The organism is Rossellomorea sp. DA94, assembly GCF_029834455.1.
GTDB lineage: Bacteria > Bacillota > Bacilli > Bacillales > Bacillaceae_B > Rossellomorea > Rossellomorea vietnamensis.
This window is the reverse complement of the sequence record NZ_CP122397.1, coordinates 2,582,735-2,639,834: the sequence shown is the minus strand read 5'-3', so window position 1 is coordinate 2,639,834 and position 57,100 is coordinate 2,582,735. Positions and strand designations below refer to the sequence as shown.

Sequence of the window (57,100 nt, the reverse complement as noted above, 5' to 3'; positions counted from 1 at the left end):
GAAACGCTGGACAGGTGAGACCCCGCAGGGCAAAAGCCCGAGGAGGCTCACCGCCAGCCCCGCGGAAAGCGAGCACCTGTAGCGGAAATCAACCACTACTTACTACATCAATTCAACCCAAAATCAACAATATATACGTACACAGCTTAATGATAAATCCGAACGATTTCGATTTTTAAGGAAAATTTCGAATGTCGTTCGGATTTTCTTTTACTAAAACACTTTTGTCCAAGCCTCTTTTTCTTTTTATTACACAGAACGAGGAATGAAGAGTTGACAAAACGTTCATTAACTTTATAATTTTATAAAACTATCATCTCTAAAAAGGAGAATGCATCCCTATGACGAGGATTGATAATAAAGTAAGACTGCTGAAGCTAATGAGTATTTTAAAAGACGAAACGGACGAGGATCATGAGCTGAACCTGGATGACATCATTCTTCGCTTTAAACAGGCATATGGACCGGAATTGAAACTTAACAAGAATTCCTTAAAGGATGATCTGGATCATCTCATCCTCCATGGGTTCGATGTGACCATCAATCAGGAAAAGGATGGGCTTCCTAAATATTACAGCCACCAATATCGATTGTTCGAGTTATACGAACTCCGGATGCTCATCGATGCAGTGGTATCTGCCAAATTCATTTCGAAGAAGGAAACGAGGCAGTTGACAGGGAAGATCAAGCAGCTGACAAGCCATCAACAAGGGAGGAAGTTACATAATGAAATCCAGATCGATTCCTCCATCAAAAGTGAGAGCCCTTTTATTCGCCGCACCATCCATGATATCCATGAGGCGATTGCAGAACGGAGGGTGATCACCTTTCAATATGGTCGGTATGATGTCAACAAACAGTTTAACCTCAGTCATGAGGGCAGGCTATATAAGGTGAGACCGTATGCTCTTGCATGGGCGAATGATTTTTATTATCTTATTGCCTACTATTTTGAAGCGGACGAAATACGTCATTACCGGGTCGATCGATTGCGTAATGTTGAAGTGCTTTCAGAAACTTACCCATATGAAGGCTTCGATGTATCCAAGTACGTTCAGTCAACCTTTCAGATGTTTGCCGGAGATGAAGAGTGGATCAAGATTAAGTTTCATAACAACCTGATCAATGTGATGATTGATAAGTTCGGAAAAAATGTTAATATCCAAAGGCACGGCGAAGACCATTTTATTCTGTCAACCAAAGCCCGGGTAAGCACCGGTCTCGTAAACTGGATCCTCACATTTGGAAGTCAGGCTGAAGTGATCTCTCCGCCTTCCCTCATCGAAACCGTCAAAACAGAAGTCAATAAACTGTATACTTTATATCAAGAGAAATAACGAGCAGCGAGCCCATTAAATGAGAAGGGGCTTGCTGCTTTTCACTTGCGAAAAAAATTCTCGTGGAAAAAGTGAACGATTTTTTCTTTCTGCCGTCTTATAGTTGAAAAAGGGAAGGGAGGAAGAAAAAATGAACGAATTACAACAATCGTTACAAGCAATCAATTGGGGACTTATCGCTCCTGTTATCGTTATTCAGCTCATTCTTATGGTGGTGGCAATGATCGATGTAATCCGAATAAAATCTACAAACGGCCCGAAATGGCTTTGGGTATTAATCATCATTTTCATTAATATTATTGGACCGGTCATCTACTTCATCTTCGGAAGGAGACAGAATGGATGAATGTCTTGGAAGTATCGACTTTAGAAAAGAGGTATAAGGAAAAGCTTGCAGTGAAGGATATTTCCTTTCAGTTGAAAGGTGGGGCTTGTACTGCTTTGCTCGGGCCGAATGGTGCCGGCAAAACGACGACGTTAAATATGCTGGCAGGATTAATTAAACCTACGGCTGGGACGATCATGACTCCTGATTCCCCTGATGACATCCGTGAAATGATCGGGTATCTGCCTCAATATCCCGCCTTTTTTGAGTGGATGACCGGAAGGGAGTTCCTGATTTTCTCCGGTGAAATTTCAGGAATGAAGAAGGGGGACGCAGAGAGACGGACAGAAGAACTGATTGCTTTAGTCGGTTTGGAAGAAGGGAAGAATCGGAAGGTGGGTCAGTATTCTGGCGGAATGAAACAAAGGCTTGGAATCGCTCAGGCTCTCATTCATAAGCCTAAGCTCATCATCCTTGATGAGCCGGTATCAGCGCTTGATCCGTTCGGCAGAAGGGAAGTTCTTGACTTATTAAAGACGTTAAAGAAGGAAACGACCATTCTGTTCTCGACCCACATCTTAAATGATGCAGAACAAATTTGTGATGATGTCCTATTTCTCCATGAGGGCGTGCTGATTGAGCAAGGGGCGATCCAGGAAGTAAAGGCAAGGCACCATAAATTAAGGTTGACCTTGCATTTCAATGAGGATAGCCATGAATATACTCCAATCTTAAAGGAAAAAGAGTGGATTCATAATATGATGTCAGACGGGAAGCGGCTTTCCTTTGAGGTGGCTGATTTGGACCGGGACAGAGCCAGGATTTTTTCACTGATCACTGAGTATGGATGGGGTGTGACCAAATTTGAAAGCAGTGAACAAAGCCTGGAAGAGGTCTTCATGGAGGTGATGAAGAAATGAAAATCGGTTGGGTATTATTCAGAAAAGAAATGCTCGAGCTCATCCGTAATTATAAAATGATATGGATGCCCTTCATATTCATTCTTTTTGGTTTGACGGAACCTTTAACGGCCTATTATATGCCCGAAATATTACAATCGGTCGGGGACTTGCCAGACGGCACAGTCATATCCATACCCACCCCTTCTGCGGGTGAAGTACTGCTGTCCATCATGAATCAATTCAGCACCCTGGGTGTCCTGGTCATCGTATTGGGGTTCATGGGGACGGTGGCAGGGGAAAGGAAAAGCGGTAACGCAATATTGGTACTTGTGAAACCTGTTCCATATAATTCGTATATTTACTCCAAATGGTCGGCTGCATTCGTGTTGGTTTGGGTGTCATACAGCCTTGGAATGCTATCGGGATTGTATTATATACATCTATTATTTGATGGAATCGACTTACACATATTCATACAGGGTTTCCTGGTTTACGGCATGTGGCTGACCTTTATCATGACATTGGTGATTTTCTTCAGCAGCCTCGTACAAACGCCTGGTCTGGCTGCTTTTTATACAATCGCATCGACCATGCTAATCACCTTCTTCTCAGGATATATGACAAACACTTTAAAATGGTCGCCGGGGCAGTTGACCAGCTATGTAAATGATCTGATCCTACAGGACCGATGGACAGAAAATCTCTCAGGAACAATCTTCCTGACCCTGGCTATATGCCTGATCATCCTCATCCTCACCCCCACCCTCTCCAGAAAAAAAGAACTGAGCTGACGTCACATCGTCAGCTCTTTCCTGAAGAGGGACGGACCTCTTGGATGATGAGAAAAGGATTTCACAGATTAATGTCGAATGGTGGTAGAAGAAGGAGGATGATCCATGAAAGCCCCCCATTTTACTCATAAAGTAATTAAATTGATTCAACAAGCAGAAAGAATTGCTGAAAGACATCATCATAGAAGCATACAAAGTATTGATCTGTTCATTGGTGCTTCCCTCGTAAAGGAGGGCGCACTAAAAGAAATGCATTACCTCCTTGAACCGTACACAGATAAAATAGAAAGATTGATAGAAACCCTGAATCCTGAACCGTCTTCCGAGAATTGGATCGAACCTTTTTCCATGCCCCTATCTTTACATGCACACAGAATATGGACTTCATCGATTGATATCATGAAACGGTACAATCAAACTTTCCTGAATGAAGGACATATCATACAAGCATTTTTCTCACATATTCCTTCACATCCTCAGTTGGAACAAGTGTTGATGGAAATCCCGAAGAAACAGATCATTCAATCCGTCACCACGGCCAGAGATTTAACCGTTAATTTGTTGACGAATGATTGGATCAATAAAGAACTTAAAAGTGTTGTCATTAGTATGGTTCAACCAAACGAGAAAGAAGATTTTCTGTCCTGGGTGAAACATCAATTCGGTGAAAGATGGTTCGAAACACTAAGCGGTGCTTTTCAATCATCCTCTCCTTTCATCCCGATTTTGAAAGCAGAAGAGAAAGGGGAATTAGTCGGATTTGCAGCGTATGACGTATATATGAATAAGAAAGGGATATTCGGACCGATGGGTGTCATACCTGCCACCCGTCTTCATGGAGTAGGCAAACAGCTCCTGTACACTGCATTACACAGGATGAAAGAAAGAGGATACCTGTATGCCGTGTTAAAAGAAGCTGGTCCCATTGAATTTTACGAGAAGACGTGCGGGGCCAAATTGATCCCTTTGGATAATACCCGATGATCCATCGTGCAGGCGTCATCCTCATTGAAAATGGCAAGCTGGCGGTTATAAAAAGAATAAGGAATGGCTGTATATATTATGTGATTCCAGGGGGAGGTATGGAGGAAGGGGAAACCGAAATGGAAACGGCGGTCCGGGAAGCGAAGGAAGAAATGGGAATCAACGTCTCGGAACTGAAAATAGCGCTGACCTTCAAGCAGAATGATACACATTCCTATTATTTTGTGGGAAAATATAATGGCTTATTTGGCTCAGGAAAAGGTGAAGAATACGATTTTACCAGGGATAGAGGGAAATATATTCCCTGCTGGATCCCGATGGAGGAACTTGCCGGGAAAAAATTGTACCCTCTGGAAGTAAAGCGATTTCTATTACAGCAAAAGGCAGGTGGTCAAGAAGATGATGATAAATGAAACCGGACTCGTCCTCGAAGGTGGCGGCATGAGAGGAATATACACGGCGGGGGCACTGGAATTTTTCTTAGAGAACGGAATTGAATTCCCTTATGTCATCGGCGTATCGGCAGGTGCATGCAATGCCGCGTCTTATTTGTCCAAACAAAACGGCCGCAATAAAAAGGTGAATGTGGATTTCATCCGCGATCCCAAATATTTATCATGGCGGAACTACTGGAAAACGGGTGAATTATTCGGAATGGACTATGTCTTTGATGAAATACCGAATAAATTGGTCCCCTTCGATTATAAAGCCTTTCACTCCAACCGAACGGAATTTGTAGTCGGGACAACCGACTGTCAAACAGGAAAGCCAGCCTATTTCTCAAGGAAGGATTATGGAGAGGACCTTCTCACGATCATCCGCGCATCAAGCTCTCTTCCATTTGTGGCTCCGATTGTTGAATTTGCTTCTCGCTACCTCCTTGACGGGGGCATAAGCGATCCGGTTCCCATTGAAAAAGCCGAGCAGGACGGATTCAAAAAAAATGTGGTCATCCTCACCCGGAATAGGGGATATTATAAAAAGCCTTCAAGATTTTCGTTCCTGGTGAGAAGAAAATATCCTCAATATCCAGAGTTGCACAAAACGCTGATGAATCGCTATATGCGCTATAATCAAACGATTCAGGAGATAGAAGAAAAAGAAAAAAATGGAGAGGTATTGATCATCCAGCCTCAGCATCCACTCAAAGTAAGCCGGATTGAAAAAAATCCTCAAAAACTGGACGAATTGTACTGGCAGGGCTATCATGATGCAGAATCAAAATGGAAACAGTTAGTCGATTGGAACCGATCAGGGAAGCTGGTGCACTCATAAAACGTCAGGGATGAATAGAACCACTCCTTTGTGAAAGAGTGTTCTGTTCATTTCCCTCTGTTTTCCTGACAAATGGTCTTTTTACGGATTTTTCACATACATATGATAGAGATTCCTTGAAAGGACGAGCATTCTATGAACCTCTATCAAATATACAAAAATGAACAATATACGTTGCTTTTTAGAAGTGTCATGTATTTTCTCATTGGTGTAGGGATGCTTGTAGTGACACAGCAATTATATTATTTTCCCCTGCTGATCTTCATCCCGGCATTTTCAAATCTATATCTCAGCTATAGCCTGAAAAAGGAACTTAAGAAGGCAAACCGTCTGTATTATGAAAATATGCCCGTCTCCGAACATGCACTTGTAGGGGTCCATACAAAGGAAGGCTCCTATTATTTAAAAACGAACGGTTGGTCCCACTATTTTATTCAACGTACATCCATGATCAATAACCCAAAACAATATTTGTTTCACAGAAAGCACAAACTTCCGCTGTCATTTTCGAAATGGAGCAGAACCATAAAAATCGATCATCCTGAGAGAAGGATGATGTTTCAACTGAAATATCAAAGTGCCACCGCCATCGAATGGCAGAATGAAGGTGGGGACACGATCCTCATCTATAAAGGAAACAAGAGATGGATCTTGAACTATCAAGAAAAAAATTATCTATCCTTACAAAAAGGGTATCTCCCTCAAAGTGTTCAACGGCTGTTCGATTCCCACCACAGCTATGTATCATTTTACGAAACGTACAATGAGGATCTGGACTGGCTTCTGATCTTTCTTTGGTATGTAGACAGTGATTATTTTCTCACATCATAGTCAAGTCATTTGGGTACACTAACAAAGGAAGAATGTAACACGTATGAAAGACACATGCTTCTAATCATATAGAGGCATTTTTTTATCCCGTGATTTCATCGCCCTGTATTCTAAAAATTAGGACAAAAATCTTATTTTAGTTCTTCTTACATGATTTAATTTATGAAACTATGATAGAATAATGATAATCGAATAGGTTTCCTTCGGGGCAGGGTGAAATTCCCTACCGGCGGTGATGAGCAATTGCTCTTAGTCCGTGACCCGGCTAATACATATTAGACGGTGGATTTGGTGAAACTCCAAAGCCGACAGTGAAAGTCTGGATGGGAGAAGGAACGGCAGCATTTAGTGATACACAGGATAGGAGTCCGACCAGTGTTTATGGATGATTTTCCCTTTCTGAAATATCAGATTGAATGCTTTATTTAGTCATGCCAACTTCCCCCAAGTAAAACGTTACTTGGGGTTTCTTTATTTCTGAATAGTATTGTTGATAGAAGGGAGGTACATTCATTGGATCATACCCATTATATGAAGCTTGCCATTTCAATGGCAGAAGCAACCCTTGGCCAGACCTCGCCTAACCCGGTGGTAGGATCTATAGTGGTCAAAAATGGAGAAATTGTCGGGATGGGTGCTCATCTCAAATCGGGAGAAGGACATGCAGAAGTGAATGCCATTAAAATGGCAGGAGATAAAGCGAAAGGAAGCGACATTTACGTTACCCTCGAGCCTTGTTCCCACTATGGGAAAACACCTCCATGCTCTCAAATGTTGATTTCAAGCGGCGTAAAGAGGGTTCATATCGCCACCCGGGATCCAAATCCCTTGGTGGCCGGGCGTGGCATTCAACAATTAAGGGATGCAGGCATTGAAGTAGTGGTGGGAGAGCTTGAAGAAGAAGCCCGGGAGCTGAATAAGCATTTTTTCCACTTCATTCAATATGGTACCCCATATGTCACGCTAAAAACAGCGGTTACACTAGATGGAAAAACCGCATCAGCTTCGGGAGACAGTAAGTGGATTACATCCGAAGCCTCAAGAACCGATGTCCACTATGATCGTCACAGGCATGACGCGATATTAGTAGGAGTGAATACGGTCATTCAAGACAACCCACACCTTACCACCCGTTTGCCCCAAGGTGGAAAAAACCCCATTCGAATTATATTAGATACGTATTTGCGTACACCGATCCACTCTCATGTCGTAGAGGATCTAGAAAGTAGAACCATCATATTTACAGGCAGTTCGGTCAATGAAGAACAGAAGAAGCCCTATATCGATCGGGGATGCGAAGTCATTTCCCTAATCGATGAAAAGATTGGGATCCGAACCGTCCTTAAAGAACTGGGTTCCCGTAAGATAGCTTCCCTTTATGTAGAAGGTGGATCTACTATACATTCCGCTTTCTTAGAGGAAAGGGCTTTTGAGGAAATGATCATGTATATGGCTCCAAAGCTTGTTGGTGGAAGTGCTGCCTTCACGAGTTTTGGAGGAAAAGGATTTCCAACCATTGCAGAAGGATTGGAAATGGAGATTGCAAGCCTCGATCGTGTAGGACAGGATATCAAAATTGTCGCAAGGCCAAAAAGGGAATCTTTGTGAAAGGGGGAGAAAGATGTTTACTGGCATCATTGAAGAAATTGGAGCGATCGAACAGATGAAAAAGTCTTCCTCTTCCATGGAAATGACGATTGCAGCGAGCCGCATTCTCGAAGATATCCATATCGGGGACAGCATCAGTGTGAACGGGGTTTGTTTAACCGTCACCTCATTCAGCTCCAGCAGGTTTCAGGTTGATGTCATGCCTGAGACCTTTGAAGGGACCACCTTACGGACCCTTACCCGAGGTTCGGAAGTGAACCTGGAAAGAGCCATGGCGGCAAACGGACGCTTCGGCGGTCATTTTGTCAACGGCCATGTAGACGGGGTGGGTACCATCGTTAGAGTGGAGAAAGTGGAAAATGCATGGTATATGGACATCACCATCCCGGAACATCAGGGCCATTTGTTTATCATGAAGGGCTCGGTCGCAATTGACGGCACTTCCCTTACGGTGTTTGGTGTCAAAAATAATACCATTACGATTTCCCTCATCCCTCAAACGAGAGGGGACACGGTCCTTGGTGGAAAGAAAGTAGGGGACCTTGTCAATATTGAATGTGATGTAATGGCGAAATATTTTCATCGTTTCTATGAAGCAAAGGAACAGTCTGAGAGTACTTCAAGCAGCATCAGCTATGATTTTTTATCTCAAAACGGGTTCGCTGACTAAGAGGAGGGGTTGCCCCATGTTTAATAAGATCGAAGAAGCTCTGGAAGATTTACAGGCAGGCAAAGTCGTCATCGTGGTGGATGACGAAAATCGTGAAAATGAGGGAGATTTTATTGCCCTGGCGGATAAAGCGACTCCTGAAGTCATTAATTTTATGGCTAAAGAAGGGAGAGGCTTAATTTGTGCCCCTATTACGGAGGAAATAGCAACCAAATTGAAGCTTACGCCGATGACTATGTCGAATACAGACCCCCATGGCACGGCCTTTACCATATCAGTTGATCATAAATCCGCAACGACGGGGATAAGTGCATTTGAAAGATCGGCCACTATACAGGAATTATTGAACAAGAATTCAATTCCGGAGGACTTTAAACGTCCCGGACATGTATTTCCCCTTGTCGCCAAAAATGGCGGGGTTCTAAAGCGGGCAGGGCATACAGAGGCAGCCATCGATCTCGCTGTTCTGGCAGGTGCACAACCGTCCGGCGTCATCTGTGAAATCATGAATGAAGACGGCACGATGGCAAGGGTACCTGAATTGATGAAATTGGCTGATAGGTGGGATCTTAAGATCATCTCCATTGAGGACCTGATCAGATACAGACGCAAAAAGGAAAAGCTTGTGACCAGGGAAGTAGAAATTGAACTTCCAACCGAATTTGGAAACTTCAAAGCGGTTGCGTACACAGAAGACCTTACGGGGAAAGAGCATATCGCCCTTGTAAAAGGAGAATGGTCAGAGGGTGAGGATGTACTCGTACGTGTACACTCCGAATGCCTGACAGGGGATGTTTTCGGTTCCAATCGATGTGATTGTGGTCCTCAGCTCGCTACAGCCCTTACACAGATTGAAGAAGAAGGAAAAGGTGTCCTGCTTTATATGAGGCAAGAGGGTCGAGGGATCGGATTAATAAACAAACTGAAGGCTTATAAGCTTCAAGAAGAAGGCTATGACACTGTGGAAGCCAATCAAAAACTGGGCTTTGGTGACGATTTAAGGGAATATGGAATCGGAGCGCAGATTCTAAGAGATTTAGGTATAACCAAGATGCGTCTATTGACCAATAATCCGCGAAAGATCGCCGGGATCAATGGATACGGTTTAGAAATCGCTGATCGGGTGCCGATCCAAATGCCTGCGAAATTTGAAAATGAAAAGTATTTAAAAACAAAGCACACTAAGCTAGGACATTTACTTAAATTTTAGGAGGAAATTCCAATGAAAACCATTTATGAAGGAAATTTAGTAGGATCAGGATTAAGAGTGGCCATCGTCGTCTCACGTTTTAATGAATTCATCACATCCAAGCTGCTTGGCGGAGCGGAAGATGCCTTGAAGCGACACGGTGTTGAAGAAGGGAATGTCTCCGTCACTTGGGTCCCGGGAGCATTTGAAATTCCCATGATCGCAAAAAAACTCGCGCGTTCGGGTAAATATGATGCCGTTGTAACTTTGGGAACAGTCATCCGTGGAGCAACCGCTCATTTTGAATACGTAAGCGGAGAGGTTGCGAAAGGAGTGGCCAATCTTAGCCTTCAGGAAGACGTGCCCGTCATTTTCGGGGTCTTGACGACTGATACAATCGAACAGGCAATCGAAAGAGCCGGCACAAAAGCCGGGAACAAAGGATGGGAAGCGGCGGTTTCAGCCATCGAAATGGCCAATTTGATCCGTGAAATAGATAAATAAGAATTTGACGAGTCTCCTGCACTGGAGACTTGTTTTTTTTGAGGGGACAACCCCCCACCAAAATACATATTGGCAAACGTCAGACCTTTTGCTAGAATAGTATTTTGTGGCTCCCCTTTATGAAGGGACGAGCGGGTAGGGAGAGGGCAGTTTTATAGGAAGATTATATGAAAGCACGTGGAGGTATTTTTCAGTTAAAGGATCACGGTACCACGATGAAACAGGAGATGATGGCAGGTGCGATCGGTTACTTTACGATTGTCTACATCATCGCTGTAAATGCTTTAATTCTTTCTGAAGCTGGAATTCCATTTGAAGGGGCAGTCATGGCAACGATACTTGCTTCCTTCGTTGGGTGTTTGGTGATGGCCTTTTGGGCAAATGCGCCGATCCTTCTGGTTCCAGGCATGGGAATTAATGCTATGTTTACATTCACCCTGGTGAAGTCGTCAGGCCTTTCGTGGCAGGAAGCATTAGCTGTCATAGTGATTTCAGGAATACTCTTTATGATCATTGCATTTACAAAGATTTCCAAAGTATTATCGGAAGCCATCCCAAAAACATTGAAAGAAGCCATTACTGTAGGGTTAGGGATGTTTTTAATGTTTATCGGTCTTGAAAAAGGCGGCCTCATTCAAAGAGGTGACAGTGCCATCATCATGATCGGTGATTTTGGGGAGCTAAAGGTGTTGGCCACGGTGCTGACGTTCCTGGTGACGATTTTTCTTTTCATTCGCAATGTTAAAGGTCAATTTTTATGGAGTATCGCATTCGGTACACTGCTGGGATTCATCTTCGGGATTGAGCCTTCCATTCAGTCAAGCTCATTCCATCTGAGTGAATACAGTCAGGTATTCGGTCAAATATCATTTAGTGCCATTATGGAAATCCCGTTTTGGATTGCGGTTTTTTCTGTCACGATGGTGCTGGTATTTGAAAACATCGGTCTCGTTCATGGTCATACGGATATGATCGATCAACCCCATAAATATTCTAAAGCCTTTCAAGCTAATGCTTTTTCCGCATTCACCTCAGGGTTTTTCGGAACGAGTCCGACAGTTTCGACGGTGGAAAGTGCAGCAGCCATGACGGCAGGCGGCAGGACTGGATTGACAAGCTTGACTACGGGCGTATTATTTTTGGGATCTGTGCTGTTCATTCCGTATTTAAAGTGGATTCCTGATCATGCCATCGCCCCGATTCTCATCATCATCGGCGGATTGATGATTCAAAATATACGACATATGGATCTTCGTGATCTGACAGAGGCGTTTCCCGCCATTTTCATCATTGCGATGATTCCGTTTACGTACAGTATCGCAGACGGAATCGCCATCGGCTTTATTCTGTATCCAGTATTAAAATTGGCTACAGGTAAGGCGCGGGAAGTTTCCATTCCTCTATATATCATCGCTGCGCTTTTTCTGATGAATTTCTTTGTTCATTCGATTCATTAAGGCGAACGTAAGCAAAAGAGGCCCTCACATTGTGAGGGCCTCTTTTGCTTACGTTCTGTTTGTTTCGCACTACGGGGTACCCCTCCCTTATTTTACAACTAATGTCAAAATACATGGACTTTCCACATATTTCTTGTTACTATTAAAGAAAAAATATGAATCTTTTTAACTATTTTTTCGAATGTTGAACTGGAACGCAGGAGTGATGTTGATGGAAGTATTTGTTGCCCGGCAGCCAATTTTTAATCGTAATCAAGAAACGGTGGCGTATGAACTTCTCTACCGAAACAATGAAATCAATATGTTTCCATCCATTGACGGGGATCAGGCAACCGCAGATGTGATCATTAACAGCTATTTAAATATCGGGCTGGAGAGCCTTTCAGCAGGAAAGCCTTGTTTTATTAATTTCACAGAGAATCTTCTAAGATTGAGAGTTCCGACTTATTTTAATCCCAGGGAGATCGTGGTGGAGATTCTCGAGAGTGTGGTTCCAGGGCCTGATGTGCTGGCCGTGTGTCAGGAATTAAAAGAACTGGGGTATAAGATTGCCTTGGATGATTTTATATTCAATGAATACAATCCATATTACAGGGAAGTGATGAAACTGGCGGATTATGTGAAGGTGGATTTCATGAACACGACTGATACGGAGCGGGGAAGCATTGAGGTCCTTTCCCCTTTACTTGGGTTCAAGCTTCTTGCTGAGAAAGTGGAAACAGAGGACCAGTATGAAGAAGCGCTGGCGAAGGGGTATCACTTTTTTCAGGGCTACTTCTTCAGTAAGCCGAAGATCATCGCCACTCAGGATGTCCCGACTTATTTCCATTCGTATTATACCATCATACAGAGCCTGGAAATGACGGAGCCGAACATTGAAAGGATCAGTCAATTGATCGAACAGGATCTTTCCCTATCCTATAAACTATTGAAATTGATCAACTCTCCCGCGTACCGCCCGAGACATAAGATTCATTCCATCCGTCAGGCGATTGTCCTATTAGGTCTAGTGGAGATCAAGAGATGGATCTACATTTTGGCGGTCAGGGAACAGGTGGGGAAGAAGAAACAATTGGACAATGAAGTGATTACCTTATGTTTGACGAGGGCGAAGATGTGTGAGCTGCTGGCAGAAAAACACAACCGGACATCCATTAAATCAAGTTACTTCCTGACGGGTATGTTTTCCTTGATGGATACGATTCTATCCATGCCGATCGAGCGCATCTTGATGGATTTACCTTTGAATGACGACATTTGCAATGCTTTGACGGGTTCATGTAATGACCTTAAGAAGATATTGGAACTCGTCCTCTCCATCGAACAGGCGAACTGGACAGAGATCGAATTGCAAATGACAGAATTGAAGCTAACCAAAAGGGAAGTGATGGAGAGTTATCATCATTCCTGCAAGTGGACGGAAGAGCTTCTGAATCATGAAGTAACCGAGACGGCATAATGCTACCAGACAGGTTTATAATCCCCCGGGATAAGATATTTTCTCTGGGGTTTGATATACCGTTTCAATTCCATGAGCAAGAGCCGCTGCAGTTGCTTTGAATAAATCTGACGCCCAACATCTGCAGGGAAAGGGTAGATTCCGATTGTATTAAAGCGCACCCGAAAGAGACCTTCATGGACGAGGTCTTTTTTTTCGTTGAAGATCCGGGCGAACACAGTCACATCCCTTGACTCATATTCATCCCCCGCTTCTTCCACTTTATGGACCTGAAAACGAAAACGGTATTCTTCCTTCATCATCATCACCACTTCCATTGTCTCGAAATGACCAACATAATTCAACTATGAACATCCCTTATTTTTTGAAAATGAGGGGGTAGAGGATTGCGTAATGAGCTTGTTTGTGGCAAGCTAAGACTATTATGAATAGTTTACTAGTAAATTAGCGTGGAGGGATTCACGATGGACTTGAATCTAATAAAATGTCATGGCTCCGGAAATGACTTTTTACTTATTGATGAAATGACGAATGGATATGATTTTACCGAAGAAGAGAGGCAAAATCTTGCCCTGGCCCTATGTGATCGTAAGTCGGCCTTCGGGGCAGATGGAATCTTGTTTGTATTATCAAGCGAAAATTGTGATGCCAGAATGCGGGTCTTCAACGCAGATGGTTCAGAGGCCTCGATGTGTGGAAACGGCCTGCGATGTGTCGGTCGCTATGTATGCGAGCTGCTGGATAAGGAGACCATCGTCGTTCAAACGATGAAGGCGGATCTTCGTGTATCTTCACAGGAATCCATTTTCGAAAACATCCCGACCTATAATGTTGAAATTTCCCCTGTCCTTTTTCAGCTGGATCAACTGCCAATGAACATCGATCGTGCAACGTTGGTGAATGAAAGCATCCCTGAAATTTCAGACCATTTGACCTTTTCTGCCCTGGCAGTGCCGAACCCCCATTTGATCAGTGTCGTCGGGACAGAGCATATCCTCTCGAACGAGCAGAAATCCATTGCTGAAACAGTGAATGGACCCAATAACCTGTTTCCTGATGGAGTCAATGTCAGTTTTGTGCACCCGATGGAAAAAGGATCCATCTATGTTCGTACGTATGAAAGAGGTGTCGGTTTCACGAATGCATGTGGGACAGCCATGTCTGCTTCCAGTCTTGTAACATGCCTGCTTCAGCAGAATGAATTCGGTCAGGAGATCGATGTATACAATAACGGTGGGAAAGTCCGTGTCGTCGTGAACGAATTGGGTGAAGGTCGGTACAACATGGAGTTGATTGGAAATGCAACGTATCTTTATCAATCCCAATTAGAATTGTCCCTTTCCCATCCCGAGCAGTATCATGAAGTATCAAGGCAGGAATTCACTGAAGAGGGCATGTATGAGCACTTACAGAACCATGCCAAGTCAATCGTCGAAAGCAGAGTGTTCATGAGCGCATAGATAACCAATGGATAGCCAAAGAGGGTGCCCTATGATTTCGGGGTACCCTTTTTATTTGAGTTGGCCTGCTTTTTCAAAAAATCAATGACTTTGTCAAATGGCTGAGAGGCTTTCACCTGGTCAAAACCCGTAAAGGGACATCCATTCTCCTGAAATCTTCTTAATACTGCGTTAATGGTAAACATTTCAGGATTGAGATCTTTATTCACTTCATCCCACCAAAGTGGAGTGGCGACCAAAGCCTCTTCATTCCCTCTCAATGAATAGGGGGCGATGATGGTTTTGCCTTCACGGTGTTGTATATAATCCACATACAGTCTGCCTTTGCGGTTCTTCTTTAACCGCTCGGTCGTGAAATCCCCCGGATTATTGCTTACAAGGTAATAAGCAATGAATTCTGTAAATAACCCTGTTTCTTCCCACGTATATCCTGGAGGGAGGGGGATATACACTTGAAGCCCCTTATTTCCCGATGTTTTGACAAAGCTTTTGAGGTTCAGCCCGTCAAATATTCCTTTCATGATGGTGGCCGCTTTAACGGCCAGTGAAAAATGATCGCGGCTTGGTGGATCTAAGTCGAAAACCACCTCATTGACGAATTCTTCCCCTGCTTTCTGAAAGGGGACATGAAATTCGAGTGCCAATTGGTTTCCAAGCCATATCAACGTCTCCAGGTTATTGCACATGGTGTAGTGAATATGATCCTCTTTGTATGTTTCAACAAAAGTAGGAGAATAATCAGGAGTGTTTTTTTGGTAAAAGGATTCACCGAAAACCCCGTGGGGAAATCGAATGCAGGTTAAGGGTCTGTTCTTTAAAAAGGGCAAAATCACCACAGACATCTTTCGGAGGAAACGGATATAATCCAGTTTCGTCATGGAAACCTCCCGAAACAATGTCTTTTCCGGGTGAGTGATGTCAACCTCTCTTGGTAGGGAGGCTTCGTCCAACATAAATTGCTCAAGTGTGCACGCTTCCGGTGGAGTGGTAAAAAGGAATTGTTTAAAATGGGGTTCCCGAAGCTTTCCTTCATGCCAATTCAGATAGACTATTTCTACGGTGATGGCCGGATCTATGCTATAAAGAGAATCGTTTTTTTCTGTACTATTCTGCTTAATTGTCGTTTTCACCGTTCTTTTTTCCTCAGCAGAAAGACCGAAATGAAATAAGCCGATCGGCATGATCTGTCCGTTATGGTAAACGCCGATATGGAAATAATCATTCGCATCATCCAGTGCGGTGATGAAGCATTGGCAATGTTTCCAGTTCTTACATTTGATCCAGTCAGCACTCCGTTTCCCCGCATCCCATTTACTCTGGCTCCTCTTCGCGACAACCCCTTCCCCTTCATCATTTAGAACGAGCTCCCATACTCTCTCAAAGTTTCGGTAATAAGGGACCATCTGCAAACTCGATGGGTGAGACGGGGCAGGTTCCAACGGTAATTGAAGGCGGGAGAAGACCTCTTTCAGTTTTTCTTTTCTCCTAAGATAGGGTTCCTGGATATATGATTTCTTCCCACACTGAAGTAAATCAAATGCAAGGAAGGTAACAGGTCTACTGGCAGCTGCCTGTAGGATTTTGTGAGCATTCCGCATTCTCCCCCTGACCTGGAGTTCCTGGAACTCGGTGCTGAAGGAGGATCGTAACAATACAACCTCTCCATCCAAAACGAGAGGGAGGGGAAGTGTATGCTCATCAAGTAATTGGTGGATATGCTTCTTTATCTCAGGGAAGTGACTCAGAAGTTCCTTCCCATTCCGGCTTTGAAGGCTGATTTGATCAGAGGATTGAACAGATAAAATGCCACGGAAGCCATCATATTTCACCTCATATAGCCAGTCATGACCAGAAGGAAGTTCATGACGTAATGTTGGGAGCATCGGTTTCATTTGTTTCACCTTTTTTTAAGTAGTAGTGTGTCCGCTTTGGACCCGGAATATTTCCAGATGTTTAAAGGGATGAAGAAAGTTCAGGAACTAAATGCTATGGATAAGGGATTAGTTTATGTAAAGGAGGGTATTGAAAGATATGCATACTATTTGGAAGGGTTCCATCAGCTTTGGACTGGTGAACATCCCCATTAAACTTCATTCTGCTACAGAAGACCGGGATATCAAGCTCCGTTCACTTCATAAAGAATGTCATACACCCATTAAATACGAAAAAGTATGTCCTGCTTGTGAAAAGGAACTGGATCAAGCCGATATCGTGAAAGGATATGAAGTGACGAAAGGCAAATTTGTCGTCCTTGAAGATGAGGAATTGAATGAGTTGAAGGAAGCAAGCGGTGATAAGGCTGTTGAGATTGTGGATTTTATTAAGATGGAGGAAATCGATCCGATTTTCTTTGATCGAAGTTATTTCGTTTCACCGAACGACGGCGGAAAAAAAGCTTATTCCCTTTTGAGAAAAGCCCTACAGGAATCAGGGAAAGTAGGGATAGCCAAGATCACGATGCGGTCGAAGGAACAGCTTTCCATCGTCCGTGTATACGAGCAGACCCTCGTTATGGAAACCATCCATTATCCCGATGAGGTCAGAGGAACCGGTGATGTCCCCAATGTGCCTGAAGGAGATGATATTTCTGAAAAGGAGCTGGAGACGGCGACCATGCTCATAGATCAACTGACGACAGAATTCCAGCCGGAGAACTATAAGGATCAGTATCGTGAACGCTTAAGTCAATTGATAGAATCGAAACAAACAGGGGAAAAAATGGTCACATCCAAAGAAAAGGAACCGAAAGAAAATGTAACGGACCTTATGGCGGCCCTGCAGGCATCCATCGATTCGTCCAAGCCCAAAAAGGCAAAGAAACCAACTAAAAAGAAAACGACTTCTAAGAAAAAAGCTCAGTAGAAGGCGTGAGTCAGGAGAGAGGGAGAAGTCTTGAAGGAGAAACATATTGAACAAGGCGTCTTTGTCGCTGTATCCCTGTTGTGTTTGATTGTATTCACCTGGGGATTTGTATCGATCGTGGAAGAATGGAAAGAAAATGAGATCGCCCAATTTGATAATGGTGTATTCGCCATCGTCAGAGGGACGATTTCACCTAAATTAACGGAAATCATGACGGTCATCACTTTTTTAGGTGGAATAAAGGGTATCACCATCTTCACCGGGTGTGTAGTCATCATCCTTCTGTTTATGAAGAAATATCCACTTGCTCTGTTTGTAGGGATTACCATCCTGACAGGTGCGGGGTTCAATGGGCTTTTAAAATGGATATTTAAACGGGACCGGCCCGATATTGAAGCATTGATCCAGCAGGGTGGATACAGTTTTCCCAGTGGTCATTCCATGAGCTCATTCATATTTTATGGGTCACTGGCATTCATCCTGTTCCGTGCCCTGGATCGTAAACGGTATAAATGGGCTAGTGTGATACTGGTCGCCATGCTTGTCCTTTTGATTGGATTGAGCAGGGTATACCTTGGGGTTCATTATCCAAGTGATATCATTGGCGGATTCACAGCAGGTGGTGCCTGGCTGACCCTTTGCATCACGATCTATATGTATTTCTACAAACGCAAGCATTGGAGAGAAGATGAAGATATGCATATAAAAAACGCTCAGGAGACCTGAGCGTTTTTGTATTAAAACAAATTAAAGATATACGGACCGATGGACGTGACATATAGAAGAATATAGATTCCCATGAAATAAAATACTCCTCCGAATGTACCCCAGTCCGGATCTCTGCCAACTTTCCAAAGCAGTGCAGTAAGGATGCTGATTACCGCTAATAATACATATTCACTTCCCGTAAATGTGAGATAGCCGGGAGCTGAAAAATAGAAATAATCTCCCATCGCCTTACCGATGAATGTCAGTGGCATAAGGATGAATAGAATGATCGAAGCATATTCCACCCAGTTGATTTCTTCTTTTTCAAACATATTCGGTTTGAACATATAAAGAAGGATCAAGACAAACAGGGAAGGAAGTACCCAATAAAACGAAACCAAAATAGTGACCAAACTGCTGAACAGCATGAGCACCGAGTTGTTCAAGGCTTCCTTTACGCTTCGTTTCGACCATTCCGTACTTTTGACAATGGCTTTTTCATCCTGTGAGGCGCCGAACAGTTCATAATAATCACCGCCATAATCAAGCCAGGCGATTTCTTGATCGGAAATCTGAAGTGGTGAATATGTAAAGTGCTTGCTTGTACTTACAGGCGTAGCCACAAACTGATTGGATTCACTGTAAGGTGCAACGTACAGACTGATGGTATTTTGTCCGCCTACTTTGTGGCTCTCGGCTGTGAAGAGGATCGACCGCTTTCCATCGATGTCTGCAAACTTTACGGACCTCGGACTTTCCAATTTGAAGCCTGATTGATCATTCGTAAATGCAATCTGGGCAGGCTTTATGATTGACGTTCCTATATCGCTCATGGGTGTTTCCAATTTCCATATCTTATAGGATAATGTACCTTGTGCGCGCATTTCCTCATTGTACAATAGTGTTAATTGATTGTTTTCTTTTATGAAGGATAATCCGTTAATATGATGATTCGTCGCTGTTTTGACCACGGCAAACGGCTGCTTCACCAATTGTAATTCTTCATCTAAATAGTAAAGATGGGCATGGGTATCATCCTGCTTTATTTGTACTACGGCACTTCCGTCGTTTTCGACATAGGCATTAAGGACTTCATCAGGGAATCTGTAAACTTCCTTGCTGGAAAGATCAGCTGGAGAAAGAGAGTATAGGACTTCTTGTTTCCAGTAATAGATTGTGTTTGATGAAGTGCTGATTCCCGTTACGTTATCATCGATGGTCTTGTCTCCGGTGTCATCGGATGAAATGAGCTGGTCACTCTTCACTTGTATGATCTTATTTCCATCCGTCCAAAAAGGCTTGCCCCTTGTCACGCTTATATTCAATGAACCTTCTTTATTTGGATTTAGTGATTCATCGAACGAAAATTGATCTACCTTTCCATTGCTTGCTAAGAATAGTCCCTCCTCGTTATAGAAGACAAGCGGACGTTCCTCAGATGAATAGCCCAAAGGGATCGACCTGCTCCAATCGGGATCCGGCTGTTGTTTGACGTTCAGAAGCTGGTGAAAGAAAAGTGCACCAATCAATAATAAAATGAGCACGATTGGTATTCCAAATGTTTTTAATTTTGCTCTCACATTCATTCCCCCTCATTCTCTCTCTTAAAACATGTGAGTACATTTTAGAATTTTACCACAATTCTTATTTATATTCACCAGATTTTTCCTTTAGGGACATGAACTTTTGTGTTGACTTTTATTTTTGGAGGGATTACAATGATATTGAAAATCATTCTCATTAAACAAAAGAGTTCCCCCTCTTTCAGATAGAGAGAATGGTTCATGATTACCCCCTTTTATTAGTTCAAAAAGCCAGGCCTGGAGCAATGCTTCAGGCCTGGCTTTTTCTTGCATTTCATATCATCATGTCGTAAATTGTTAAAGGATGTTTATTTACGGGGAGGGATAATAGAAAGTGAATCATAAGGATGACAGACGGTTTCGGATCGCCAACCACGAAGCATTAATTGGTGTTGCACTCGTTCTCATAAATTTTTTGTGGTGGTATGGATTTGCATTTGGACTCGGCGGACAGCCTGTATCGGAGTACGATTGGATCTTAGGGATGCCGGCATGGTTCTTCTATAGCTGTATTGTGGGATTTCTTCTTATGGTATTTTTAGTGATCATTGTGGTGAAATACTTTCTGACAGATATTCCGTTTGGTGATGAGGAGGATGGTCATGAATAGTATGGCAATGGTTCCCTTATTTGCCTTTTTGATTTTGATTTTCATAGTAGGGATTTATACCGCTAGAACCGTAAGTAGATCAGATTCCTTTGTGCAGGAATATTTCCTCGGCAGCCGACAACTCGGAGGATTTATCCTCGCCATGACGATGATTGCTACATACGGCAGTGCCAGCAGCTTCATCGGTGGTCCGGGTGCTGCATATACATATGGGCTATCTTGGGTGCTCCTTGCCATGAGCCAGGTTGTGACAGGATATTTTGTTCTGCTTATACTCGGTAAGAAGTTTGCCATTATGTCAAGGAAGTATAAAGCCGTTACATTGATCGATTATTTACAGGGGAGATATGGAAGCAATAAGATAACGGTCCTTTCGGCCATCAGTATCATCTTGTTCTTATTCTCTGCCATGATAGCCCAGTGGGTAGGAGGGGCACGTTTAATCGAATCATTGACGGGATTGAGCTATGAAACCGCTCTGTTCCTGTTTGCCATCTCCGTCCTTGTGTATGTGACGATCGGCGGTTTCCGCGCCGTGGCCATCACAGATGCGATCCAGGGAGTTGTCATGCTTGGAGGGACATTGATCCTGCTGATTGCTACTATCATGGCAGGTGGAGGAATGGAAAAGATCATGATGGAATTGCAGGCTGAAAATCCGAATTTACTAAGTCCTCATGGACCAAACGGTGAATTGAGTGCAAAGTATATCTCGTCCTTCTGGATCTTAGTGGGAGTGGGGGTCGTTGGGCTACCACAAGTAGCCGTAAGGGCAATGAGCTATAAAAATTCCCGTTCTCTGCACAGGGCACTGATTATCGGCACGATTGTCGTGGGTTCGATCATGCTTGGCATGCATCTTATCGGCGTTCTGGCAAGAGTCGTCCTGCCGGGAATCGAAGTGGCGGACAAAGTCATGCCTCTCCTTGCCCTTGAGGTGCTTCCTCCGTGGCTTGCGGGGATTGTTCTGGCAGCTCCCATGGCAGCCATCATGTCGACGGTGGATTCGTTGCTGTTGATTGTATCATCGGCCATCGTGAAAGATGTTTATATGAATTTTATCAATAAAGATGCAAAAGAAAAGCAGATCAAGACGATCAGCTTCTGGGTGACGAGTATGACAGGTATATTGGTTTTTCTTATGGCATTAAGCCCGCCTGAATTGATTATCTGGCTTAATTTATTTTCTTTCGGAGGTCTTGAAGCAGTCTTTATCTGGCCAATTGTACTCGGGCTTTACTGGAAAAAGGGAAATAGTGCTGGTGCGCTTGCTTCCATGGTTTCAGGATTGATGGCATATATTTTATTTCATAGTTTTGCACCAAACTATTTAGATATGAATACGGTCATCTTTCCCATTATCATTTCCTTTTTCATGTATGTATTGGCTTCTCTGGCAACTCAATCGAAATACCGGATGGATGGGTTTAAGTAACCCATCCATTTTTGTCTTTTCTAATGCAATACAGTACATTGAATAGTAATAAATGACGGATAGGGTGAAGGAATATGGAAGATTCTGTAGTCGTGGTAGGTGGAGGGATCGGGGGCCTCACTGCTGCTGCCCTCCTTGGAAGTGCCGGGTATCAAGTACATCTCCTTGAAGCTTCAAGGGAATGGGGAGGCTGTGCCGGGAAGTTCCAACGGGGGGAAGCGTTATTTCCGATCGGGGCGACTCTTGGGATGGGTTTCGAAACGGGGGGGATTCATCAGCGCATCTTCCAGTACCTCGGCATTGAATTGCCGTCGAATCAACTCCTTGATCGGGTAATGGACATTCATCTTCCGGAGGTTATCTTAACTTTCCATCGGAATCGGGAATCGCATGTGAATGGGTTGATGAAAGCGTTTCCTGATAGTGCAGATAAAATTGCCTGTTACTTCAAGGATTTGTACAGGATCTCAAAAAAAATACGGAGACTCGTGGATTCCCTGCCCATCCTTCCGCCGAGGACGCTTAGAGAGTGGAAGGAGCTCATTATGAGCCTGAATCTGGGTTCACTGACCCTTCTGCCAGGCTTTCAAAAGACCATGCTCGATCTGCTGAAGAAACATGACCTGCATGTCCACACATCCTTCAAACATTTTATTGATGGACAGCTGATCGACAGTATGCAGGTGAAGAGCGACCAATGTTCGTTATTGCTCGGATGCCTGGCACTTGATATGTATCATGAGGGGGCCTTCTACCTTGAAGGTGGCTTATATCGCATAGCCGAATGTCTGGTCGATGCATCGGTATCGCTTGGGGTTAAAGCGACCCTTGGGAGGAAAGTGGTAAGCATTACACGTGATGAGCATCTTCAGGAGTGGATCGTCTCTGATCATAGAGGGAATGAATATCATGCCAATCATGTCATATGCAACGTTCCTGTCCAGTCACTCAAGAATCTATTCCCTGACGAATATGCATCAATGATTAAAACCTATTTGAAAGGAAAAGAAAGAGAGGCTGTGTGGGGGACCATGACCCTTTATATGTTATTGAAAGAAGAATCACTGCCGGAAACTCTCCCCCTGTTTACGCAAATTTGCACAAGCAATGATGGTCATATGACGGAAGGAGACCATCTGTTCTTATCATTATCCCATCCGGATGACCGGCAGCGGGCGCCGGAAGGTTTCCGTACTATGACGGTATCAACCCATACAAACTTAGAGAATTGGAACTCAAAAGAAAAATATGATTGGTACAAGGAAAATCTTAAAGAGAAGATGCTGGATTCAATAGAGATGGTCATACCTACTATTAGAAGTAGTCTGATAGAATTCTACCCGGGTGCACCTAAGGCATGGGAACGATATACGGGGCGGCCCGGCGGGATTGTAGGGGGGTTCCCCCAAACCAATGATCACGCTCTCTTCAACAGTCTTTCGCACAGGACTCCACTTGAGAATGTATGGATGTGTGGAGATTCTGTCTTCCCAGGTGCGGGTACCATCGGGGTATCTGTCAGTGGGTACCATGTCTTTCACTCTATCACAGGGAAAAAGCTTCCAACATAAAGCAGGAATCAGGATCCAATATGTAGAATGTTGTGATGGGGTGATAATATGTATAAGCTGACACAGTATGACGACCCAATAGCCTTCCATGATAAGGTTCATTCTCTCCTTATGGAGGATGAGGCAGCGAATAATCTGCCGTTGGGATTATTGAATACTATGAAAACGAGTGACAAATATATAGATCCACTTCTGCTTTTAGTGGAAAATAAGGATGACAACGCAGTGGGATCATTCATCATGACTCCACCTCATTACCTTGTCGCTACCCTGAAAGTAGGGAAGGATGATATCCAGGCAATAGCCGAACAGCTCAATACGTTTTGTGAGGATTCCGGAATCACGATCCCCGGTTTTGTTGCTGAGAAAGAAACCGCACTTCAATTGACCCATGCCTGGTGTCACGTTACGGGGAAGGGTTTCACCATCCGTATGAACCAACGGGTGTATCAATTGAATGAAGTGAATGATATTCAGTTGAGTGAAGGGGTAATGGTCCCGGTTCGTTCAGGTCAAGAGGGGCTCCTGGCCGAGTGGATCAGTGAATTTGTCGCAGATACAGAACTTATAACTTTGTCCGGTGATGAAGCGCTCAAAAGGGCGAAAGATATGATTGATAATGAACGCTATGTGTTCTTTTGGGAAGTGGCCGGACAGCCTGTTTCCATGGCAAGGGGGGCAAGAAGAACGAAAAACGGGATTACCGTAAATTTTGTCTATACCCCATCCGAATTCAGGAAGAAGGGATACGCCTCTTCTGTTGTAGCGGAACTGAGCCGTCTGTTACTGCATCAACACTCCTTTTGTTCCCTCTATACGGACCTGGATAATCCCACATCGAACAAGATCTATATGGAAATCGGTTATAAACCAGTCTGTGATTCCATGATGATCACCATTGTTTGAACCAATCAGCACAAGTTGGAATAGAATATTCATTAAATGGTTGACATCGTGAGAAAAAGCGATTAGTATAATAAACAATCAATTAAATGAGCGAATGGCTTTGACGAAGAGGAGTACCTTTAATCGACACTTCAGAGAGCTGGTGGTTGGTGTGAACCAGTGTGATCGTTACTAGGGAATGGACTTCCGAGCTTCCAAACCGAAACCTTTGGGAAGTAGGCTTTGGCGAATGTCTTATCGTTACAAAAGACGCGTATTAGAGCATTTTGCTCCGATACGATTGAGTGGACTGTAAAAGCAGTCAACAAAGGTGGCACCACGGGTATCCCGTCCTTTCTTTTTATAAGATAAGGATTGGGATGCCTTTTTTTATTCTATTATATTGATAAATCGTTGAATAAGAGGAGTACATTCAAGTGATGCATAACAGGGAGTTAAGGACAGTGAGACCTTAGCATGATAGCTTGTCTGGAATGGACTTATGAGAGATGATCTGAATGAAGTAGGGTCGTACGGATTTCCACCGTTAAAAGGATAGAGTATCGGGTGATAAACCCCGTACTTGAACCAAGAGGGGATATAAGTATATCCCAATAGAGGTGGCACCGCGGTCAGCATCGTCCTCTATGAACAGTATTTCTGTTCATAGGGGACTTTTTTTATGGACTTTTTAAAAGGTGAAAGCGAATAGGAGGATATCAATGATGAAGCACCAAGATTTAAACTATGTCATGAAAGAATTGAATGGTGATATGTACACACCAATATCACTCTTTCAATCCCTAAAGGGGAAGAAGAAATTTTTATTGGAGAGTTCACTGAAACACGAACAATCCGGTCGCTATTCTTTTGTGGGAAGCGATCCGTTCATGGAATGTAGGGCATATGGGGATACCGTACAGATTATAAAAACGTCTACTGATCGAGTAGAGGAACGAACAGGGGACCCCGTCGAGATGATTCAAAGCCTTATTCCCCACGTCCCTTTAGAAGGTGCACCCTTTCCTTTCACAGGTGGAGGGGTTGGGTATTTAGGATATGATGTGATCAGACATTACGAGGGAATCGGTATCACCCCCCATGACGAATTGGAGATGCCGGACATTCATCTCATGTTCTATGAAAAAGTCATCGTCTTTGATCATCTTGAGCATAAAGTATACATCATTGTCATGAATGAATGGACAGTAGAAATGGATGTGGATCTTCAGGAAAAAGTGAAAGAAATCGAAGAAGAGCTGACAAATGTGTATTTGGACACAAACAAAGAAAAACTGGATCGTCTTTCCTTTCATGCTCGAACGTCAAAAGATGATTATATGGAGAGAGTGGAAAGAGCGAAGCAGTCGATTCAGGAAGGAGAAATCTTTCAAGTGGTGCTTTCCCAAAGGCTACAGGCATCCTTTTCCGGAGATCCTTTCACATTCTATAGGGGCTTAAGGCAATCCAATCCGTCACCATATATGTTCTTCATCGACTTTGAAGAGTACGTCGTATTGGGGGCATCCCCAGAAAGCATGTTGAAGGTACAGGGCAGTCAGATCACAACGAATCCCATTGCAGGTACAAGGCGCAGAGGGAATACCGATGAAGAAGATGGAAAGCTTGAGAGGGAGCTGCTATCGGATGAAAAGGAAATGGCTGAGCATCGAATGCTTGTGGACTTAGGCAGGAATGATCTGGGAAGGATATGTGAAATCGGATCGATCCGATTATCCAAGTACTTAACCATTGAGAGGTATAAATATGTGATGCACATCGTTTCAGAGGTGAAGGGTAAATTGAAGGAAGAAGTAACCCCCCTTGAAGCATTAACAGGCTGTTTGCCTGCAGGAACAGTGAGCGGGGCACCGAAGATCAGGGCCATGCAGATCATCAATGAACTTGAAACGACAAAACGTGGAGTATACTCAGGCGCTGTCGGATATATCGGGGTCAACGGCAATCTGGACTTTGCCCTGGCGATCCGAACAATGGTCGTGAAAGATGGTGTTGCCAATGTTCAAGCAGGGGCGGGCATCGTGTATGATTCAGATCCGGAATCTGAGTATGAAGAAACGTTGAATAAAGCGAAATCATTATTGGAGGTGACGGGATGATTCTACTCATTGATAACTATGATTCGTTTACGTATAACCTGTATCAATATATTGAAGAACTTGGTGAAAGGGTAGTGGTCAGACGGAATGATGCGATTTCATTGGAAGAAATAAAAAAACTGGACCCTTCAGGGATCATCCTTTCCCCTGGACCAGGTAAGCCTGAAAATGCGGGTATTTGCACCTCTATTATACAGAATCTTCACGCTAGTGTGCCGATTCTCGGCGTTTGTCTCGGTCATCAGGCAATCGGGGCAGCCTTTGGGGCAACCGTTGAAATAGCTGAAAAGGTCATGCATGGAAAGACCTCACTTATCAAACATAGTGGTGAAGGGATATTTGAATATTTGCCACAGCCGTTGGAAGTGATGAGGTACCATTCACTGGTCATCAAAAAAGGGACTCTGCCAGAACCACTGGAGACAGTTGCCCTTTCCATGGATGACGGGGAAATCATGGCCATCAAGCATATGAGATCTCCTTTGTTTGGGGTTCAATTCCATCCAGAGTCCATCGGGACGAAAACAGGAAAGAAGATCATTCAAAACTTTTTAGGCGAGATGAGAAAGGGGAATAACCGTGAAAAGATATCTACAAAAGCTGTCTGATGGTCATTCATTAGAAAGAGAAGAAATGAGGGGAGCCGTTCAGGAATTATTCAAGGAAGACACGACCGAGAGTCAGATAGCCTGTTTCTTGACCCTGTTAAAAATGAAGGGCGAAACAGTGGGGGAAATGACAGCCCTGGTTGAAGTGCTTCGAGAGAAGGCATTGCCCGTAACCAGCACATTAAAGGATGTATTGGATAACTGTGGGACAGGTGGAGATGGATCCCAGAGCTTTAATATCAGTACAACAAGCGCATTCGTATTGGCGGGGGCAGGCGTCAAAGTCGCAAAGCACGGAAATCGCAGCATATCAAGCAGGACCGGCAGTGCAGATGTATTGGAACATCTGGGCATCTCATTGGACTTTCAGGCCCATGAAGTGGAAATTCTCCTGAATGAAACCAATATCGCCTTCCTCTATGCCCCTCATATTCATTCTGGGCTGAAAAAAATCATGAAGGTACGGAAAGAATTGAAAATCCCGACCATCTTTAATCTGATTGGTCCACTAACGAATCCCGTTCAATTGGAAACACAGCTGGTCGGGGTGTACAGAAGAGATAAGCTGGAAATAATGGCACGTGTCTTACGTGAATTGGGAAGAAAGCGGGCAATCGTTTTGAATGGGGCGGACTACATGGACGAAGCGTCACTTGCAGGTGAAAATCATCTTGTCCTTTTAGAGAATGGTGAAATCAGCTCATTTACATTATCAGGGAACGAAGTCGGGCTCCCATCTTATACCCTTGAAGAGATAAAAGGAGGAGATGCACGGGACAATGCCCGCATCTTACAGGACGTCCTACAAGGGAAAGAAGGAGCCTATACGGATACGGTCCTATTCAACGCAGGAATTGCCTTAGTTGCTCATGGTAAAGCTTCGACCTTCCGAGAAGGTGTAAAACTGGCAAGGGAAAGTATAGAAAGCGGACGGGCAAATGACGCACTCTCATCCCTTGTACACTATAGCCGACAACGACGAAAGCAGGTGATTTGAGTGGCAACCATTTTAGACACCATCATTGAAAAGAAGAAAGAAGAAGTGAAGGAGTTAAAACAATCCGGATATCAATCCTTTTTTAATCAAAGCATTCCGACCGCATCACTATACGAAACGCTTAAATCGGCTTCCTCCCTACAAGTCATAGCTGAAATCAAGCGGGCATCACCATCAAAAGGCGATATCCGGACAGAAGTCGATCCGGAATTACAGGCCGCTATCTATGAAGAAGCCGGAGCATGCGCCATATCTGTTCTGACGGATACACCATTTTTCAAGGGGAGGATGGGGGATCTTGCGAATGTTCGAAGATCCGTATCGATCCCGATTCTGTGTAAGGACTTTATCATCGATGAAATCCAAATCGATCGTGCCAGGGATGCAGGGGCGAATGTGATTCTTCTAATTTTGGCTGCACTGGATTTCACCAGACTTAAGGAATTATATTCTTATGCATCAAATCTTGGACTGGAGGTTCTTGTAGAAGTTCACAAGGAGGAAGAAATGATGGACGCCTTAGAACTCGGTGCCACTATAATCGGGGTGAATAATCGGAACCTGAAAACCTTTGAAGTGGATCTATTAATCACTGAAACACTGGCTTCGATGGTGAAGGGAAGGGACGTCGTACTTATTAGTGAAAGTGGGATCAGAAATGAGTCGGATTCAAGGAGAGTGAAAGATGCAGGGGCACAAGGGATCCTCGTCGGGGAAACGTTAATGAGAAGTACAGATCCCGCCGTTATCCTCTCCGCTCTCAAGGTTGAAAAAGGTGAGAAGAAATGACGAAAGTCAAGGTCTGCGGCATCAGAAGGCAAGCAGAAGCCGAGTGGGCACTGGAAGCGGGAGCCGATGCCATAGGGTTCGTGTTTGCTGAGAGTAAAAGGAAAGTCGATGTTAAGAAAGCGGCCGAGATCAGCAAATCCGTTTCTCCAGATCTATTGAAAATCGGTGTGTTTGTAAATGAATCAGTAGAAAGAATGGAAGAAATCTTTCATCTCGTTCAGCTCGATTATGTCCAGCTGCACGGGGATGAATCAGTTGAATTCTGTGAAACTCTCAATCTCCCTTTTATCAAAGCGATTTCGGTGAAGGAAAGAAATGATATAGAAGGTATCGATGAATTTCCGGGAGAGATGGTTTTGTTGGATAGCGGAAAGGGACCCCATCGTGGTGGAAATGGCACCACATTCAATTGGGATTATGCACATTCCATCAACATTCCTCAGCAGCTGATTCTTGCAGGAGGATTAAATCCGGACAATGTCAGGGAAGCCATCACAAAGGTCCGTCCCTATATGGTGGATGTCTCGAGTGGGGTGGAGACGGATGGGAAGAAGGACCGGTTAAAGATGGAAGCATTCATAAGGGAAGCGAAATCAGTGCTTGTATAAAATGAAAACAGTGAATGGAGGAAGAAGAATGTTATATACACAACCAGATCAAAAAGGCCTATTCGGTCAATTCGGTGGAAGGTTCGTTCCTGAGTCATTGATGAAAGCCGTTCAGGAACTCGAGTCCGCTTACGATGAAGCAATCAATGATGTACGTTTTCAAGAAAGGCTGCAAAGTTACTTGAAGGACTATGTAGGAAGGGAGAATCCTCTCTACTTTGCAGAAAATCTCAGCAGGCAGATAGGGGGAGCCAAAATCTATTTGAAGCGGGAAGATCTGAATCACACAGGTGCCCATAAAATCAACAACACGATCGGTCAGGCCCTCCTCGCTGAACGGATGGGGAAAAGAAAAGTCGTAGCAGAAACGGGAGCAGGTCAACATGGGGTCGCAACCGCCACCGTATGTGCCCTATTAAACCTTGATTGTGTCATTTTCATGGGTGCGGAAGATATCCGCAGGCAGAAGCTGAATGTATTCAGGATGGAGTTGCTGGGTGCAAAGGTAATCAGCGTCACCCAGGGAAGTTCCACATTGAAGGATGCCGTGAATGAAGCGCTGCGTTACTGGGTAGCCAATGTTGAAGACACTCACTATATAATGGGGTCCGTTTTAGGTCCACACCCATTTCCGAAGATGGTCCGGGACTTCCAAAGTATCATTGGAAAAGAAACGAAAAAACAATTCTTTGAAAAAGAAAAATGTCTTCCAAATGCCATCGTGGCATGTGTCGGGGGAGGAAGCAATGCCATTGGAATGTTCCACCCGTTTATTGAAGACAAAGAAGTGGACTTATACGGTGTCGAGGCAGCCGGAAGCGGTATTGAAACAGAGAAGCATGCCGCCACATTAACAAAAGGATCTGTCGGAATCCTTCATGGAAGCATGATGTATCTCCTTCAGAATGAAGAAGGACAGGTACAGGAAGCCCATTCCATTTCAGCAGGTCTTGACTACCCTGGTGTAGGACCTGAGCATAGCTATTTAAAGGAAATTGACAGAGTCCGTTACGCATCTATATCTGACAGCGAAGCCCTTGAAGCATTCAAACAATTATCACAGACGGAAGGGATCATTCCTGCACTCGAAAGCTCCCATGCCGTTGCCTACGCGGTGAAGCTTGCTGAAGGCATGACAAAGGACCAATCAATCGTCATTTGTCTATCAGGTAGAGGGGATAAAGATGTTGAACAAGTAAAAGAGATACTGGGAGGTAGTCAGCATGGGTAAAATCTTTCTGGAAAGCAGCCTTGAATCCGAATTAAAGCGTGGGAACAAGCTGTTCATTCCCTATATAATGGCGGGAGACGGTGGTATAGACACATTGATCACAACTTTAAAGAAACTTGAAGAAGCCGGGGCGACGGCCATAGAAGTCGGTATCCCATTCTCTGATCCCGTTGCGGATGGACCGACGATTCAAGAAGCGGGTAAACGAGCATTGGAGAAGGGAACCACACTTCGAAGGGTGTTCGATGTATTGACTGAAAGAAGAGAAGAAATTGGGATCCCACTGATTTTTATGACCTATATCAATCCGATTTACAAATATGGTGTAGAACGCTTCTTCGAAGATTGTAAAATAGCGGGTGTGGACGGGGTGATCATTCCTGATCTGCCCCTGGAGCATTACGATTTGGTTAAGCAGCCCTCGAAGGAAAAAGAAATAGCCATCATCCAATTGGCAACCCTCACCAGCCCTTTGGAGAGAGTGAAGGATTTAGCCTCTGTGACAGAGGGGTTCCTCTATGCTGTCACGATTAATGGAATCACAGGAACAAGAGAGGGGTTTGCTGAGAACATCTCCACTCACTTAAACAAGCTTAAAAACAATAGTCCGGTTCCGGTTCTTGCAGGTTTCGGGATATCGAGCCCCGATCACGTACGCAGCATGAGTGAAAGCTGTGATGGGGTTGTGGTTGGAAGTAAGATCATCGACCTTATTCAGCAAGGCTCATTTGATGAAATCAAGGAATTAATCGGGGCTTCGAAGGGGATTCTTCAGCTGTGAAACCGTTCCTTTTGTAAAGATATGTAGAATTTGATGAACAGACTCTAAATGAATGTTAAATAAAGGTAAATAGTCTTCTAATACTCTGAAAAATCAGTATGATAGAGATGTAGTTGAACAAAGCATCATACTAGGAGGCTATTAAAATGAAAAGTATGAAAAAGTGGTTGTTAATGTTTATGACAGCACTATCAGTAGTAACTTTTGCAGCCGGATGCAGCAGCGACTCAGAAGATGACACAGGAACAGAAGAAAACATGGATGAAGAAAGTAATACAGACGAGAGCAACACCGAGGAGTAAATGATCTACAGCCGATCCTTATAGGGTCGGCTGTTTCCTTGACAAACTGAATTATTTTACACCTTTTATGGAGACAGTCAGTGCAGGGCTTACATCTTTATAAGATAAAGAAATATTTTTAAAGCCGGTTTCCTGTAGAGCTTGTGATATTTCTTCACCATAGCGTCGAGCTTTGCTGTCCCGCTCTTCATCTCCCCGGGGCTGAACGGTAATGAGGAGGGTGCCACCGGTTTTAAGCATCTTGTATAAATGGCTGAGTGCCTGCTTCTGATCATTCCATAATGGGTAATTATTAACGGAAAAGATTCGATCGTACTGAGCATCGTTTAACTCGAATTGACTGATATCCTGAACAAACAGGCAAACCCTGCCTTTCTCTATAGCTTTTTGATTCTTGTGTTCAGCCGCATCTTTCATTGTTTCGGAAAGATCGACCCCGTCCACAAAGGTATCAGGGAATCGAGTGGAAATGCGCTTAATACAATATCCCGGCCCATATCCGATTTCAAGAACGCGATCGCCATTTTCGATGGACAGTTGTTTGATGGACCAATTGTTGATCTTCCGATTATCAAACTCCATTACTTTCCCCACAACCCAGCCCAGGATTCCTTTCGGGCGCTTAAATTGTTTCTGTAACGTAAACAACAGGGCATCACCTCGTTTCCTATATTTTAAAATGAAAGTTCTACCTTTCAATTTTCCACAAAACCTGTGAAGTAAAACCTTGATTGGAATGTTGCAATTTTTTGAAAAAGTGGCATAATATAATCAAATCTAATTTGCGTTGATGAGAAGAGTACATAGTGAAAGCCCCTTATCAGAGAGCTTCGGAAGCTGAAAAGAAGCAGGGAGATTACCTATGGAAAATGGTCTCGGAGCATTCTACTCGAACCAATGGGGTGTAGGGTAGAACGGGGGTGGGCGTCCGTTATCACTGCCACGGTATAAGGGCTTATCTTGCTCCGTACTTGTTGAGGTAGTCTTGCGTGAGCAAGCTATAAACTAAGGTGGTACCACGAGCTTAACCCCTCGTCCTTGGATGTCTTTCGATATCCGCAGGACGAGGGGTTTTTAATTATATCGAGGAGGAAAACACTATGACTGTTTTTATAGGAGGGGCTTGGCCATACGCCAATGGCTCCCTGCATTTGGGACACATCGCTGCATTGCTGCCGGGTGATATCATTGCCCGTTATTACCGTTTGAAAGGGGAAAGGGTTCTGTATGTTTCGGGAAGCGACTGCAATGGCACCCCAATCGGGATACGGGCGGGACAGGAAGGGATAAAGGTTGAAGAAGTGACAGATCGCTACCATGAGGAGTTTGTCCGCTCCTTTCAATCACTGGGATTCAGCTATGATGAGTACACAAGGACGGACCATCCGTATCATCATCAGGAGGTACAAAGAATCTTTACCACCCTCCATGAACAGGGGTGGCTGTATGAAAAAGAAGTTGAGCAAGTATACTGTTTAAACGATCAGCGTTTCCTGCCAGACCGGTTCGTAGAGGGAACCTGTCCAGTTTGCGGTGCGAAGGCGAGGGGAGATCAATGCGATCATTGTTCGACCGTACTGGATCCAACAGACTTATTGAATGGAATTTGTAAAATTTGCGGTGAGGAACCGGTCCTGAAAACGACCACCCATTTATACTTTGCCCTTTCTAAATTCCAGCAACCATTAGAGAGGCTGATAAAGGAACAGAAAGGAAAGTGGAGGGATAATGCCGTCCAGCTTACAAGGCGCTACCTTAAAGAAGGATTGAAGGACCGCCCGGTTACAAGAGATTTGGAAAATGGGGTGGAGGTTCCGATTGAGGGATTCCGAGATAAGAAGATTTATGTGTGGATCGAAGCGGTGTGTGGATATTTGAGTGCATCAAAGAAATGGGCCGGAGAGGGGAATGAAAGCCTGAAAGAGTTTTGGGCTAAAGATACACTCTCTTATTATGTACATGGAAAAGATAATATTCCATTTCATACGATCATCTGGCCAGCCGTCCTTCTGGGGATGAATGAAGAAACCCATTTACCGGGTCACATTGTCTCAAATGAGTATCTGACATTGGAGAAAAGGAAAATATCAACGAGCCAGAATTGGGCTGTCTGGGTAAAGGATCTTCTTAGTGATTACCATCCTGATACGATTCGTTATTTTCTGACGATCAATGCACCTGAAAAGAGGGACGCAGACTTTTCATGGAGAGAATTTATTTATAGCCATAACAGTGAACTTCTCGGTGCTTTCGGAAATCTTGTACAACGCACCGTGAAATTCTATAAGAAAGAATTCGGTGACAACCTGATTGTAACCAAAGTAGATGAGAGCGCCCAACAAAAAGTGGATGAGGTATTCTCATCCGTCGGTCACTGGATTGAATCAGGGAGTACGAGACAGGGGCTTGAGGAAGTATTTGAATTCATCAGGTGGTGTAATAAACGTTTTGATGAACAGAAGCCATGGGTAATAGTGAAAGAAAACAGGGAAGAAGGGAAAAGGGTACTTGAAGAATTCATTTATTTCATCAGTAATCTTAGAAGTATTCTCGAACCTTTTATACCTTTTACAGCTTCAAAGGTCGGGGAGCAGTTGGGGATGCCCCACCAACCGCTTTGGGAAAGTGTAGCCCTCCCCTTGAAGCTGACAATAGAAAATGCTTTACCCTTGTTCAACCGGATTGATTTGGAATGGATCGATAAAGAAAGGGAAAAGCTGAATGGAAAATCCAAAGGAGAATGAAATGAAAGTCGTCATTGTTTCAGACACCCATATGCCGAGAAAAGGAAGGGGACTCCCTCCTCTCCTACAGAGAGATCTTATGGAGAGTGATCTCATCATTCATGGAGGAGATTTCGTGACCCATGATGTATATATGGAATTCATGGGGTACGGGGAATTGATTGCCGTTGCTGGCAATGTCGATGACCCTGAACTTCAATCCCTACTCCCGAAAAGAAGGATCATAGAAAGAAGGGGCATGAAGATCGGGATAACACATGGGGACGGAATGGGGAAGACCACTGAAAAAAGGGCACTGGAGGCCTTTGAAGATGTGGATGTGGATGTAATCATCTTCGGTCACTCCCACATACCCTATTCCCGCTTTATGAAAGGAGTCCTCTTATTCAACCCAGGCTCTCCCACTGATAAACGGAAGCTACCATATTATTCCCACGGTGTATTGACAATCGGAGATACCTGGAAGATCGAGCACATATTTTATAAATAAAAAGAAAAAGCACAGTGGCTGAACTGTGCTTTCTTCATTATTTAATGGGATATTGATAATACTCTTGACTATAAAAGGTTTGAAAACCACTTGATTCATAAAGATTCAGTGCCTTGCTGTTCGCTGCAGCCACATCAAGGTATATATCATCGGTCCATTTGGATTCCTGCATCACGACCTGTGACAATGCTTTTCTGCCGATTCCCTTTCCCTGAAAAGATGGGAAGACCGCAAACCCGTAAATGAAACTTTTTTGGTCCGCACGTTGAACCCTTATCTTACCCACCACTTTTTCATCGTGGATGATCATAAGATTTCCTTCCCTTGACTCTTCAAACAGCCTCTTGGTATAGGATTCAGCATCACTTCTGACAACCCCGAAACAGGTTTCATCAAGGTCGATGATGGTTCCGATATCTTGTTCATCCGCTGTTTTGATCCAGACAGAATCAGAATCTATGAGCAACTCTTTTTTATTCCATTTCATTTCATATTCCGTGAAATCATAGACAGCGTCCGTATGTGTAATAAACCCTTTTCCAGACGTCGAAGATCCCGGAATATTAAGTAAGAGCGTGTTGACCGGACGGGATTTTAAAGAGTGCAGTGCTTTTTGAAACAGTTCTTGGAACAGGTGCTGACGACGGAAATGAGGATGGATCATCCCACATATTTCGTAGGAATCACCAAAACCGTATATTCCTAAAAATCCGACCAGACGGCCCTCCTTATAAAGAAGGAAATCATCTTGATCGTTCTTTCTTTTTTTTAGCATTTCCCAGTTCAATTTTAAATTTATCCCTTCAAAATCCTCGCAGACATTCTGGAGATCCTTTATATCTTGAAGTTGTGTAGAAGTAAGCAAACGTTATCCCCCTTTTCCCGAAAGAGAAAGAATTTTCTTACTTGATTTTATTTTATGAGCATTATTTATACAAGGGAATTTTGTTATTTTATAGAAAAAAGCCATGTTGTGAAACATGGCTCCATCTCATTCCTTATCCTGTATCCGTTGAATGACCTCATGGAGTTCATCCGGCTTCAAAAATTCCAATGGGGAAAATCCTTTTTCAAACATGACGGACTCGCTTTCAATCATCAGGACGTATCGACCGTTTACTTTCGCCAAGTGAATGCTGTCTCCGAAATCCGAGAGAAGGGCTTTTACTGAAACATGATCAAGCTTCACTTTCAGTTCCACTTCAGGAGATTGTTCGACAATTTGGGAAGTGGCTTCCACTACCTGTTCCGTCGTGAATCGTTCCTGCAGTTCACGCTTTGGGCTGATGGCCCATTCTTCCACGGCTTCTTCAAATTCGACCCGTTCGTCACTTTCTTCCGCATAGGTTTCAGAAATATGTTCCTTTACCATGCCGTATACTTGGGATTTGACGATTTCAGGCATGGACTTTTCATATTCCACCCATTTCAGGAAATCTTCAAAGTATCTCGCATGTGATGCTTGATGGATCTTGATTTCGGCTGAATCCATCATGCCTTCCTCGGGCATATACGGATATTGGATGGATTTCATATTTTTCGTTGTGATCGCCATTTCTACATTATGTATCAGGGTGGCTTCATCCGTAATGGTGGCAACCTTTGGTTCGAAATCACATTTCATGAGGAATAAAAAGGGATCATCAAAAAATTTGGTGAGCTTTGCGGTGGCTACTAAAAACGCTCCGCCCCGGATAGCGCTGGCTTCTATGTACATTTGGACAATCTGATCACATGCTTCACGAAAATCTTCTTTACTTTCAGCATAACGGGTTCGATGAAATAAATTGTAGTTTGGATTCGATGTAAGTTCATGACCTGGTTCTACAACAAATCGGCCAATTTTGGTGGGAGCGGAATCTGACTTGGAGTGCCTGTCCACCTTGCGCTTGACGATCTTAGTCAGTTCGCCGTCCAGGAAGCTTTTGAGGGGGCTTTCCTCATACTCATCACCTGTCAATGTTTGAAAGTGCTTATGTCGTTTATCTGCTTCTTCGCCTTTTCCTTCTACCTGGATTAAATAAAAGGAAAGATGTTGTATGGTAAAATCCATGATTTGTTCTCCTGACCTGATTAGATTCGAATTCTTATGATTTCACATTTCTTGTTACAGTATAGAAAAGCACAAAAGGTTCGTCAATCGACTTATGAAAGGGGAGGTTTGAGAGATACTATCTAGTAGCTTGATAAAACGTAAGGTGGTGAGCTTGGTGAGTAATGAATCATTTTTCACATTAATGAAAAAAGGAAATAAATCTTCATTCTTTGCAATGGTGGGAAATGGGATCCTTGCAGTCGCAAAAGGGGCGGCATTCTTTATCAGTGGGAGCGGGGCAATGTTTGCCTCAGCCATGCACTCGTTAGCCGATGCCGTCAATCAAGGATTTGTGTTTATTGGCAGTGTTCTTTCAGAGAAAAAGCCGACGGAAAAGTTCCCGACAGGTTTTGGACGTGTCATCAATCTATTTTGTATGATTGCGGTCATCGTCGTTTCTGTCATGGCTTATGAAACGATTCGTGAGGGGTTTCATCTACTTAAACATCCCGCTGAAGTGAAGGGGATATGGATAAATGTTTCCGTATTACTCCTGAACATCCTCATTGATGGTACGATCCTCTTTAAAGTGATGAAGGAAATCAGTCAGGAAGCCCGCGTGGAAAGCAGGGGAGCCGGAATTGTAACAGGTGCGTTCAAGCATGTAAAACGGGCAGCGCCCCCAACAAGACTTGTGTTTTATGAAGACTTAGTGGCTGTATCAGGTGCCATTCTTGCTTTGATAGCGGTCCTTGTTTCATATTTCTCCCCGTTTCAACTATTGGATGGGATTGTGACCATCATGATCGGATTCCTGATGGTGGGGGTTGCCTTCAGGGTCGGATATGACAATATGGTGGGTCTGATAGGGGTTGCTGCTCCAAAGGAAGTGGAGGACCGGATTGCTGCTGCCATCTTTGAACATGAAGCAGTCATTGATATCTTTAAGATGAGGATCACTCAGGAAGGCCGCTATTACCATGTTGAATCATATCTTGAATTGAAAAAGGGATTACCCCTGTCAGAAGCGGATGACATTAAGTTTGCCATACAGGATCAATTAATAGCAGATCCGGATATTGCGGATGTAACATTGGGAATCATAGAGGACAATGGGATTCAGGAGTGGAAAGGGATTGGTATGCCCGAAACGCCGTAATGATCATCCGGCTGATGATGTCAGCCGGATGATGCAAATTAATTTTGAATGAATTTTTCAAATACAAACCCAAAATCTTTAAGGGTCAATTCTTTCTTCTTGTCCGAAAGCCAATTGAAGGCATATTGATTGACCTCTTTAAACTGCTCAACAACATTTACTTCATCAGTCTTTACTTGCCCCAAAGTTGAGGATGCCAGTTGAAGACTTTCATTGGCAAAGCCGGAATAAATGCTATTGTCAGTGGTGATTTCACCAATTTTTATAAGGGACTTATAGAGATCTTTCACTTCTGTTAAATGTTTTTTATGAACATCGATGGAGTAGATTTCAGAACCGATCTTAAACTTTATTTCGACATCAAGATCTACGGTTCCCGCTGTTTCGAGAAGGACATTCGAAAAGTGATATTTGTAATAATCCAAGCGGCGGAGCACCCGTTTCTTGCTTGCTGCACTCGTTCCATCCAGGTGGATGAGAGCTTTGTTTGTAAAGCAGTATTCATCGGACTTGGATTTGATCAGGAAGTAAATCTTCTCTCCATCTTCATGCATAATGTAATCATCTGAATCGGCTTTGTCGTAATCCTGAGGCTTTATGACTGTGCCGATATCACTTAAACCTAATACGTCTGAAGCAACTTTTCCAAACATGCGTTCAAATCCTTTCGATTTTGATTGTTTTCTTTCTTACCATGAGATAAGACTTCATTAGTATATCATAGATTCATAGAACGTAAGGGAATATATGGAAGAGCTTAATTTGAGCGCTTATGGTTTGGGTGTAGCATTCCGTTCATACTATAATAAAGAAAATCATAGAATAGATTATCGTAAAGGGGGGAATAGAATGGACGTGAACGATCTGCTGATGCGTTTCAAGGATAGAACGCCTAAAGTGTTGGGGAGTGAAACATTTTCCGAATATGCTATTCTACTTCCTTTGATTGAAGTGAAAGGTGAGATTCATGTTCTCTTTGAAGTCCGATCATTGAATATGCGGAGACAACCGGGGGAAATCTGCTTTCCGGGTGGTAGAATCGACCGTAGTGACTCTGATGAGAGGGCAGCTGCTATAAGGGAGACGACAGAGGAATTGGGCATACAAGAACATGTCATCTCGGATATTTATCCCCTCGACTATATCGTATCCCCATTTGGGACGATCATCTATCCCTTTGTTGGGAAGCTGAATATACCATTGGACGAGTTGCGACCGAATGCTGCCGAGGTGGAAGAGATTTTCACAACCCCGCTCTCTTACATGCGTGAAAAAGAACCGGAATTGTATAATATCAAATTTAAAATGGAACCGGAGGAGAGCTTCCCATACAATCAAATACCAGGTGGGGAAAACTACGACTGGCAGGCAAGGAACATGAAAGAACATTTCTACTACTACCAAGACAAAGTCATCTGGGGCCTCACCGCCCGCGTACTCCATCACTTTATAAAACTTATATCATAGTCCTTTATAGGCATTTTAAACAAAAAAAATTCAAAAGAAATTCTACATTTACCTGTAAAGATTGACATGCGTTTCGTTTTAATACTTTTTTCGATAGAACAATCTGTCGGAGAAAGTATTTTTGTATGTCAATATGTAGCAAATTGAATGGTTTGTAAAAGGTTAGGAGGAGGTAAAGAGAAGTAACAGAAAGACTTAGATAAAGGAGAGGGGAATCATTATGATCATTCGTGCTAAATGTTGGAGGATGTTAAGCGTACAGGAAAAATTATTTATCCTGAAAGCAGTATGTAATAAGCATCTCAAAAAATAGTCCGTGGATATTTTCGCCGATTTGTGCATGCCACATTTTTTTTGTCATTGGGCCGCTTACACTGGTGGTACGATCAAATCAGGAATGTAAGGTTTGCAAACCGAAGTGCGACATAAGCAATCCAACCCCATGTAATGTAGAAATTACATGGAGGCCGTTGATCCAGCCACCTTCTTATTCTTTTCTGATCATGTTCCCTTGAAGGTGAACATGAAATCCCCAAAAACAATCCCACCAACCCGCGTCTTTTTTCCTATCCATAATCCCGTTTTCACATGCTTCCCGGCAAAAGACAATAAAATGTTCCTGGTGTATTTTATTGGTCTTTTGGTAAGATATAAGTGCACATACATATAAGGGGGACAACTAGTGAAAGCGTCACAAAGAGTCATGATAGCGGGTCTATTGATTACGATTCTGTTAAGCGGATGTAATCGAAATGCAGCGGACATGGTCGTTAATGGTAGTGTAAAGATTAATGAAGAAGCTGAAACACTTACATTTTCCGGAGTGTTAACGGATGAAGCGTTAGAACCGGAAACGCCTTTTCGAGCACGTTTTTTCCTGCAGGGTAAAACGATCAAAAATGCGCTGGGAACCGACTTGATCTATACGGATGAAGAGCTGAAGAGCCGTAAAGAGGGAGAGGATCCTAAAGAGTATAAAGTAGAAAAAACAGTGGAAATAAAAAAGATTAAAGAGATCGATAAAGTCATAAGCGAGATTAAAGATGAAGATAAAGAATCTGTCACCATCGAAATCGTAAATGATAATGGCCGAATTGATGACAAGGTTCTTCATGATATAGAAAAGGAGTAGGGAGATTCATCCCTCTCCTTTTTTATGTATGCAGCTTATTTAGGATTCACTGGTCTTTTCAATGCATAAAGATCGTCTTCGAGTAGAAGCATTTTATCCATCAATACATCTTTGGAATCCATCACTCCCTTATTATATAAGAAGGGACCGATTTCTTTCATAAAGAAGTCAAACCAATTTTCAGCTCCTAAATCCCCAATTTCATCCCCTGTTTGTTCATAGTGAAAACGTTGGATCCTCCCAATCATCTCATCCTTTTGCTCTTTAGGTATCTTTGTAAACATCATGAGTACCCCTCCAGTTTTTGTTTCTTCCATCGTAACATAAGAGTTCCGATCACGGACATGAAAGAGAGCCATCGTTTCTTCTTCATGAACCTTGGTCAGCTTATAGTATGGTAACCAAAGTAGTAGTTGGAAGAAATCAGCGTTCAGTGTGATGAAACATAAATAAATCAATATGAATGCATTTGTTCAGTAGAAAAAATAGTAAGACACTATGAATTTGTATGATTGTGGTAAACTAATCCGTACATGGCAGGGATTCAGCTGTGAAGTTAAGAGATAAAGGAGAATGAGCATGTGGCAGGAATTTAAGAAGTTTGCCGTAAAAGGGAATGTGATCGATTTAGCTGTGGCGGTCATCATCGGTGCCGCCTTTGGTAAGATTGTGAAATCACTGGTAGACGACATCATCATGCCCCTACTTGGTATTTTGCTTGGAGGAATCAGTTTTACCGAATTAAAAGTTACGGTCGGGGAGGCGGTCATTACATATGGGGTATTCATTCAAAACGTAGTAGATTTTTTTCTCATCGCATTTGTCATATTCGTCATGGTTCGACTGTATAAGAAAATCGAGCGTAAAGAAGAAGTGAAAGCGGAAGTGAAAATCGACCAGAAGGAACAACTGCTCAGGGAAATACGTGATGTATTAAAGGAATCGCCAAATCGACCATCTTGAAAGTAGATTGGATAAAAATAGAGGGGATTTCCATACAGTAGCCAATATAGTAAGAGAAGACTGTGAGGGGGACTTTAAATGGAAATGAACTCAATCTACTTGATCAAAGAAAAAAACGGAATGAAAAAAGACTATTCGCTACTTCTTTCCATGATGGACTATGCAAGATTGACTTCCATTCAGGAAGTGGAAAATTTGCCGGTTGAAGTGCTTGATTACCGTTGTCATGATGAAGCGAATTCCATTGGGATGTTGCTTGCTCATTTTGATGCAGTAGAAAAGATTTATCAGGCATTGACATTCGAACAATTGACGGATGATGAAATTGAAGCATATGCGACGGAATTGGAACCGGCATTAAGTTTAGGCAGCAAGGCAGCCGAAAGGATTAAAGGGAATTCTGTGGAATACTACCTGGAAAACCTTCAACGTACAAGAAAGGCCACAATCGAGCAATTTAAAAAACTGGACGAAGCATGGCTTTATGAAGAAACAGATTGGTGGTATGGGGAAAAAGGGAATAACTTCTTTAAATGGTTTCACGTTTTTGAAGACGAAATCAATCATAGAGGTCAAATAAGAATGATTAAAAAGTTATATGTAAAAGAAAATCAACCTACGACAGTAGAGTAGGTTAGACTATATTTTTTACAATAAGACCCATTCCTTTCTTGAGTTTTGAAGGAGAATCTGTTATAGTAAAGATAATTATTTTTGTTCGATTAATCTACATGATTGAAAAGCATTCGTCTTGAATTTTAATCAGAGCAGGAATATAAATATTTTTACGTGCAACTGCACTAGGAGGTACATGTTTTATGTTACAAGGTAAAGTTAAATGGTTTAACGCTGAAAAAGGTTTCGGTTTCATCGAAGTTGAAGGTCAAGACGATGTTTTTGTTCACTTCTCCGCTATCCAAGGTGAAGGATACAAATCATTAGAAGAAGGTCAAGACGTTACATTTGAAATCGTTGAAGGCGCTCGTGGACCACAAGCGGCAAACGTTCAAAAGTAATTCAATCGTATAATTCCAAGCAGGGTACGTCAGCTGACGTACCCTGCTTTTTTCGCTCTATAGAGAAGTCGATGTGGACAATCAGGTAGAAAGTTCTATAATGAAATAGACTGTATTACATTGTTTATGGAGGATGATCGCGTTGGTGGCTAAAGAAAGTAATATGAAACTGGCACTTGCCGGCTTATTGTTAGGTATACTCATGTCAGCCATGGATAACACCATCGTAGCAACGGCATTGGGATCCATCGTGTCAGATCTGGGTGGACTGGACAAATTTGTATGGGTGACAAGCGCCTACATGGTAGCGGTCATGGCGGGAATGCCGATTTTCGGTAAGCTGTCTGACATGTACGGGAGAAAGAGATTTTACATATTCGGTCTTTCTATTTTTTTGATTGGTTCTGCCCTGTGTGGGATTGCACAGGATATCGTCCAGTTAAGTATATTCCGGGCCATCCAAGGAATTGGTGGTGGAGCTTTGCTTCCAATCGCCTTTACCATTGTGTTTGATTTATTCCCACCTGAAAAACGTGGGAAGATGACAGGGCTCCTTGGTGCAGTATTTGGATCCGCTTCAGTATTCGGTCCCCTGATTGGGGCGTTTTTAACGGATCATTTAAGTTGGCATTGGATCTTCTACGTCAATGTACCAATCGGTCTCTTGTCGCTCTTTTTTATTGCAACCTCGTATAAAGAATCCCCGCAACGATCAGATCAACGGATTGATTGGGGGGGAGCGATAACCCTGGTGATAGCCGTTGTCAGTCTCATGTTTGCACTGGAATTCGGCGGAAAGGAATTCCCTTGGGAGTCGTGGCAAATCATTGGATTGTTTGCATCCTTCCTGCTTTTCTTTATAAGTTTTTTATGGATCGAACGAAAAGCTTCCGAGCCGATTATTTCATTCTGGATGTTTAAAAGTCCATTGTTTGCGTCTGCACAGGCCCTTGCTTTTCTATATGGGGCTGCGTTCATTATCTTGACTATATTGATCCCGATCTTTGTTCAGGCTGTATATGGTGGATCTGCGACGAACGCCGGATTGATTTTGACTCCGTTGATGCTCGGCTCTGTAGCTGGCAGTGCGGTTGCAGGCATCCGGATGACGAAAACAAGTTACCGTAATATCATGTGGGTTTCCATCATTTCGTTTATAACAGGTATGGTATTACTTGCGACGATGGGGCCGGATACGAGCAGGTGGCTGTTGACGCTCTATATGGTCATAAGTGGTTTTGGAGTAGGTTTTTCTTTTTCATTACTGCCTAACGCCACGATCCATAAACTTGATCCGAGGTTTAGAGGGTCTGCGAACTCCACAAACGCCTTTTTCCGTTCACTGGGGATGACCATCGGAATCACAGTCTATGGGACGCTGCAAACAAAGCTTTTTGCCTCTAACCTTGAAGATGCCTTCAAGGGACAGGAAGCAGGAGGGGGCTTCCAGGGGGATCCAAGAAGTATTTTTGAACCTGAAATGCGTGAAAAGATCCCGAATTTTGTTCTTTCTAAAATCACGGATGCTATGTCAGATTCCATCACAACCACTTTTGCCTATGCATTGATACCCCTTGGCATTGCATTAGTATTTGTGTTCCTGATGGGGAAATCAAGACTTGAAGTGACAACCGCTCCTTCTTCTGAGAAAATGAAGGAATAGAAGAAATACCCATTCATCCCTGGTCTTTGAACAGCGAATCAGGTACAAGATCAGGGATTGATACATTGCATTGGAGTGTTTTGATTTTGTGGAAAAATGCTAAGAAATTTTTTATTTTTATAGGAGTATTCCTCGGGATAAGTCTTTTATTGAGTATCATAACCGGTCTGATCATCACCTATATGTACGATGGTACCGGTTATAAAGGTTCTCCCATGATCGGGACCATGATAAATGGAGCTTCAGCTGTCATTGCCGTATTGGTCGCCTATAAACCGTTCAAAAAAAGCGGGGCACATAAAAGGTAGCAATTGCTTCTTAGAACGAAAAATAAACCTTCCCAAATTGGGGAGGTTTTTTAGATTTAATCTAATTTAGGTATCGATACATAAGGAAAGAGACCAGTCATGTGACTGATCTCCCTTTAAGTATCGGATATTGATCCTATGTTAGATTATTTATTTTGTTGGTTTTGTTGTTTAGCAGCTTTTTTAGCTCTTTCAGAAGCGTTTTGTTCTTGAGCAAATTCAGCTTCATTTTTTTGTTGTTGTGGCTTTTTGTTATTATTGTTTGTCATCATGATCACCTCCCTCTACATTAATTTGCCCGGTTTTGAAAAAAAGATACTCGAAATATTATTTTTTACAATTCTCTTCAGACTCCGTTTCCAGTTACTTACTAGTTTAGCTCTTTTAATAAGAGGGTAACACTAAGTTCATGCCTTTATTATTATTTACATAAGTAAGAGACACCATTGATTGAGGGGGGAAGAAAGTTGAAAAAATTTACACCAATGTTTTGGATCGCGATTTCGATTGGAGTGATCTTTGTTTTATGGGGAGTCCTTTTTCCTCAAATGCTGATCGATGTCATGACAAATACTCAAGGGGTTCTCCTTGATAAATTCGGCTGGTTTTATCAATTTTCAGCCACATTCTTTTTTATCATTGCCATATTCTTTGCCCTGAGTAAATATGGAAAGATTCGCTTGGGAAAAGACACGGACCGACCTGAATACTCTACATTGACCTGGTTTGCCATGCTGTTCAGTGCAGGAATGGGAATCGGCCTGCTTTTTTACGGGGTGTCTGAGCCAGTTTCACATTATGCCACTCCACCGTTTGGAAAAGGAGGGACCATTGAATCAGCCAAGGTCGGGTTACGGTATACATATCTTCACTGGGGATTCCATGCCTGGGCCATATATGCCGTGGTGGCACTGGCACTTGCCTATTATAAGTTCAGGAAGGGAATGCCTGGGCTGATGAGCGCCACGCTCTATCCGGTCATCGGTGATAGAGCGAAAGGTCCGATCGGTTACATTGTGGATATTATCGCTGTATTTGCCACCATTTTTGGAGTGGCCATTTCACTTGGAATAGGAGCCCAACAAATCAATAGTGGCCTCCACTACCTCATGGATGTACCGATTAATTTCAGCATCCAGCTGATCATCATGGGGATTGCTACGGTCCTTTACATTACATCTGCTTCTACTGGCTTATCTAAAGGAATTAAATATTTGAGTAATGCCAATATGGTTCTCGCGGTTTTGTTATTCATTTTATTCCTTATCGTAGGACCTTCACAATTTGTTCTGGAATTATTTTTGACAACGTTTGGAAGCTATGTTCAGAACCTGCCGAGTATGGGATTGCGTTTTTCACCATTTAATGTGGAAAATAACCAGTGGGTGAAGGACTGGACGATTTTTTATTGGGCATGGTGGATCTCGTGGACACCTTTTGTGGGAACATTCATTGCCAGGGTGTCAAAAGGAAGGACTGTCCGTGAATTCATCATTGCGGTCATCATCGTTCCTACCATTGTTTGCTCGCTATGGTTTGGGGTTTTCGGAGGAACGGGATTGTACTATGATCTTGTCCAGGGAGTGGATGTAGCGGGTCAAAGTTTGGAAACGGCATTATTTTATGTGTTCGATCAGATGCCTTTAAGTGGGGTTTTATCAATCATTTCCCTATTCCTGATCATTACTTTCTTTGTTACCTCTGCCGATTCTGCCACTTTCGTATTGGGCATGCAAACATCCAATGGTAGTCTGAATCCTCCATTCTTTGTGAAATTCAGCTGGGGAATCATCTTGGCGGCGATCGCTGCCATTATAATGGGAACCGGAGGTATCAGTGGACTTCAGGCAGCCACGATCATCACCGCGCTGCCCCTCGGGATCATCCTCCTCGTCATGACATATGGCTTGCTCATTTCTTTTCAGAAAGAGACCAGGTTGAAGAATAAAAGGGAAACAGATATGCATTAAATAATTAGGTATTCACCCCCCTGTCATCTTGACAGGGGGGTGAATGTGTAGTGGATGTAAATATTTCCATTCGGGTCTCCGAAAGCATCATTCATTTGGTAAAATAGAGATACCAAATGGAGAGTGGGGATTGTTCATGAAACAAATCATTGCAATGGGTGGTGGAGGTTTCTCAATGGAACCTGATAACCTGTTATTGGATCAGTACATCATAAATCAGTCAAATGCATCCAGGCCAAAGGTATGTTTCCTTCCTACGGCAAGCGGAGATGCAGAAGGGTATATTGAACGCTTTTACAAAGCCTTTTCATCCCTGACAAGTGAACCTTCTCATCTATCTTTATTCAAGCCCTCCACCAGGGACTTAGAAGGTTTCCTGCTTGAAAAAGATATTATTTATGTTGGAGGAGGAAATACGAAGAGTATGCTTGCCTTATGGAAAGAGTGGGGAATTGACGTGATACTGAGGAAGGCTTGGGAGTCAGGAACCATTCTGGCTGGATTGAGTGCAGGATCGATTTGCTGGTTCGAAGAAGGAACCACCGATTCATACGGAGATGGTCTAGATACCATAGAGGGATTAGGCTTGATAGCAGGCAGTCACTCCCCTCATTATGACGGAGAAGAAAACCGTCGTCCCCTCTATCATTCTTTTATTGAGAGAGGAGAATTGAAACCGGGCTATGCCGCTGATGATGGAGCGGCTTTGCATTTCATTGATCTAGGACTTGCCAAAGCGGTGAGTTCAAGACCAAACGCGACGGCTTACCGGGTTGAGAAAAAAGATGGTATGATTCAAGAGTTCAAAATCGCGACCAAATATTTGGGAAATCCTATGTAATTTTCAAGAACCGGGCATACTCCGGTGTCCCTTCACATAGGGATAGTGATGAGTCTTTTTCCAGGGAGGAGAATCATTATGAAAGAGGATAAACGCAACATGGCCGGAGATTTGGTTAAGAACACATCGAAGCAGGCAAGTGAACTCCTGAACAAAACAGCCGATACAGCAAATGGGATTGTCAAGAGTGTGAGCGGAGAAGGTGGATTGGTGGGGAAAGTGTCGGATACATCGGCAGACTTCGTGAAAAACGTAAGCAACACCGGAAATAAAATGGTCGGCAAAACCGTGGATACAGCAAGTAAAGCCGTAAAAGGGGCATCCAATAAACTATTTAAAAAGAAATAAGACTTTAAAAGAAGCAATCTTCTGTGAGATTGCTTCTTTTTGTATAATGAACTGATACAGTCAGGTGATTTCTTTGAAATAGAGCCTATAGGTCCTCATGTGATGATGTTCAAAAGGTTGTGAAAAAAGTATTACCCCCTAAAAAAAACAACCGGGCAATGGCCCGGTTGTCTCCAGTGTTCACTCCTGTATGGAAGATCTTCTCAGTTTAATGAACTTCACTAAATTCAATACAATCGTTTTTGATACTGCGTAGGTAGGTACGGCTAAAATCATCCCGAGTATTCCTGCTAAATTACCTGCTACGAGTAATAAAATGATGATCGTGGCAGGGTGGGTATCCAATCGTTTGCCCAGGATAAGGGGTGAAAGAAGATTCCCCTCGATTTGCTGTGCAATCGTAACCACCACTACGACAAGTATCGCCTTTGTCGGTGAATCAAACAAAGCCACGATGATGGCTGGTGCTGCACCGATGAACGGTCCGATAAACGGGATGATGTTCGTGACGGCCCCGATCAGTGCCATCACGAGTGCATAAGGCAACCCGATGATCAAGTAACCGATAAAGGTAAGCGTCCCGACGAATGAAGCGACTGTCAATTGACCCTGTATGTATGCGGCAAGTGTTTCACTCGTATCCTTTAATGTGTTGATTCCTTCCTCACGGTATGCAGGCGGGAGAAATTTTGAAATGGCCTTAGGGAATTTATGTCCGTCCTTAAACATGAAGAACAGAAGGAAAGGTACGGTAACAATGAGAATGGTGATGCTTGTCAACACACTGAGTAATCCCTTCAAGGCAGTGGTGATATTATCAGGCAATGTATTGGCGAAATCCACCAGCTGATTCTCAATATCTTTCAGTGACACATAATCCTGATTCATCATCCATTTAAACTGCTCTGTTTCAGACAAATATTCAATGAAGTTCCTCGTTTGCTTTGCATACTCAGGCAGGGCATTGAATAACGCGGTCACCTGACGGGTAATAATAGGTGCGATATTCCCAATGATCAACACCAGTGCCCCGATAATCGCAGCATAAAGAACGATGATCGCAATCGTCCGTGGCAGCCTTGCTTTCACCAGAAGGTTGACTAATGGATTCAGTAAAAAATAAAGAAACCCTGAAATGATGATCGGGAAAAATAAGGTAGATGCAAATACGACAATCGGTTCAAAAAGAAAAGAAATCTTAGTTGAAACATAAATGATAGTAAGAATGATAAGAATTTGTAAGCTCCACGAATAAACTTTTTTCCTGCTCAACCTGTTCACCTCTGCTACGACTAGTTTATCTGATTAAGTATATCAAAAATAGGAGGAGAACCCCTACTAATATCTGATGTAATCCAAAATTATTTTTGAGTAGGAGTATTTAAGACATATGGATCCATCCTGGCACTGCAAGTGAAAATGCATAATGATACCATCTTTGGGGAGTATAGTAAAAAATGATTCTGACTGAAGGTGCAAATATGAGTTCCTTTTACAAAAAGAATAGAAGAAAGCCGAAGCAGCTCCTTTCAGAAAAAGAAGAAGTGCTCATTGAACCACTCACCTTGGACGAGAAAGTGTCCTATTTTCAAGAAGGTCTTTTTCATACGGATGATCTGAAAATAAGAAACGTAACGTTCAATGCAAAAAGAATGACCATCCTTTTTTTAGACTCTGTCATTGATAATAGAAGCTTACAGACATACATCATCCAGCCCCTCTTAGAGAAAGAGGCAGGAAGGATTCAAGATACGGTAAGCAGTAATAGTGTGAACGAAACACTTCAGTTAGAAGAGGCACTTAGTGTAATGGTAGATGGGCACTGTGTCATTCTACAAGAAGATAGTGAATGGATTACTTTCATAAGTATGCCAAAGATTCCTTCCAACAGGAATGAGCCCATTAATGAAAAGGTAATCAGGGGATCACATCAGGGGTTCAGTGAAAACATTTCGGAAAATATCCATCTGATCCGTGAAAGAATCTCCAGTCCTAAGCTGACTGTGAAATACTCGAGTGTAGGGGAGACGACAAGAACGAAGTATTCTCTTGTTTATCTTTCCGATTTGACAGATATGGATATAGTGAAGACCATAGAGGACCGGATCAGCTATATTGACACCGATTCGATACAATCACCAGGGTATTTTGAGGAATTCCTCGAAGATAATTCGTTTTCCCCATTCCCACAGTTTTTAAATACGGAACGGCCGGACCGTGTTGCGGGAAATCTGATGGAGGGAAGGGTAGCCTTGGTGATGGAGGGAAGTCCGACTGTGCTGATATTCCCTGTAAACTTCTTCAGCTTTTTTCAAACGTCGGAGGATTATAATAATCGCGCCTTTATTGGGTCCTTTATTCGTTTCATCAGGTTGATCAGCTTTATTGCGACACTTTGTTTACCGGCATTTTATATCGCCGTCATTTCTTATAATTATGAGATCATCCCTGTGGAAATCATTTTTTCGATAAAAAGCTCGCTTGAATATGTGCCTTTTCCACCATTGATTGAGGCGGCAATCATGCAGCTTACACTGGAATTGCTGCGTGAAGCAGCGATACGGCTTCCTAATCCCATTGCCCAAACCATCGGGGTTGTGGGTGGTCTCGTCATTGGGACAGCTGTTGTAGAAGCCAATTTGGTTTCGAATACGATGGTCATTGTCGTAGCGATCACAGCGATTTCGTCCTTTGTCATTCCGTCCAATGAACTGAGTACTTCTGTAAGGGTCCTGGGGTTCCCGCTTATGATCGCTGCAGCGTTATTCGGAGTTCTTGGAATTGTCATCGGTCTGATGCTGCTCTTGATCCATATGTCCAATCTGAAGTCGATGGGCCATCATTATTTATACCCGGTAGCACCTCTTGATATTAAGGGACTGAAAGATACATTTATTCGGCTTCCTGTATGGCTGATGAAAAAGCGGCCGAAGGATTTGAGAACAGTATACAGATGGAAAACGTCGGATTCCCGGGGATGGGAAAAAAATGAAGATACAGACTAACCTTACTTCCATTCAGCTAATTTTCTTTATTATTCAGACTCAGATCGGAGTAGGGGTTCTCGGTCTTCCATTCAGTGTATTTTCAGTTTCGAAGTCAGATGCATGGATATCTGTATTGCTTGCCGGCTTCATTGTTCAGGTCCTTATCGTTCTCTTCTGGATATTAGGGAGAAGGTTTCCGAAGAAAACTCTTTTTCAGTATTCCCGACAACTTTTGGGTAAAGTTGCAGGATCTATTGTGAATATTTCTTTTATTTTATACGGGGTTCTGGTCACGGCATTGATATTGATGTATTCGACCGCAATCATCAAGACATGGGTGCTTCCCCTTACGCCAAAATGGATTGTCATGTTTCTATTGATTTTCACTGGAATCTACTTGGGGAAGGAAAAAGTTGCGGCAATCAGCGATGTATATGTAGTGGTATCAAGTCTAATCTTTTTTCTTCTTCTGATTTCTGTGGTCGTGCTGGTCACGTATCCCATTGAATGGAGATACTTATTGCCAATCGGGCAATCCGGTGGTATTCAGATTTTAAAGGGAGCAAAAGAAGCATACTTCTCCATGTTAGGGTTTGAATTGTTGCTCTTTCTTTTTCCTTATTTTCAACACAATGGTGAACGTTCTGTTCTGTATTCAGCTTCGATTGCGAACCTTTTTGTGACAATGACATATACATTTCTCACCATCGTCAGCCTGATTACCTTCAGCCCAGAAGAAATAGTCATTGTCCCTCAACCGGTTCTTTACTTTGTAAAATCCCTTTATTTACAGATTGTTGAGAGGATTGACTTAGTTTTCATGTCTCTTTGGGTCGTCAATGTCATCACTTCCCTGACAAGTTATCTTTTTTTATCAACGGAAGGGAGTATACATACGTTCCGGTGGTTTAAACGGAAACGGTACATCTATACTTTGTTATTTGGAATGGTGGCATTTATCATTGCATTAATTCCAGGTAAAGAAGGAGAAATGGAAATCTATAATAAAATGGTGATCAATCTTTCGTATCTCTATATATTGGTGATTCCTGTTATATTATTAAGCATTTCATATCTTTTCAAGAAAACAGAAAGAGGGGGAGACGCATGAAAAAACGATTGCTCATCATCACCATACTACTTGTTGCTCTCCCTACCTTAACTGGCTGTTGGGATCAAAGGCTGCTTAAAAATGGTAGGCTTGTTTTTTCATCTTCTTTTGATCTGCTGGATGATGAAACCATCCGTGCCACTGCCATCATCCGGGATTTCAGGAATGGAACTCCTATGAATACAATAGTCCAGGGCGAAGGGAAGACCATTCGTGAAACGCGGATGGCAATGGATAGAAAGATTTCCGGAGCATTTGAGCCGTCGAAAAACCGCATCTTTTTATTGGGGGAAGAACTGGCCAAAAAGGATATTTATAAGTTTTTGGATATTTTTTATCGGGATCCTAACAGTTCGATTTCTTCAAAACTTGCAGTGGTGGAGGGAAACGGAGAAGATATCCTCTCCAAATTGAATGAAAAGAACGTGCTGATATCAGAGTTTATCATTGAATTACTTACGAGTGCTGAGTCCACCACGGGGGTCCCGAAACAAAATTTACAAACGGTCTGCACGCTAATGTTCGATGAAGGAAAGGACTTTGCCCTGCCACTCCTAAAAATGAAGGGTGGCGAGGTCATATTAGACGGTACGGGTATTTTCCATAAGCATTCATTATCCGGTACTTTAACGTTCAAAGAATCGTCTTTATTCCTGATTATGAACAACAAAAAGGCAAAACTTGCCCGTTTTGTATCCAAAATAGAAGAGGATAAACCTCTGAATGTGGATAATTATATCACGTATAATGTGACAGAATCCAAGTCAAAGCTTAAAATCATTTCAGATGCCCCGGATCATATACAGGTGGGGATAGACGTAGCTATGGAAGTATCAATCGTAGAATTCCCCCAGGATAAATTAACAGATAAGAAAAAATTAAAAAAACTCAATGATGAGATTTCAAAAAAACTGACAGAAGATGCAGAAGGGATGATTGAGAAGATTCAACTGGCAAACTCGGATTTATTCGGGATCGGGAGGGAGCTGATGGCGTTCCACCCCAAAACGTGGGAAAAAGTAAATTGGGATGAAGCTTACCCTGAGATTACGATTGTACCGACAATAAAAGTCGATATTATAGGACACGGGATTATAAACTAATGGTCCAGTACCTATTTAAAGTACTGGACCATGTATCATGATCAAGAGACCATCTTTAAGCCGATGATGCTTCCAACAATACAGAAGATGAAAAACAGCCTTTTCATATCCCTGGTTTCATTGAAAAACATCATCCCCATGAGCACAGCACCTGCCGAGCCGATGCCGGTCCAGATCCCATAGCCTGTGCTTACGGGGATATCCAGTAGGGATAGAGACAACAGGTAAAAACTCATGGCTCCCGCTGCGAAACTGATCAATGAAGGGACGAATTTTTTATATCCTTCTGAAAGCTTCATAAACGTCACCATGATCACTTCAGAGAAACCTGCAAAAATGAGGAACACCCAAGCCATCAGTATCCACCCCCAGTATCTGTTTCTTCTTTATCACTCATCTTTAGTCCAATGACCCCAAAAATGAGTAAAGTAATGAAAGCGATCTTCAATATGCTTATCCCATCATTCAAAAAGAACATACCAACCATAGCCGTTCCTGCTGCGCCTATTCCAGTGAAGACGGCATATGCTGTCCCGATTGGGAGGAGTCTCATTGATTGAGAAAAAAAGTAAAAACTCACTAAAATGAGGAATGCCGTAATGACACTTGGCACCGGTTTTGTAAACCCTTCTGAAAGGGATAATCCCGTTGCCCAGCCAATTTCCAGGATTCCCCCAATAATCACATATAGCCAGCCCATGTTGCTACTCTCCTTTACGGCTTGATATTCCAAGTGCATAGACTTTCCAAGCCGATTCGATTCGTTGTTGAAAGATTTCATTTGTGTAATAGTGATGCTCCAGAAAAACACCGTCAACCAGACATAAAAAAGACGCTACAAATTCATCCTCAGTGACCTCTTGAAACATTCCCTGGTTCACGCCTTCCTTGTAGACCGAAACTAAGATGGATGTGGTAACCTTTTCCAAGTGAATGAATTGTTCCTGTATTAAATCCTTAAACTGTTCAGGAGGGAAGAATGTCACCCTTTTCCACAGTAAAGCTTCTTTCGTTGTCATAAGACGTTGACAAAACAAATCAAAAAGCACCCTGACATTCTTGAGTGGTTCTTGATGATTCATGGCGACCTCCGTATTTCTGTATGCGGTCACCTCTGACACAATCAAGTCCTCTAATACGTCAATAAAGAGATCCTCTTTACTGCGGAAGTGATTATATATAGAAGGTTTTTTAATTCCAACCTTCTTTGCGATTTCTGCCAAAGATGTATCTTCATAGCCCTTTTGTCCAAATAGATCCAAAGCCACACTTTTTATCAGCTGCTTATTATCATTCACGATGATCCCTCTCTCTGAAACTAACTAACGGTCGTTAGCTTGATTATAATATCCATTACAGCAAAATGCAAGAATTGAAAATGATCACTCTTAAAGAATACATGCGAATGATCCGCCTATCCCATACATATAATCTTCTGTTGATTTTAATCGGGGGGAAGGGGATTCGCATGAAAGTCTTATGGTGGAAAGCGGTCATTCTTAGTTTATTGGTTATAACGCTGGTATGTTTACTGTTTTTCAAAATAGTGGTTAGTACGAAGGATGACTGGGTAGTAATCGAAGAGAAGTACTTTCCCTTAAGGGATGGACATGATCCGTTAGGAATCAAGTCGGGGGGAAAACCAGATACTTCTCAACGTGTTTCCGCATGTGCCATGAAATTTGATAATGGTCATACGTATTCAGTGGACTGCGATGAATACCTTGATTACAACATTGGGGAGAAGGTCAGAATAGTGTCGATTGATAAAAATGAGGTAAAACTAAGAAGGAAGTAAGTGTGGTAGGATAATACCATAGTATTGAATTCATTTATGATAGGAATGATTATGCATATGACGAATAAGGACCTTGTTCAATATTTTATCGTTAACAGAGATCTATCGATGTCGAAAGGAAAGACCGCTGCACAAGTGGCACATGCCGCCACATTGAGTACTTTGACGATGATGTCAAAGGATTCTCCTTTCCAAGACAGGCAGGAGGAATTTATAGAGTGGGTGCAGACGGGCATGAAGAAAGTGGTATTAAAGGGAAAATCGGCAGAGCTGGAGAAATTAGAGAAGAAGGGGTATTTCAGCATACATGACAGTGGGTTAACTGAAATCAAAGAAGGGTCATTGACTGTGACCGCACTGCCTCCGATGGAAAAAGATGAAGCTAAGGAAATTGTCGGTCATTTGTCCCTTTTAAAAGACTAGAGAGAGTGAAGGAGGAATTTGCATTGTTTTCGAAAATTGACACGGTACATATTCAAGTGAAGAATCTAAAGAAAGCTCAACACTGGTACGGAGAGGTATTGGAGTTGGAACAAGTCTTTGATTCAGGAAAATACTTGGTATTCAAAATAGGGGTGGGGGAAACGACTCTGACGATTCAAGAAGGAGAGGTCCGTTCCTCATCGGTCAAACCCATCTTGTTTTCCGATGCGCTGGAAGAAACAAGGTTGAAGCTTTTGGAGAAGAATGTGAAGGCAGGGGAAATTGAAGTGGATGAAGATGTGACCTATTTTGAGTTTCATGACATGGATGGGAATGGATTTGAAGTGTGTCAATACATACCGTTATAAACCAGTTTCACTATCGAAAAAAAGCTGATCAGAGAAGGTTCTGATCAGCTTTTCTATAGAGATAAGCGTTTATTCTAATGTATCTAGATACGCATAATATGCGGCTAGTTTTTCATTGTTGTTAGCAGCTTTACCGTTTCCCTTTAGTGATTTACCTATTGCAAAGTATTCTTTATGAACAGGTAAAACATGAACGGTAACAGCTGGTCGCCCTCTATGCCTGAAATCCTTAGGTACATGAAGCATGGAAAATCGTTTCATCAGTATGCCTCCTTTAAGGAGAGAGCCATTCTACCCATCTATTACTATTTAAGTAGAATCTATGGTTGTCTAACGATAACATAAACGATTACTTTACTCAAATTTCTGATTATTTAATACAATTGTCTGATTGAAAGAGTTGATAAGTACCCCCAAGAATGAAGTGATGAATCCGTATATTATATTGAGGATGATGGATCATCTCTCAACATATTCTGATATTACAACTTTGGGAGGTATTTATAAGTATGAATATAGACGAAGTACTAGAAGATACCGTAGAACTTGGACAAGAAGATATCAATCGACCAATCTATCGCGTCGACATCGATAAACTATTAGAATTGACAAGTGATATATAAGAAGAGTTCCATATAGAGAATGAAGAAGGCAGGCCCTTACATTAGGGCCTGCCTTCTTCATATTTCACACTAATTATGCCCGCTGTTTAGTCGTGTCTTTTATGTTTATTAAGTAATTCCTTCATCATATTGATGATGGTTGCTCTCTCGGTCTTATCGAATGTGCGGGTCCATCCGGATAGAAGGCTTTCCTCTTCGGTTGACAGGTCACGTTGCAATCCATCTACGAAAATTTCTTTGATTTCGTCTGTTCCATTTTTAGGGTTTATCGTTTCATGTCTCATCGTTTTACCTCCTTGCTTCTTCTTCCTTATTTTCCCCAAGTCAAGTAATTCAAACATTTTAGTGCGTTCCGTGTGTTATGTGAAGAGGGGTTTAAGGGAAGAATGAAGAAAAAAAGTATAGGTGATCCTTATGTCGCTCCCTTTCTTTATTACTGTGTTGATCATGTTGATATACATTGCTCTCTTTATGAAGAAGAAACTTTCATTTACTGCTAACTCCATTCAATTTATGGTGTTATCCATTATTTCCACTAATTATATTACCATTATGACGAATAACCTGGAATGGATGAAAGCTTCCGAGGATGTCACCCAATTTATCAGTCTTCTCATAAACAGGGAATGTATTTTACCTTTGGTGGGTGTGATCATGGTGAATGGGTAC

The 57,100-nt window shown here is 42.7% G+C and carries 64 protein-coding genes, 1 riboswitch and 3 other annotated features (1 of these 68 only partly in view); of the genes, 49 read left to right on the top strand and 15 right to left on the bottom strand.

The window, feature by feature from the left end; all coding sequences use genetic code 11:
- The first annotated feature begins 341 nt into the window (after positions 1–341).
- The 14 genes from P8596_RS13695 to P8596_RS13630 all read left to right on the top strand — a co-directional run bounded on the left by P8596_RS13695 (position 342) and on the right by P8596_RS13630 (position 13,332).
- Positions 342–1,337 carry a helix-turn-helix transcriptional regulator gene (locus P8596_RS13695; protein WP_279724146.1) on the top strand — a complete coding sequence of 332 codons (996 nt, stop codon included), beginning with the start codon at positions 342–344 and terminating at the stop codon, positions 1,335–1,337.
- A 130-nt stretch (positions 1,338–1,467) separates the two neighbouring features.
- The gene (locus P8596_RS13690; protein ID WP_229592559.1) at positions 1,468–1,683 is read left to right on the top strand and encodes a PLD nuclease N-terminal domain-containing protein; all 216 of its coding nucleotides are present in this window, start codon (positions 1,468–1,470) and stop codon (positions 1,681–1,683) included.
- Positions 1,680–2,582 carry an ABC transporter ATP-binding protein gene (locus tag P8596_RS13685; protein WP_279724145.1) on the top strand — a complete coding sequence of 301 codons (903 nt, stop codon included), beginning with the start codon at positions 1,680–1,682 and terminating at the stop codon, positions 2,580–2,582. Before P8596_RS13690 ends, P8596_RS13685 begins: the two co-directional genes overlap by 4 nt.
- Positions 2,579–3,355: an ABC transporter permease gene (locus P8596_RS13680; RefSeq protein WP_254651686.1), complete on the top strand. Its 777-nt coding sequence runs from the start codon at positions 2,579–2,581 to the stop codon at positions 3,353–3,355. Before P8596_RS13685 ends, P8596_RS13680 begins: the two co-directional genes overlap by 4 nt.
- Positions 3,356–3,460: 105 nt before the next feature.
- Positions 3,461–4,339 carry a GNAT family N-acetyltransferase gene (locus P8596_RS13675; RefSeq protein WP_279724144.1) on the top strand — a complete coding sequence of 293 codons (879 nt, stop codon included), beginning with the start codon at positions 3,461–3,463 and terminating at the stop codon, positions 4,337–4,339.
- Positions 4,336–4,752, top strand: a complete 417-nt coding sequence (locus tag P8596_RS13670) for an NUDIX domain-containing protein (protein ID WP_279724143.1) — start codon at positions 4,336–4,338, stop codon at positions 4,750–4,752. The genes P8596_RS13675 and P8596_RS13670 overlap by 4 nt, the downstream gene beginning before the upstream one ends.
- Positions 4,742–5,614, top strand: coding sequence for a patatin-like phospholipase family protein (locus tag P8596_RS13665; RefSeq protein ID WP_279727006.1), 873 nt, complete (start codon positions 4,742–4,744; stop codon positions 5,612–5,614). The genes P8596_RS13670 and P8596_RS13665 overlap by 11 nt, the downstream gene beginning before the upstream one ends.
- Positions 5,615–5,749: 135 nt before the next feature.
- A complete protein-coding gene (locus P8596_RS13660; protein WP_224519739.1) occupies positions 5,750–6,445 on the top strand; it encodes a hypothetical protein in 696 nt (231 codons plus the stop codon).
- A 195-nt stretch (positions 6,446–6,640) separates the two neighbouring features.
- Positions 6,641–6,784: riboswitch (FMN riboswitch) on the top strand.
- A gap of 174 nt (positions 6,785–6,958) precedes the next feature.
- Entirely contained in the window at positions 6,959–8,053 is a 1,095-nt protein-coding gene (gene ribD / locus P8596_RS13655) for a bifunctional diaminohydroxyphosphoribosylaminopyrimidine deaminase/5-amino-6-(5-phosphoribosylamino)uracil reductase RibD (RefSeq protein WP_279724142.1), read from the top strand.
- 13 nt (positions 8,054–8,066) lie between these two features.
- On the top strand, positions 8,067–8,723 hold the full coding sequence (gene ribE, locus P8596_RS13650) for a riboflavin synthase (RefSeq protein WP_279724141.1): 657 nt from the start codon (positions 8,067–8,069) through the stop codon (positions 8,721–8,723).
- 16 nt (positions 8,724–8,739) lie between these two features.
- Entirely contained in the window at positions 8,740–9,933 is a 1,194-nt protein-coding gene (locus P8596_RS13645) for a bifunctional 3,4-dihydroxy-2-butanone-4-phosphate synthase/GTP cyclohydrolase II (RefSeq protein WP_279724140.1), read from the top strand.
- Positions 9,934–9,945: 12 nt separating this feature from the next.
- Complete coding sequence (gene ribH, locus P8596_RS13640; RefSeq protein WP_044336602.1) at positions 9,946–10,416, top strand: 6,7-dimethyl-8-ribityllumazine synthase; 471 nt, start codon at positions 9,946–9,948, stop codon at positions 10,414–10,416.
- A gap of 167 nt (positions 10,417–10,583) precedes the next feature.
- On the top strand, positions 10,584–11,873 hold the full coding sequence (locus P8596_RS13635) for an NCS2 family permease (protein WP_279724139.1): 1,290 nt from the start codon (positions 10,584–10,586) through the stop codon (positions 11,871–11,873).
- A 211-nt stretch (positions 11,874–12,084) separates the two neighbouring features.
- Positions 12,085–13,332 (top strand): EAL and HDOD domain-containing protein, encoded by a 1,248-nt coding sequence (locus tag P8596_RS13630; RefSeq protein WP_279724138.1) that lies wholly within the window; start codon positions 12,085–12,087, stop codon positions 13,330–13,332.
- Between the two features lie 2 nt (positions 13,333–13,334).
- Here the strand turns inward: P8596_RS13630 and P8596_RS13625 are convergent, their stop codons facing one another.
- Entirely contained in the window at positions 13,335–13,676 is a 342-nt protein-coding gene (locus P8596_RS13625; RefSeq protein ID WP_224519745.1) for a hypothetical protein, read from the bottom strand.
- 120 nt (positions 13,677–13,796) lie between these two features.
- Here P8596_RS13625 and dapF point away from each other — a divergent pair, with 120 nt between their 5' ends.
- Positions 13,797–14,792, top strand: a complete 996-nt coding sequence (gene dapF / locus P8596_RS13620) for a diaminopimelate epimerase (protein WP_061810799.1) — start codon at positions 13,797–13,799, stop codon at positions 14,790–14,792.
- A gap of 29 nt (positions 14,793–14,821) precedes the next feature.
- On the opposite strand, the gene P8596_RS13615 is transcribed toward dapF, so the two are convergent.
- Positions 14,822–16,684 (bottom strand): DNA ligase D, encoded by a 1,863-nt coding sequence (locus P8596_RS13615; protein WP_279724137.1) that lies wholly within the window; start codon positions 16,682–16,684, stop codon positions 14,822–14,824.
- A gap of 139 nt (positions 16,685–16,823) precedes the next feature.
- On the opposite strand from P8596_RS13615, the gene ku reads away from it, so the two are divergent.
- Positions 16,824–17,654, top strand: a complete 831-nt coding sequence (ku, locus tag P8596_RS13610) for a non-homologous end joining protein Ku (protein WP_224519747.1) — start codon at positions 16,824–16,826, stop codon at positions 17,652–17,654.
- Positions 17,655–17,684: 30 nt separating this feature from the next.
- The gene (locus P8596_RS13605; protein ID WP_279724136.1) at positions 17,685–18,380 is read left to right on the top strand and encodes a phosphatase PAP2 family protein; all 696 of its coding nucleotides are present in this window, start codon (positions 17,685–17,687) and stop codon (positions 18,378–18,380) included.
- Positions 18,381–18,391: 11 nt separating this feature from the next.
- Here P8596_RS13605 and P8596_RS13600 read toward each other — a convergent pair whose 3' ends face one another.
- Positions 18,392–19,942: a hypothetical protein gene (locus P8596_RS13600; RefSeq protein ID WP_279724135.1), complete on the bottom strand. Its 1,551-nt coding sequence runs from the start codon at positions 19,940–19,942 to the stop codon at positions 18,392–18,394.
- Between the two features lie 337 nt (positions 19,943–20,279).
- Between P8596_RS13600 and P8596_RS13595 the strand changes: the two genes are divergently transcribed.
- The 12 genes from P8596_RS13595 to P8596_RS13540 all read left to right on the top strand — a co-directional run bounded on the left by P8596_RS13595 (position 20,280) and on the right by P8596_RS13540 (position 31,882).
- Positions 20,280–20,555, top strand: a complete 276-nt coding sequence (locus P8596_RS13595) for a YhdT family protein (protein ID WP_034758742.1) — start codon at positions 20,280–20,282, stop codon at positions 20,553–20,555.
- Positions 20,548–21,990: a sodium/pantothenate symporter gene (gene panF / locus P8596_RS13590; protein WP_279724134.1), complete on the top strand. Its 1,443-nt coding sequence runs from the start codon at positions 20,548–20,550 to the stop codon at positions 21,988–21,990. Before P8596_RS13595 ends, panF begins: the two co-directional genes overlap by 8 nt.
- Positions 21,991–22,064: 74 nt before the next feature.
- Positions 22,065–23,561, top strand: coding sequence for an FAD-dependent oxidoreductase (locus P8596_RS13585; RefSeq protein WP_279724133.1), 1,497 nt, complete (start codon positions 22,065–22,067; stop codon positions 23,559–23,561).
- 48 nt (positions 23,562–23,609) lie between these two features.
- Positions 23,610–24,467: a GNAT family N-acetyltransferase gene (locus P8596_RS13580; protein ID WP_279724132.1), complete on the top strand. Its 858-nt coding sequence runs from the start codon at positions 23,610–23,612 to the stop codon at positions 24,465–24,467.
- A gap of 91 nt (positions 24,468–24,558) precedes the next feature.
- Positions 24,559–24,805: a binding site (T-box leader), on the top strand.
- A gap of 46 nt (positions 24,806–24,851) precedes the next feature.
- Positions 24,852–25,095: a binding site (T-box leader), on the top strand.
- A 73-nt stretch (positions 25,096–25,168) separates the two neighbouring features.
- Positions 25,169–26,566 (top strand): anthranilate synthase component I, encoded by a 1,398-nt coding sequence (gene trpE / locus P8596_RS13575; RefSeq protein WP_279724131.1) that lies wholly within the window; start codon positions 25,169–25,171, stop codon positions 26,564–26,566.
- Positions 26,563–27,174 carry an anthranilate synthase component II gene (locus P8596_RS13570; RefSeq protein WP_224519756.1) on the top strand — a complete coding sequence of 204 codons (612 nt, stop codon included), beginning with the start codon at positions 26,563–26,565 and terminating at the stop codon, positions 27,172–27,174. Before trpE ends, P8596_RS13570 begins: the two co-directional genes overlap by 4 nt.
- Positions 27,146–28,171, top strand: coding sequence for an anthranilate phosphoribosyltransferase (gene trpD / locus P8596_RS13565; protein WP_254651669.1), 1,026 nt, complete (start codon positions 27,146–27,148; stop codon positions 28,169–28,171). The genes P8596_RS13570 and trpD overlap by 29 nt, the downstream gene beginning before the upstream one ends.
- Positions 28,172–28,960, top strand: coding sequence for an indole-3-glycerol phosphate synthase TrpC (trpC, locus tag P8596_RS13560; RefSeq protein ID WP_279724130.1), 789 nt, complete (start codon positions 28,172–28,174; stop codon positions 28,958–28,960). It abuts the gene before it with no gap.
- A complete protein-coding gene (locus P8596_RS13555; protein ID WP_279724129.1) occupies positions 28,957–29,568 on the top strand; it encodes a phosphoribosylanthranilate isomerase in 612 nt (203 codons plus the stop codon). Before trpC ends, P8596_RS13555 begins: the two co-directional genes overlap by 4 nt.
- 28 nt (positions 29,569–29,596) lie before the next feature.
- Positions 29,597–30,799 carry a tryptophan synthase subunit beta gene (gene trpB / locus P8596_RS13550; RefSeq protein ID WP_279724128.1) on the top strand — a complete coding sequence of 401 codons (1,203 nt, stop codon included), beginning with the start codon at positions 29,597–29,599 and terminating at the stop codon, positions 30,797–30,799.
- Positions 30,792–31,580 (top strand): tryptophan synthase subunit alpha, encoded by a 789-nt coding sequence (gene trpA / locus P8596_RS13545; RefSeq protein WP_279724127.1) that lies wholly within the window; start codon positions 30,792–30,794, stop codon positions 31,578–31,580. Before trpB ends, trpA begins: the two co-directional genes overlap by 8 nt.
- 146 nt (positions 31,581–31,726) lie before the next feature.
- Positions 31,727–31,882, top strand: a complete 156-nt coding sequence (locus P8596_RS13540) for a hypothetical protein (RefSeq protein ID WP_224519763.1) — start codon at positions 31,727–31,729, stop codon at positions 31,880–31,882.
- A 51-nt stretch (positions 31,883–31,933) separates the two neighbouring features.
- Here P8596_RS13540 and P8596_RS13535 read toward each other — a convergent pair whose 3' ends face one another.
- Entirely contained in the window at positions 31,934–32,530 is a 597-nt protein-coding gene (locus P8596_RS13535) for a class I SAM-dependent methyltransferase (RefSeq protein ID WP_279724126.1), read from the bottom strand.
- A gap of 130 nt (positions 32,531–32,660) precedes the next feature.
- Positions 32,661–32,925 (top strand) — a binding site (T-box leader).
- 57 nt (positions 32,926–32,982) lie between these two features.
- On the opposite strand from P8596_RS13535, the gene metG reads away from it, so the two are divergent.
- Together metG and P8596_RS13525 are read left to right on the top strand one after the other, a co-directional pair.
- Positions 32,983–34,626: a methionine--tRNA ligase gene (gene metG / locus P8596_RS13530; protein ID WP_279724125.1), complete on the top strand. Its 1,644-nt coding sequence runs from the start codon at positions 32,983–32,985 to the stop codon at positions 34,624–34,626.
- A 1-nt stretch (position 34,627) separates the two neighbouring features.
- Positions 34,628–35,116, top strand: coding sequence for a metallophosphoesterase family protein (locus P8596_RS13525; protein ID WP_279724124.1), 489 nt, complete (start codon positions 34,628–34,630; stop codon positions 35,114–35,116).
- A gap of 37 nt (positions 35,117–35,153) precedes the next feature.
- Here P8596_RS13525 and P8596_RS13520 read toward each other — a convergent pair whose 3' ends face one another.
- Positions 35,154–35,981, bottom strand: a complete 828-nt coding sequence (locus P8596_RS13520) for a GNAT family N-acetyltransferase (protein WP_279724123.1) — start codon at positions 35,979–35,981, stop codon at positions 35,154–35,156.
- Between the two features lie 126 nt (positions 35,982–36,107).
- Positions 36,108–37,169 (bottom strand): DUF3900 domain-containing protein, encoded by a 1,062-nt coding sequence (locus P8596_RS13515; RefSeq protein WP_224519768.1) that lies wholly within the window; start codon positions 37,167–37,169, stop codon positions 36,108–36,110.
- Between the two features lie 184 nt (positions 37,170–37,353).
- On the opposite strand from P8596_RS13515, the gene P8596_RS13510 reads away from it, so the two are divergent.
- The gene (locus P8596_RS13510; RefSeq protein ID WP_279727005.1) at positions 37,354–38,310 is read left to right on the top strand and encodes a cation diffusion facilitator family transporter; all 957 of its coding nucleotides are present in this window, start codon (positions 37,354–37,356) and stop codon (positions 38,308–38,310) included.
- 38 nt (positions 38,311–38,348) lie between these two features.
- Here P8596_RS13510 and P8596_RS13505 read toward each other — a convergent pair whose 3' ends face one another.
- On the bottom strand, positions 38,349–38,963 hold the full coding sequence (locus tag P8596_RS13505) for a PH domain-containing protein (protein ID WP_279724122.1): 615 nt from the start codon (positions 38,961–38,963) through the stop codon (positions 38,349–38,351).
- Between the two features lie 196 nt (positions 38,964–39,159).
- On the opposite strand from P8596_RS13505, the gene P8596_RS13500 reads away from it, so the two are divergent.
- A complete protein-coding gene (locus P8596_RS13500; RefSeq protein WP_224519770.1) occupies positions 39,160–39,777 on the top strand; it encodes an NUDIX hydrolase in 618 nt (205 codons plus the stop codon).
- Between the two features lie 682 nt (positions 39,778–40,459).
- Complete coding sequence (locus P8596_RS13495) at positions 40,460–40,909, top strand: hypothetical protein (protein ID WP_224519771.1); 450 nt, start codon at positions 40,460–40,462, stop codon at positions 40,907–40,909.
- Between the two features lie 35 nt (positions 40,910–40,944).
- Here the strand turns inward: P8596_RS13495 and P8596_RS13490 are convergent, their stop codons facing one another.
- Positions 40,945–41,196: a DUF2164 domain-containing protein gene (locus P8596_RS13490; protein ID WP_051758321.1), complete on the bottom strand. Its 252-nt coding sequence runs from the start codon at positions 41,194–41,196 to the stop codon at positions 40,945–40,947.
- Positions 41,197–41,488: 292 nt separating this feature from the next.
- On the opposite strand from P8596_RS13490, the gene mscL reads away from it, so the two are divergent.
- From mscL to P8596_RS13465, 5 genes are all read left to right on the top strand, one after another.
- Positions 41,489–41,872 carry a large-conductance mechanosensitive channel protein MscL gene (gene mscL / locus P8596_RS13485; RefSeq protein ID WP_224519772.1) on the top strand — a complete coding sequence of 128 codons (384 nt, stop codon included), beginning with the start codon at positions 41,489–41,491 and terminating at the stop codon, positions 41,870–41,872.
- Between the two features lie 78 nt (positions 41,873–41,950).
- Positions 41,951–42,505 (top strand): DinB family protein, encoded by a 555-nt coding sequence (locus tag P8596_RS13480; protein ID WP_371928680.1) that lies wholly within the window; start codon positions 41,951–41,953, stop codon positions 42,503–42,505.
- A 185-nt stretch (positions 42,506–42,690) separates the two neighbouring features.
- Entirely contained in the window at positions 42,691–42,888 is a 198-nt protein-coding gene (gene cspD, locus P8596_RS13475) for a cold-shock protein CspD (RefSeq protein WP_032088076.1), read from the top strand.
- Between the two features lie 142 nt (positions 42,889–43,030).
- Entirely contained in the window at positions 43,031–44,551 is a 1,521-nt protein-coding gene (locus P8596_RS13470; RefSeq protein WP_279727004.1) for an MDR family MFS transporter, read from the top strand.
- Between the two features lie 149 nt (positions 44,552–44,700).
- Entirely contained in the window at positions 44,701–44,859 is a 159-nt protein-coding gene (locus P8596_RS13465; protein ID WP_224519775.1) for a hypothetical protein, read from the top strand.
- Between the two features lie 146 nt (positions 44,860–45,005).
- On the opposite strand, the gene P8596_RS13460 is transcribed toward P8596_RS13465, so the two are convergent.
- Entirely contained in the window at positions 45,006–45,131 is a 126-nt protein-coding gene (locus P8596_RS13460; RefSeq protein ID WP_256503881.1) for a hypothetical protein, read from the bottom strand.
- A gap of 195 nt (positions 45,132–45,326) precedes the next feature.
- On the opposite strand from P8596_RS13460, the gene P8596_RS13455 reads away from it, so the two are divergent.
- From P8596_RS13455 to P8596_RS13445, 3 genes are all read left to right on the top strand, one after another.
- Positions 45,327–46,829, top strand: a complete 1,503-nt coding sequence (locus tag P8596_RS13455) for a glycine betaine uptake BCCT transporter (RefSeq protein WP_397545318.1) — start codon at positions 45,327–45,329, stop codon at positions 46,827–46,829.
- A 136-nt stretch (positions 46,830–46,965) separates the two neighbouring features.
- A complete protein-coding gene (locus tag P8596_RS13450; protein WP_224519776.1) occupies positions 46,966–47,670 on the top strand; it encodes a Type 1 glutamine amidotransferase-like domain-containing protein in 705 nt (234 codons plus the stop codon).
- 78 nt (positions 47,671–47,748) lie between these two features.
- Positions 47,749–48,018, top strand: a complete 270-nt coding sequence (locus P8596_RS13445) for a hypothetical protein (protein WP_034758804.1) — start codon at positions 47,749–47,751, stop codon at positions 48,016–48,018.
- A 180-nt stretch (positions 48,019–48,198) separates the two neighbouring features.
- Here the strand turns inward: P8596_RS13445 and P8596_RS13440 are convergent, their stop codons facing one another.
- Complete coding sequence (locus P8596_RS13440) at positions 48,199–49,290, bottom strand: AI-2E family transporter (protein WP_224519777.1); 1,092 nt, start codon at positions 49,288–49,290, stop codon at positions 48,199–48,201.
- Between the two features lie 185 nt (positions 49,291–49,475).
- Between P8596_RS13440 and P8596_RS13435 the strand changes: the two genes are divergently transcribed.
- The 3 genes from P8596_RS13435 to P8596_RS13425 are packed head-to-tail and all read left to right on the top strand — an operon-like array spanning position 49,476 to position 53,219.
- The gene (locus P8596_RS13435) at positions 49,476–51,023 is read left to right on the top strand and encodes a spore germination protein (RefSeq protein WP_279724121.1); all 1,548 of its coding nucleotides are present in this window, start codon (positions 49,476–49,478) and stop codon (positions 51,021–51,023) included.
- A complete protein-coding gene (locus P8596_RS13430) occupies positions 51,007–52,116 on the top strand; it encodes a GerAB/ArcD/ProY family transporter (protein WP_224519779.1) in 1,110 nt (369 codons plus the stop codon). Before P8596_RS13435 ends, P8596_RS13430 begins: the two co-directional genes overlap by 17 nt.
- Complete coding sequence (locus P8596_RS13425; RefSeq protein WP_279724120.1) at positions 52,113–53,219, top strand: Ger(x)C family spore germination protein; 1,107 nt, start codon at positions 52,113–52,115, stop codon at positions 53,217–53,219. The genes P8596_RS13430 and P8596_RS13425 overlap by 4 nt, the downstream gene beginning before the upstream one ends.
- A gap of 41 nt (positions 53,220–53,260) precedes the next feature.
- Here P8596_RS13425 and P8596_RS13420 read toward each other — a convergent pair whose 3' ends face one another.
- The 3 genes from P8596_RS13420 to P8596_RS13410 are packed head-to-tail and all read right to left on the bottom strand — an operon-like array spanning position 53,261 to position 54,517.
- On the bottom strand, positions 53,261–53,575 hold the full coding sequence (locus tag P8596_RS13420) for a DMT family transporter (RefSeq protein WP_224519781.1): 315 nt from the start codon (positions 53,573–53,575) through the stop codon (positions 53,261–53,263).
- Positions 53,575–53,919 (bottom strand): DMT family transporter, encoded by a 345-nt coding sequence (locus tag P8596_RS13415; protein WP_224519782.1) that lies wholly within the window; start codon positions 53,917–53,919, stop codon positions 53,575–53,577. The genes P8596_RS13420 and P8596_RS13415 overlap by 1 nt, the downstream gene beginning before the upstream one ends.
- 4 nt (positions 53,920–53,923) lie before the next feature.
- Positions 53,924–54,517, bottom strand: coding sequence for a TetR/AcrR family transcriptional regulator (locus P8596_RS13410; RefSeq protein WP_224519783.1), 594 nt, complete (start codon positions 54,515–54,517; stop codon positions 53,924–53,926).
- Positions 54,518–54,687: 170 nt separating this feature from the next.
- Here P8596_RS13410 and P8596_RS13405 point away from each other — a divergent pair, with 170 nt between their 5' ends.
- Genes P8596_RS13405 through P8596_RS13395 form a run of 3 tightly spaced genes read left to right on the top strand, consistent with a single transcriptional unit; the run spans position 54,688 to position 55,808 of the window.
- Positions 54,688–55,017, top strand: coding sequence for a hypothetical protein (locus tag P8596_RS13405; RefSeq protein ID WP_224519784.1), 330 nt, complete (start codon positions 54,688–54,690; stop codon positions 55,015–55,017).
- A gap of 57 nt (positions 55,018–55,074) precedes the next feature.
- Complete coding sequence (locus P8596_RS13400) at positions 55,075–55,440, top strand: aminoacyl-tRNA hydrolase (protein WP_279724119.1); 366 nt, start codon at positions 55,075–55,077, stop codon at positions 55,438–55,440.
- A 23-nt stretch (positions 55,441–55,463) separates the two neighbouring features.
- A complete protein-coding gene (locus P8596_RS13395; protein ID WP_224519786.1) occupies positions 55,464–55,808 on the top strand; it encodes a VOC family protein in 345 nt (114 codons plus the stop codon).
- A 69-nt stretch (positions 55,809–55,877) separates the two neighbouring features.
- On the opposite strand, the gene P8596_RS13390 is transcribed toward P8596_RS13395, so the two are convergent.
- Together P8596_RS13390 and P8596_RS13385 are read right to left on the bottom strand one after the other, a co-directional pair.
- On the bottom strand, positions 55,878–56,069 hold the full coding sequence (locus P8596_RS13390; RefSeq protein WP_061809919.1) for a hypothetical protein: 192 nt from the start codon (positions 56,067–56,069) through the stop codon (positions 55,878–55,880).
- A gap of 448 nt (positions 56,070–56,517) precedes the next feature.
- Positions 56,518–56,715, bottom strand: coding sequence for a hypothetical protein (locus P8596_RS13385; protein WP_224519787.1), 198 nt, complete (start codon positions 56,713–56,715; stop codon positions 56,518–56,520).
- Between the two features lie 130 nt (positions 56,716–56,845).
- Here P8596_RS13385 and P8596_RS13380 point away from each other — a divergent pair, with 130 nt between their 5' ends.
- Positions 56,846–57,100: the 5' portion of a hypothetical protein gene (locus P8596_RS13380; protein WP_224519789.1), read on the top strand. The gene runs 231 nt beyond the window's last position; 255 of the gene's 486 nt are visible here — the first part of the coding sequence; its start codon is at positions 56,846–56,848; its stop codon lies beyond the right edge, outside the window.

Excerpts from the sequence above, each read along its gene's own strand:
- P8596_RS13400 (WP_279724119.1), top strand. The coding sequence starts at position 55,075 with ATGACGAATAAGGACCTTGTTCAATATTTTATCGTTAACAGAGATCTA.
- P8596_RS13665 (WP_279727006.1), top strand. The coding sequence starts at position 4,742 with ATGATAAATGAAACCGGACTCGTCCTCGAAGGTGGCGGCATGAGAGGA.
- P8596_RS13445 (WP_034758804.1), top strand. The coding sequence starts at position 47,749 with ATGAAAGAGGATAAACGCAACATGGCCGGAGATTTGGTTAAGAACACA.
- P8596_RS13405 (WP_224519784.1), top strand. The coding sequence starts at position 54,688 with ATGAAAGTCTTATGGTGGAAAGCGGTCATTCTTAGTTTATTGGTTATA.
- P8596_RS13425 (WP_279724120.1), top strand. The coding sequence starts at position 52,113 with ATGAAAAAACGATTGCTCATCATCACCATACTACTTGTTGCTCTCCCT.
- metG (WP_279724125.1), top strand. The coding sequence starts at position 32,983 with ATGACTGTTTTTATAGGAGGGGCTTGGCCATACGCCAATGGCTCCCTG.
- P8596_RS13680 (WP_254651686.1), top strand. The coding sequence starts at position 2,579 with ATGAAAATCGGTTGGGTATTATTCAGAAAAGAAATGCTCGAGCTCATC.
- P8596_RS13450 (WP_224519776.1), top strand. The coding sequence starts at position 46,966 with ATGAAACAAATCATTGCAATGGGTGGTGGAGGTTTCTCAATGGAACCT.
- cspD (WP_032088076.1), top strand. The coding sequence starts at position 42,691 with ATGTTACAAGGTAAAGTTAAATGGTTTAACGCTGAAAAAGGTTTCGGT.
- trpA (WP_279724127.1), top strand. The coding sequence starts at position 30,792 with ATGGGTAAAATCTTTCTGGAAAGCAGCCTTGAATCCGAATTAAAGCGT.
- P8596_RS13645 (WP_279724140.1), top strand. The coding sequence starts at position 8,740 with ATGTTTAATAAGATCGAAGAAGCTCTGGAAGATTTACAGGCAGGCAAA.
- P8596_RS13525 (WP_279724124.1), top strand. The coding sequence starts at position 34,628 with ATGAAAGTCGTCATTGTTTCAGACACCCATATGCCGAGAAAAGGAAGG.
- P8596_RS13580 (WP_279724132.1), top strand. The coding sequence starts at position 23,610 with ATGTATAAGCTGACACAGTATGACGACCCAATAGCCTTCCATGATAAG.
- P8596_RS13385 (WP_224519787.1), bottom strand. The coding sequence starts at position 56,715 with ATGAGACATGAAACGATAAACCCTAAAAATGGAACAGACGAAATCAAA.
- P8596_RS13635 (WP_279724139.1), top strand. The coding sequence starts at position 10,584 with ATGAAAGCACGTGGAGGTATTTTTCAGTTAAAGGATCACGGTACCACG.
- P8596_RS13585 (WP_279724133.1), top strand. The coding sequence starts at position 22,065 with ATGGAAGATTCTGTAGTCGTGGTAGGTGGAGGGATCGGGGGCCTCACT.
- ku (WP_224519747.1), top strand. The coding sequence starts at position 16,824 with ATGCATACTATTTGGAAGGGTTCCATCAGCTTTGGACTGGTGAACATC.
- panF (WP_279724134.1), top strand. The coding sequence starts at position 20,548 with ATGAATAGTATGGCAATGGTTCCCTTATTTGCCTTTTTGATTTTGATT.
- P8596_RS13415 (WP_224519782.1), bottom strand. The coding sequence starts at position 53,919 with ATGGGCTGGCTATATGTGATTATTGGGGGAATCCTGGAAATTGGCTGG.
- trpE (WP_279724131.1), top strand. The coding sequence starts at position 25,169 with ATGATGAAGCACCAAGATTTAAACTATGTCATGAAAGAATTGAATGGT.
- P8596_RS13615 (WP_279724137.1), bottom strand. The coding sequence starts at position 16,684 with ATGAAACCGATGCTCCCAACATTACGTCATGAACTTCCTTCTGGTCAT.
- P8596_RS13670 (WP_279724143.1), top strand. The coding sequence starts at position 4,336 with ATGATCCATCGTGCAGGCGTCATCCTCATTGAAAATGGCAAGCTGGCG.
- trpB (WP_279724128.1), top strand. The coding sequence starts at position 29,597 with ATGTTATATACACAACCAGATCAAAAAGGCCTATTCGGTCAATTCGGT.
- P8596_RS13500 (WP_224519770.1), top strand. The coding sequence starts at position 39,160 with ATGGACGTGAACGATCTGCTGATGCGTTTCAAGGATAGAACGCCTAAA.
- P8596_RS13510 (WP_279727005.1), top strand. The coding sequence starts at position 37,354 with ATGAAAAAAGGAAATAAATCTTCATTCTTTGCAATGGTGGGAAATGGG.
- P8596_RS13675 (WP_279724144.1), top strand. The coding sequence starts at position 3,461 with ATGAAAGCCCCCCATTTTACTCATAAAGTAATTAAATTGATTCAACAA.
- P8596_RS13695 (WP_279724146.1), top strand. The coding sequence starts at position 342 with ATGACGAGGATTGATAATAAAGTAAGACTGCTGAAGCTAATGAGTATT.
- P8596_RS13430 (WP_224519779.1), top strand. The coding sequence starts at position 51,007 with ATGAAGATACAGACTAACCTTACTTCCATTCAGCTAATTTTCTTTATT.
- dapF (WP_061810799.1), top strand. The coding sequence starts at position 13,797 with ATGGACTTGAATCTAATAAAATGTCATGGCTCCGGAAATGACTTTTTA.
- P8596_RS13420 (WP_224519781.1), bottom strand. The coding sequence starts at position 53,575 with ATGGCTTGGGTGTTCCTCATTTTTGCAGGTTTCTCTGAAGTGATCATG.
- P8596_RS13690 (WP_229592559.1), top strand. The coding sequence starts at position 1,468 with ATGAACGAATTACAACAATCGTTACAAGCAATCAATTGGGGACTTATC.
- P8596_RS13515 (WP_224519768.1), bottom strand. The coding sequence starts at position 37,169 with ATGGATTTTACCATACAACATCTTTCCTTTTATTTAATCCAGGTAGAA.
- P8596_RS13490 (WP_051758321.1), bottom strand. The coding sequence starts at position 41,196 with ATGATGTTTACAAAGATACCTAAAGAGCAAAAGGATGAGATGATTGGG.
- P8596_RS13460 (WP_256503881.1), bottom strand. The coding sequence starts at position 45,131 with ATGATGACAAACAATAATAACAAAAAGCCACAACAACAAAAAAATGAA.
- P8596_RS13390 (WP_061809919.1), bottom strand. The coding sequence starts at position 56,069 with ATGAAACGATTTTCCATGCTTCATGTACCTAAGGATTTCAGGCATAGA.
- P8596_RS13685 (WP_279724145.1), top strand. The coding sequence starts at position 1,680 with ATGAATGTCTTGGAAGTATCGACTTTAGAAAAGAGGTATAAGGAAAAG.
- P8596_RS13435 (WP_279724121.1), top strand. The coding sequence starts at position 49,476 with ATGATTCTGACTGAAGGTGCAAATATGAGTTCCTTTTACAAAAAGAAT.
- P8596_RS13505 (WP_279724122.1), bottom strand. The coding sequence starts at position 38,963 with ATGTTTGGAAAAGTTGCTTCAGACGTATTAGGTTTAAGTGATATCGGC.
- mscL (WP_224519772.1), top strand. The coding sequence starts at position 41,489 with ATGTGGCAGGAATTTAAGAAGTTTGCCGTAAAAGGGAATGTGATCGAT.
- P8596_RS13540 (WP_224519763.1), top strand. The coding sequence starts at position 31,727 with ATGAAAAGTATGAAAAAGTGGTTGTTAATGTTTATGACAGCACTATCA.
- ribH (WP_044336602.1), top strand. The coding sequence starts at position 9,946 with ATGAAAACCATTTATGAAGGAAATTTAGTAGGATCAGGATTAAGAGTG.
- P8596_RS13660 (WP_224519739.1), top strand. The coding sequence starts at position 5,750 with ATGAACCTCTATCAAATATACAAAAATGAACAATATACGTTGCTTTTT.
- P8596_RS13570 (WP_224519756.1), top strand. The coding sequence starts at position 26,563 with ATGATTCTACTCATTGATAACTATGATTCGTTTACGTATAACCTGTAT.
- ribE (WP_279724141.1), top strand. The coding sequence starts at position 8,067 with ATGTTTACTGGCATCATTGAAGAAATTGGAGCGATCGAACAGATGAAA.
- P8596_RS13480 (WP_371928680.1), top strand. The coding sequence starts at position 41,951 with ATGGAAATGAACTCAATCTACTTGATCAAAGAAAAAAACGGAATGAAA.
- P8596_RS13555 (WP_279724129.1), top strand. The coding sequence starts at position 28,957 with ATGACGAAAGTCAAGGTCTGCGGCATCAGAAGGCAAGCAGAAGCCGAG.
- P8596_RS13630 (WP_279724138.1), top strand. The coding sequence starts at position 12,085 with ATGGAAGTATTTGTTGCCCGGCAGCCAATTTTTAATCGTAATCAAGAA.